This window comes from Corynebacterium glaucum (assembly GCF_002287505.1).
GTDB lineage: Bacteria > Actinomycetota > Actinomycetes > Mycobacteriales > Mycobacteriaceae > Corynebacterium > Corynebacterium glaucum.
On record NZ_CP019688.1, the window covers coordinates 1,128,483 to 1,186,153 of the forward strand.

The 57,671-nt window shown below is 63.3% G+C and carries 51 protein-coding genes and 3 tRNA genes (2 of these 54 cut by a window edge); 38 read left to right on the plus strand and 16 right to left on the minus strand.

What is annotated here, in order from left to right; all coding sequences use genetic code 11:
• Positions 1-324, plus strand: partial view of a DoxX family protein gene (locus tag CGLAU_RS05550; RefSeq protein WP_095659830.1) — the final stretch only. Its footprint begins 609 nt before the window's first position; only the last 324 of its 933 coding nucleotides appear in the window; its start codon lies beyond the left edge, outside the window; its stop codon occupies positions 322-324.
• A gap of 51 nt (positions 325-375) precedes the next feature.
• Here CGLAU_RS05550 and ilvD read toward each other — a convergent pair whose 3' ends face one another.
• Genes ilvD through CGLAU_RS05565 form a run of 3 tightly spaced genes read right to left on the minus strand, consistent with a single transcriptional unit; the run spans position 376 to position 4,329 of the window.
• On the minus strand, positions 376-2,214 hold the full coding sequence (ilvD, locus tag CGLAU_RS05555) for a dihydroxy-acid dehydratase (protein WP_095659831.1): 1,839 nt from the start codon (positions 2,212-2,214) through the stop codon (positions 376-378).
• Positions 2,211-2,759 (minus strand): PH domain-containing protein, encoded by a 549-nt coding sequence (locus CGLAU_RS05560; RefSeq protein ID WP_095661064.1) that lies wholly within the window; start codon positions 2,757-2,759, stop codon positions 2,211-2,213. The genes ilvD and CGLAU_RS05560 overlap by 4 nt, the downstream gene beginning before the upstream one ends.
• 46 nt (positions 2,760-2,805) lie before the next feature.
• The gene (locus CGLAU_RS05565; protein ID WP_095659832.1) at positions 2,806-4,329 is read right to left on the minus strand and encodes a mechanosensitive ion channel family protein; all 1,524 of its coding nucleotides are present in this window, start codon (positions 4,327-4,329) and stop codon (positions 2,806-2,808) included.
• Positions 4,330-4,594: 265 nt separating this feature from the next.
• Here CGLAU_RS05565 and CGLAU_RS05570 point away from each other — a divergent pair, with 265 nt between their 5' ends.
• From CGLAU_RS05570 to ilvC, 3 genes are all read left to right on the plus strand, one after another.
• Positions 4,595-6,481: an acetolactate synthase large subunit gene (locus CGLAU_RS05570; RefSeq protein ID WP_095659833.1), complete on the plus strand. Its 1,887-nt coding sequence runs from the start codon at positions 4,595-4,597 to the stop codon at positions 6,479-6,481.
• Positions 6,482-6,483: 2 nt separating this feature from the next.
• Positions 6,484-7,011: an acetolactate synthase small subunit gene (ilvN, locus tag CGLAU_RS05575; RefSeq protein ID WP_095659834.1), complete on the plus strand. Its 528-nt coding sequence runs from the start codon at positions 6,484-6,486 to the stop codon at positions 7,009-7,011.
• Positions 7,012-7,091: 80 nt separating this feature from the next.
• Entirely contained in the window at positions 7,092-8,105 is a 1,014-nt protein-coding gene (gene ilvC, locus CGLAU_RS05580; RefSeq protein ID WP_095659835.1) for a ketol-acid reductoisomerase, read from the plus strand.
• Between the two features lie 161 nt (positions 8,106-8,266).
• On the opposite strand, the gene CGLAU_RS05585 is transcribed toward ilvC, so the two are convergent.
• On the minus strand, positions 8,267-8,752 hold the full coding sequence (locus CGLAU_RS05585) for a hypothetical protein (RefSeq protein ID WP_095659836.1): 486 nt from the start codon (positions 8,750-8,752) through the stop codon (positions 8,267-8,269).
• A 228-nt stretch (positions 8,753-8,980) separates the two neighbouring features.
• Here CGLAU_RS05585 and CGLAU_RS05590 point away from each other — a divergent pair, with 228 nt between their 5' ends.
• The 9 genes from CGLAU_RS05590 to CGLAU_RS05630 all read left to right on the plus strand — a co-directional run bounded on the left by CGLAU_RS05590 (position 8,981) and on the right by CGLAU_RS05630 (position 20,394).
• Positions 8,981-9,922: a cation diffusion facilitator family transporter gene (locus CGLAU_RS05590; protein ID WP_095659837.1), complete on the plus strand. Its 942-nt coding sequence runs from the start codon at positions 8,981-8,983 to the stop codon at positions 9,920-9,922.
• A 16-nt stretch (positions 9,923-9,938) separates the two neighbouring features.
• Positions 9,939-11,819 (plus strand): DUF262 domain-containing protein, encoded by a 1,881-nt coding sequence (locus CGLAU_RS05595; RefSeq protein WP_095659838.1) that lies wholly within the window; start codon positions 9,939-9,941, stop codon positions 11,817-11,819.
• A gap of 7 nt (positions 11,820-11,826) precedes the next feature.
• Positions 11,827-12,720 carry a hypothetical protein gene (locus CGLAU_RS05600; RefSeq protein ID WP_232507221.1) on the plus strand — a complete coding sequence of 298 codons (894 nt, stop codon included), beginning with the start codon at positions 11,827-11,829 and terminating at the stop codon, positions 12,718-12,720.
• A gap of 56 nt (positions 12,721-12,776) precedes the next feature.
• Complete coding sequence (gene serA, locus CGLAU_RS05605) at positions 12,777-14,360, plus strand: phosphoglycerate dehydrogenase (protein WP_095659839.1); 1,584 nt, start codon at positions 12,777-12,779, stop codon at positions 14,358-14,360.
• A 118-nt stretch (positions 14,361-14,478) separates the two neighbouring features.
• Complete coding sequence (locus CGLAU_RS05610; protein ID WP_095659840.1) at positions 14,479-15,495, plus strand: 3-isopropylmalate dehydrogenase; 1,017 nt, start codon at positions 14,479-14,481, stop codon at positions 15,493-15,495.
• Between the two features lie 44 nt (positions 15,496-15,539).
• A complete protein-coding gene (locus CGLAU_RS05615) occupies positions 15,540-17,060 on the plus strand; it encodes a cell wall-binding repeat 2 family protein (RefSeq protein ID WP_095659841.1) in 1,521 nt (506 codons plus the stop codon).
• Positions 17,061-17,114: 54 nt separating this feature from the next.
• Positions 17,115-18,974 (plus strand): DUF294 nucleotidyltransferase-like domain-containing protein, encoded by a 1,860-nt coding sequence (locus tag CGLAU_RS05620; protein WP_095659842.1) that lies wholly within the window; start codon positions 17,115-17,117, stop codon positions 18,972-18,974.
• A gap of 1 nt (position 18,975) precedes the next feature.
• The gene (locus CGLAU_RS05625; protein ID WP_095659843.1) at positions 18,976-19,557 is read left to right on the plus strand and encodes a 3'-5' exonuclease; all 582 of its coding nucleotides are present in this window, start codon (positions 18,976-18,978) and stop codon (positions 19,555-19,557) included.
• 45 nt (positions 19,558-19,602) lie between these two features.
• Entirely contained in the window at positions 19,603-20,394 is a 792-nt protein-coding gene (locus CGLAU_RS05630) for a fumarylacetoacetate hydrolase family protein (protein WP_095661066.1), read from the plus strand.
• An 11-nt stretch (positions 20,395-20,405) separates the two neighbouring features.
• Here CGLAU_RS05630 and CGLAU_RS05635 read toward each other — a convergent pair whose 3' ends face one another.
• Positions 20,406-21,545, minus strand: a complete 1,140-nt coding sequence (locus tag CGLAU_RS05635; protein ID WP_095659844.1) for an isochorismate synthase — start codon at positions 21,543-21,545, stop codon at positions 20,406-20,408.
• A 144-nt stretch (positions 21,546-21,689) separates the two neighbouring features.
• On the opposite strand from CGLAU_RS05635, the gene CGLAU_RS05640 reads away from it, so the two are divergent.
• The 12 genes from CGLAU_RS05640 (at position 21,690) to CGLAU_RS05695 (ending at position 35,017) form a co-directional block, all read left to right on the plus strand.
• Positions 21,690-22,673 carry a CE1 family esterase gene (locus CGLAU_RS05640; protein WP_157731280.1) on the plus strand — a complete coding sequence of 328 codons (984 nt, stop codon included), beginning with the start codon at positions 21,690-21,692 and terminating at the stop codon, positions 22,671-22,673.
• Positions 22,674-22,731: 58 nt separating this feature from the next.
• On the plus strand, positions 22,732-24,234 hold the full coding sequence (gene gltX / locus CGLAU_RS05645) for a glutamate--tRNA ligase (RefSeq protein ID WP_095661067.1): 1,503 nt from the start codon (positions 22,732-22,734) through the stop codon (positions 24,232-24,234).
• 133 nt (positions 24,235-24,367) lie between these two features.
• Positions 24,368-24,439 (plus strand) — tRNA-Gln (locus CGLAU_RS05650).
• A gap of 32 nt (positions 24,440-24,471) precedes the next feature.
• Positions 24,472-24,544: transfer RNA gene (locus tag CGLAU_RS05655), tRNA-Glu, on the plus strand.
• Between the two features lie 86 nt (positions 24,545-24,630).
• A complete protein-coding gene (locus tag CGLAU_RS05660) occupies positions 24,631-25,989 on the plus strand; it encodes an alpha/beta hydrolase (protein WP_095659846.1) in 1,359 nt (452 codons plus the stop codon).
• Between the two features lie 68 nt (positions 25,990-26,057).
• Positions 26,058-27,200 (plus strand): alpha/beta hydrolase, encoded by a 1,143-nt coding sequence (locus CGLAU_RS05665; protein WP_232507222.1) that lies wholly within the window; start codon positions 26,058-26,060, stop codon positions 27,198-27,200.
• 124 nt (positions 27,201-27,324) lie between these two features.
• Positions 27,325-28,410, plus strand: a complete 1,086-nt coding sequence (locus tag CGLAU_RS05670) for an ABC transporter substrate-binding protein (RefSeq protein ID WP_095659847.1) — start codon at positions 27,325-27,327, stop codon at positions 28,408-28,410.
• Positions 28,411-28,421: 11 nt separating this feature from the next.
• Positions 28,422-30,041, plus strand: a complete 1,620-nt coding sequence (locus CGLAU_RS05675; RefSeq protein WP_198305041.1) for an ABC transporter permease — start codon at positions 28,422-28,424, stop codon at positions 30,039-30,041.
• Positions 30,042-31,085: an ABC transporter ATP-binding protein gene (locus tag CGLAU_RS05680; protein WP_095659849.1), complete on the plus strand. Its 1,044-nt coding sequence runs from the start codon at positions 30,042-30,044 to the stop codon at positions 31,083-31,085.
• 76 nt (positions 31,086-31,161) lie between these two features.
• A tRNA-Glu gene (locus CGLAU_RS05685) sits at positions 31,162-31,234 on the plus strand.
• A 49-nt stretch (positions 31,235-31,283) separates the two neighbouring features.
• On the plus strand, positions 31,284-32,267 hold the full coding sequence (locus tag CGLAU_RS05690) for a pyridoxal-phosphate dependent enzyme (protein WP_095659850.1): 984 nt from the start codon (positions 31,284-31,286) through the stop codon (positions 32,265-32,267).
• Positions 32,258-35,017: an FAD/NAD(P)-binding protein gene (locus CGLAU_RS05695; RefSeq protein WP_095659851.1), complete on the plus strand. Its 2,760-nt coding sequence runs from the start codon at positions 32,258-32,260 to the stop codon at positions 35,015-35,017. The genes CGLAU_RS05690 and CGLAU_RS05695 overlap by 10 nt, the downstream gene beginning before the upstream one ends.
• Before the next feature lie 99 nt (positions 35,018-35,116).
• Here the strand turns inward: CGLAU_RS05695 and CGLAU_RS05700 are convergent, their stop codons facing one another.
• Positions 35,117-36,580, minus strand: a complete 1,464-nt coding sequence (locus CGLAU_RS05700; RefSeq protein WP_095659852.1) for an integrase core domain-containing protein — start codon at positions 36,578-36,580, stop codon at positions 35,117-35,119.
• A 115-nt stretch (positions 36,581-36,695) separates the two neighbouring features.
• A complete protein-coding gene (locus CGLAU_RS05705; RefSeq protein WP_095659853.1) occupies positions 36,696-37,412 on the minus strand; it encodes an IclR family transcriptional regulator in 717 nt (238 codons plus the stop codon).
• A gap of 23 nt (positions 37,413-37,435) precedes the next feature.
• Here CGLAU_RS05705 and leuC point away from each other — a divergent pair, with 23 nt between their 5' ends.
• Genes leuC through CGLAU_RS05720 form a run of 3 tightly spaced genes read left to right on the plus strand, consistent with a single transcriptional unit; the run spans position 37,436 to position 40,507 of the window.
• Complete coding sequence (gene leuC / locus CGLAU_RS05710) at positions 37,436-38,857, plus strand: 3-isopropylmalate dehydratase large subunit (RefSeq protein ID WP_095659854.1); 1,422 nt, start codon at positions 37,436-37,438, stop codon at positions 38,855-38,857.
• A 10-nt stretch (positions 38,858-38,867) separates the two neighbouring features.
• The gene (gene leuD / locus CGLAU_RS05715) at positions 38,868-39,458 is read left to right on the plus strand and encodes a 3-isopropylmalate dehydratase small subunit (RefSeq protein WP_095659855.1); all 591 of its coding nucleotides are present in this window, start codon (positions 38,868-38,870) and stop codon (positions 39,456-39,458) included.
• Between the two features lie 17 nt (positions 39,459-39,475).
• Positions 39,476-40,507 carry a hypothetical protein gene (locus CGLAU_RS05720; RefSeq protein ID WP_095659856.1) on the plus strand — a complete coding sequence of 344 codons (1,032 nt, stop codon included), beginning with the start codon at positions 39,476-39,478 and terminating at the stop codon, positions 40,505-40,507.
• On the opposite strand, the gene CGLAU_RS05725 is transcribed toward CGLAU_RS05720, so the two are convergent.
• The 3 genes from CGLAU_RS05725 to CGLAU_RS05735 are packed head-to-tail and all read right to left on the minus strand — an operon-like array spanning position 40,504 to position 42,451.
• Positions 40,504-40,962: a hypothetical protein gene (locus CGLAU_RS05725; RefSeq protein WP_095659857.1), complete on the minus strand. Its 459-nt coding sequence runs from the start codon at positions 40,960-40,962 to the stop codon at positions 40,504-40,506. The genes CGLAU_RS05720 and CGLAU_RS05725 overlap by 4 nt on opposite strands.
• 3 nt (positions 40,963-40,965) lie before the next feature.
• Positions 40,966-41,403 carry a hypothetical protein gene (locus CGLAU_RS05730; RefSeq protein WP_095659858.1) on the minus strand — a complete coding sequence of 146 codons (438 nt, stop codon included), beginning with the start codon at positions 41,401-41,403 and terminating at the stop codon, positions 40,966-40,968.
• Positions 41,404-41,446: 43 nt separating this feature from the next.
• Positions 41,447-42,451 carry an NUDIX hydrolase gene (locus tag CGLAU_RS05735; RefSeq protein ID WP_095659859.1) on the minus strand — a complete coding sequence of 335 codons (1,005 nt, stop codon included), beginning with the start codon at positions 42,449-42,451 and terminating at the stop codon, positions 41,447-41,449.
• A gap of 77 nt (positions 42,452-42,528) precedes the next feature.
• Here CGLAU_RS05735 and CGLAU_RS05740 point away from each other — a divergent pair, with 77 nt between their 5' ends.
• Together CGLAU_RS05740 and CGLAU_RS05745 are read left to right on the plus strand one after the other, a co-directional pair.
• Positions 42,529-43,527: an NAD(P)H-dependent glycerol-3-phosphate dehydrogenase gene (locus CGLAU_RS05740; protein WP_095659860.1), complete on the plus strand. Its 999-nt coding sequence runs from the start codon at positions 42,529-42,531 to the stop codon at positions 43,525-43,527.
• A 19-nt stretch (positions 43,528-43,546) separates the two neighbouring features.
• Entirely contained in the window at positions 43,547-44,611 is a 1,065-nt protein-coding gene (locus CGLAU_RS05745; protein ID WP_095659861.1) for a D-alanine--D-alanine ligase family protein, read from the plus strand.
• On the opposite strand, the gene CGLAU_RS05750 is transcribed toward CGLAU_RS05745, so the two are convergent.
• Complete coding sequence (locus CGLAU_RS05750) at positions 44,583-45,491, minus strand: DUF3515 domain-containing protein (RefSeq protein WP_095659862.1); 909 nt, start codon at positions 45,489-45,491, stop codon at positions 44,583-44,585. The genes CGLAU_RS05745 and CGLAU_RS05750 overlap by 29 nt on opposite strands.
• 35 nt (positions 45,492-45,526) lie before the next feature.
• On the opposite strand from CGLAU_RS05750, the gene CGLAU_RS05755 reads away from it, so the two are divergent.
• The 7 genes from CGLAU_RS05755 to CGLAU_RS05785 are packed head-to-tail and all read left to right on the plus strand — an operon-like array spanning position 45,527 to position 52,633.
• Entirely contained in the window at positions 45,527-46,492 is a 966-nt protein-coding gene (locus tag CGLAU_RS05755; RefSeq protein ID WP_095659863.1) for a thiamine-phosphate kinase, read from the plus strand.
• Positions 46,489-47,133, plus strand: coding sequence for a uracil-DNA glycosylase (locus CGLAU_RS05760; RefSeq protein ID WP_095659864.1), 645 nt, complete (start codon positions 46,489-46,491; stop codon positions 47,131-47,133). The genes CGLAU_RS05755 and CGLAU_RS05760 overlap by 4 nt, the downstream gene beginning before the upstream one ends.
• 11 nt (positions 47,134-47,144) lie before the next feature.
• Entirely contained in the window at positions 47,145-48,698 is a 1,554-nt protein-coding gene (locus tag CGLAU_RS05765) for a DAK2 domain-containing protein (protein ID WP_095659865.1), read from the plus strand.
• 4 nt (positions 48,699-48,702) lie between these two features.
• Positions 48,703-50,805 (plus strand): ATP-dependent DNA helicase RecG, encoded by a 2,103-nt coding sequence (locus CGLAU_RS05770; protein ID WP_095659866.1) that lies wholly within the window; start codon positions 48,703-48,705, stop codon positions 50,803-50,805.
• A 23-nt stretch (positions 50,806-50,828) separates the two neighbouring features.
• Complete coding sequence (gene rsmD / locus CGLAU_RS05775; protein ID WP_095661069.1) at positions 50,829-51,410, plus strand: 16S rRNA (guanine(966)-N(2))-methyltransferase RsmD; 582 nt, start codon at positions 50,829-50,831, stop codon at positions 51,408-51,410.
• On the plus strand, positions 51,411-51,887 hold the full coding sequence (coaD, locus tag CGLAU_RS05780) for a pantetheine-phosphate adenylyltransferase (RefSeq protein ID WP_095659867.1): 477 nt from the start codon (positions 51,411-51,413) through the stop codon (positions 51,885-51,887). It begins immediately after the preceding gene.
• A complete protein-coding gene (locus CGLAU_RS05785) occupies positions 51,884-52,633 on the plus strand; it encodes a sulfite exporter TauE/SafE family protein (protein ID WP_095659868.1) in 750 nt (249 codons plus the stop codon). Before coaD ends, CGLAU_RS05785 begins: the two co-directional genes overlap by 4 nt.
• Here the strand turns inward: CGLAU_RS05785 and CGLAU_RS05790 are convergent, their stop codons facing one another.
• The 3 genes from CGLAU_RS05790 to CGLAU_RS05800 are packed head-to-tail and all read right to left on the minus strand — an operon-like array spanning position 52,634 to position 55,222.
• Complete coding sequence (locus CGLAU_RS05790; RefSeq protein WP_269768555.1) at positions 52,634-53,407, minus strand: amino acid ABC transporter ATP-binding protein; 774 nt, start codon at positions 53,405-53,407, stop codon at positions 52,634-52,636.
• A gap of 4 nt (positions 53,408-53,411) precedes the next feature.
• Complete coding sequence (locus CGLAU_RS05795; RefSeq protein WP_095659869.1) at positions 53,412-54,341, minus strand: amino acid ABC transporter permease; 930 nt, start codon at positions 54,339-54,341, stop codon at positions 53,412-53,414.
• Complete coding sequence (locus tag CGLAU_RS05800; protein WP_095659870.1) at positions 54,338-55,222, minus strand: ABC transporter substrate-binding protein; 885 nt, start codon at positions 55,220-55,222, stop codon at positions 54,338-54,340. Before CGLAU_RS05800 ends, CGLAU_RS05795 begins: the two co-directional genes overlap by 4 nt.
• Before the next feature lie 275 nt (positions 55,223-55,497).
• Between CGLAU_RS05800 and CGLAU_RS05805 the strand changes: the two genes are divergently transcribed.
• Complete coding sequence (locus CGLAU_RS05805; protein WP_095659871.1) at positions 55,498-56,934, plus strand: HNH endonuclease signature motif containing protein; 1,437 nt, start codon at positions 55,498-55,500, stop codon at positions 56,932-56,934.
• An 83-nt stretch (positions 56,935-57,017) separates the two neighbouring features.
• On the opposite strand, the gene CGLAU_RS05810 is transcribed toward CGLAU_RS05805, so the two are convergent.
• Positions 57,018-57,497, minus strand: a complete 480-nt coding sequence (locus CGLAU_RS05810) for a hypothetical protein (protein ID WP_095659872.1) — start codon at positions 57,495-57,497, stop codon at positions 57,018-57,020.
• A gap of 103 nt (positions 57,498-57,600) precedes the next feature.
• Positions 57,601-57,671: the final stretch of a metallophosphoesterase family protein gene (locus CGLAU_RS05815; protein ID WP_095659873.1), read on the minus strand. The gene runs 2,119 nt beyond the window's last position; 71 of the gene's 2,190 nt are visible here — the last part of the coding sequence; its start codon lies beyond the right edge, outside the window — the gene reads right to left on this strand; the stop codon is at positions 57,601-57,603.

Below are 57,671 nucleotides of genomic sequence, written 5' to 3' on the forward strand. Positions count from 1 at the left end.
CCGGTGGCTGCAGCGGTTGCGGTGGCGGTCACCGGGTTCACGGCTCTGCACACGATCACGGCTTCGGGGCTGGGGTGGAACCCGCTGTACTGGGATGCATCTATCTGGCTCCCAATCGTGCTCTTCGCAGTCGCGTTGACGGTGCAGTTCACCGGGCCAGGGTTCTACGGGGTCGATGCTGGCCGCACGTGGGCGCGTCGCCCGCTCGCCTCATCCTGGATCTGGCTCCTTGTCGGCCTTGCCGCAGCCGTGGCGATGTGGTGGTTCGGCACCGAGCTGAACCCGTTCACCTCAGAGTCCCTACCGACCCCAACCACCTCGTAAATCCCCATTCCAACCCGCGACCCCCAGCCGGCCGGACCGAGCCTGCCAGATCTAATCCACCTGGCGGACGGCGCCCTTGTCGGCGCTGGTCGCCATTTTGGCGTAGGCCTTCAGCGCTTTCGACACCTCGCGAGCGCGGTTCGGCGTCCAGGGGCGGTCCGACGCCTCCATCTCCGCGCGGCGCTTCGCCAGCACCTCATCATCGACATCGAGCGTCAGTTCGCGATTCGCAACAGAGATGGTGATGGTGTCTCCGTCTTCGACCAGCCCGATCAGACCGCCGTGCGCTGCTTCGGGGGAGATGTGGCCGATCGAGAGGCCGGAGGTGCCGCCCGAGAAGCGGCCGTCGGTAATCAGCGCGCATTTCTTGCCCAGGCCAGCGCCTTTGAGGAACGAGGTGGGGTGCAGCATTTCCTGCATGCCCGGTCCGCCGGCAGGGCCCTCGTAGCGGATCACAATGACCTCACCTTCGAGCACCTCGCGGGCAAGAATCATCGATACCGCCTGTTCCTGCGAGTCGACGACCCGTGCGGGGCCGGAGAACTCCCAGAGGCCTTCCTCCACACCGGCGGTCTTCAAAATCGCCCCGTCCGGTGCCAGGTTGCCGCGCAACACGACGAGGCCGCCGTCAGATGTGATCGGGTGCTCGACATCGTGGATAACGCCGTTGGCCGCATCCGTGTCCAACGACTCCCAGCGGGCAGACTGGGAGAACGCCTCGGTGGTGCGCTGACCGCCAGGCGCGGCGTGGTAGAGCTCCACGGCTTCGTCGATCGTGGACCCGCCGCGGATATCCCAGTCAGACAGCCACGAGTCCAGTGAGTCGTATGCGACCGTGTGCACATCGTCGTGAAGCAATCCGCCCCGGTGCAGCTCGCCGAGGATGGCTGGGATGCCGCCAGCACGGTGCACGTCCTCAACGTGTGCTTCGCCATTCGGTGCCACCTTGGACAGGCAGGGGATTTGGTGGGAAAGATCGTCGATGTCGCTGAGATCGAAGTCCACCTCGCCCTCTTGGGCAGCGGCGAGGATGTGCAAGATGGTGTTTGTGGAACCACCCATAGCCATATCCAGGGCCATCGCGTTGCGGAACGCGTGCTCGGTGGCAATCGCGCGCGGAAGCACCGACTCATCGCCATCGCCGTAGTAGCGCTTGCACAGCTCCACGATCCGGGAGCCGGCCGACTCGAAGAGCGCGCGGCGCGCCGTGTGCGTGGCCAAGGTCGTGCCGTTGCCCGGCAGCGACAGCCCGAGTGCCTCGGTGAGGCAGTTCATGGAGTTGGCGGTGAACATGCCGGAGCAGGACCCACAGGTGGGGCAGGCGCTGTTGGCAATCTGGTCGAGTTCCGTGTCGGATACCGCGTCGTTCGCAGAAAGCGCGATTGCGTCGATCAGGTCGGACTTCGGCTTGGTTACGCCACCCGCAGAGATCGCCTTGCCAGCCTCCATCGGACCGCCGGAAACAAACACGGCCGGAATGTTTAAGCGCATCGCCGCGTTGAGCATGCCCGGGGTGATCTTGTCGCAGTTGGAGATGCACACCATGGCGTCAACGGTGTGCGCGTTGCACATGTACTCCACCGAGTCGGCGATGATCTCGCGGCTGGGCAGCGAGTACAGCATGCCGGCATGCCCCATGGCGATGCCGTCGTCCACCGCAATAGTGTTGAACTCCTTCGGCACGCCACCTGCTGCACGCACTGCCTCGGCCACGACGTCGCCGACGTTCTTCAGGTGCACGTGCCCGGGAACGAACTGGGTGTAGGAGTTGACGATCGCCACGATCGGCTTGCCAAACTCCGACTCTTCGGTGCCGGTAGCGCGCCACAGTGCGCGGGCTCCGGCCGCCTGGCGGCCGACAGTGGTGACGCGTGAACGAAGCGGGATCACAGGGGTTTCTCCTCAGTATTAGTTGGTTGAGCTGGCCGTGGCCCCGGAATGTCCGGGTGCTCTTTGAGGTACTCATCGTATTCCTCGCGGGTGAGCAGCACGCCGTAGCCGTCCTGATCAATAATCTCGTATTTGCCGTCGGCGGCTTCCTCGGCCTCGGTAATCACGTCGGTAATCCGCCCGCGTGACGCCTCGGCCAGGTCCGGCAGCGAATTGAAGGTCACACCGGGCATCGGATACTCCTGCCCAGCATTTGTTGTCGCGAGCGCCCGTGACCGCTTGAAGCCGACACCGGCCAGCTCATCCCAGCTCACGCGCTGGTTCTTGCGAAACAGGTAGTTCAGCGCGATCCCATCGTCGCCGACAGTGGTGGACACCCGAAAGATCCATACCAGCGCAAGAATCGGGAAAATCAGCACCCACGCGAGGTACTTCGGGGCCCAGCCGATACCGATCAGCGCGATGCCCATCATCATCACAATCGCGATCACGTGCTCTCGCGAAGGGCGGAACACCTTCGGCTCGTTCGGCTCGGCACCAGTCATGCGTGCCATGCTAGTCACCGGAGCTTTTCGCTTATCGACGGCCCCTTTAACCCGCCACGGCCCCTTCCTCCACATCCGTGGGTGCCGCGGTCGGGGACGCGGGTGCCGATTCCTCAGCTGTGGCAGACAACTCTGTGGGCGAAGCGTCCGCCGACTGCTCGGTAGGCGCGGGGGCCGGGGCAGGTTCTGCGGACTGCTGCGTCGGGGCCGCGGTGGTGCCCGCGGAGTCAGAAACACCAGGCGAGCCGGTGGAGTCAGAAACTTCAGGCGAGCCGGTGGTGGCGGTGGGAACAGTTTCCTGCGTGTTTTCATCCGCCGCTGGGGGTTGGGGTGATGACGCGGTCGTGCGCGGCGGAGGTGCGAGTACGCCACCGACATCTCCGTCGGGATTGAGCGTCAACCCGCGAATGATCAGCGCGGCGATGAATGCCACAATCAGCCACAGTGTGCTGGCCCGCATCAGGTTGTTTAGCACGGTCTTCGGGGCGTCGTCTTCTGCCGCAATATCTGCGGCAAGATCCCCAGTGCCCGCGGGTGCGGCATCTTCAGCGGCTGGGTCGACCGCCGCGCTTTCTGGGGCGGGGTCGAACGGACTCACTGGTGCCATGTGCTCGGTCGGGGGATAGGCCTCCGGATCAAGCTTGTCTCGCTCGTCGAACTCAGCGGGGGAGCGTTGCTGGTCCTGGTGGGGCGCGTGCAACGAGGCGTCGTGAAGCGAAAAAAGCTCCGGAGTCTTGCCGTACTCGTCCCAGAACTCGTCGAGCACCTCGATACGGATAGCGCGTTCAATCATCCACTGGGTCAACGGCTCGGCGCGAACCATGAACCGCATATCCACGGTCCACGGTTGGCCCGCTGCGGTGGGTGCGCCGACATCGACAGCGGGGTGGATCATCAGCTCGCCTCGGAGCTTGTCATGGATATCCGGTCGCGCAAGAGCGCGACGAGCCGCCCGTTCGGAACGCGAAATCGCGTGCTCGGCCGAATTCGATCCCTCTAGCGGCACCGGTATGACAACCACCGCGTTGACCCAGTAGTTCGACTGGTTGATGTAAATCCGCGCCGCGGAGTTCGGAATGGTCACCGTAGCCTGATTCAGGGTGCGGATCGTGGTGGCGCGCATGGTGATTTGAATGACGTCACCGGCGACATTCACGCCGTTGCCTTCGAAGGAAACGTTGTCACCCACGCCGTACTGCTTTTCAGTGAGGATGAAGAACCCGGCGAGAAAGTCCGCGATGATGTTTTGGGCGCCGAAACCAATCGCGGCCGAGACAACGGTGGCGGGGATCGCCGCGCCAGCGAGTGAGAAGCCGAGTTGTTGAAGGAGGAAGACGAGAATGAGGAAAAAAGCGATGACCTGGACGGTGTAGACGACCACGCCGGCAACTGCGAGTTGGCTCTTCTCCTCGTCCTGGGTGCGCGATTCCTGCACCTTGCGGGCGAAGGTGCGTTTGGCAAAGCGGCCAGCGCGGGGGACAAGCAGGGCCAGAATGAGCAAGAGGACGATGTTGATGCCGGTGGAGGCGAACCAGCGCCACAGTTCCTGGAAAATGAACGCAAAGGGCATAGTGCATAAAGCTAGTGCATAAAACTCAATCCCCGTTTCCCCGCGGTGGCCGGGGACTGTGTATGATCCAACACATGATCACGACGCGACTAGCTGTAGTAGTAATTCCGGTGCGGCGCTTGCCGTAGCGGACAGCACTTCTGTCTAGCCGCTCAAACAAGCGCCCTCGAGAGCTCACAGCTCGCTCGGGGGCTTTTGTTTTTGTGGTCGTCACCTTCTCAATACCTTTCCTCGTCTGACCTCTTGAAATAAGGAGCATTGCATCGTGGCTACCCCACAACAGACCGCGAATAACGATGCCGATTCAGCCAGCGCCGCCGATGCCCCGCGCGCTGGCGGCCCTGAAATCCTCACCGGCGCCGCAGCCGTCGTACGCAGCTTGGAAGAGCTTGGCGTAGATATCGTCTTCGGGCTTCCCGGCGGTGCGGTGCTACCGCTGTACGACGCGCTCGCGCACGCTGCGAAACTGCGCCACGTGCTGGTTCGCCACGAACAGGGCGCGGGCCACGCGGCCGAGGGCTACGCCTTAGCTTCCGGCGAGGTTGGTGTGTGCTTGGCCACCTCTGGCCCGGGCGCAACCAATCTAGTGACCGCATTGGCAGATGCGTACCTCGACTCGGTACCGATTGTCGCGATCACCGGTCAGGTCGGCTCCCCGTTAATTGGTACCGATGCTTTCCAAGAGGCAGACATCCGAGGCATCACCATGCCGATTACCAAGCACAACATCATGGTCACCGATGCCGAGGACATTCCGCGCGCGCTTTACGCGGCGTACCACATTGCATCAACGGGCCGTCCCGGGCCCGTGCTGGTGGACATTCCGAAGGACGTCCAAAACGCCGAATTCGAGTTCGCCTGGCCGCCGCACGTTGATCTGCCGGGCTACAAGCCGAACACGAAGCCGCACAACCGCCAGATTTCCCAGGCCGCGAAGATGATCTCGGAGTCCAAGCGTCCGGTTCTGTACATCGGTGGTGGCGTGGTGAAGGCGGATGCACACGAGCAGCTCCTCGAGTTCGCCGAACTCACCGGTATCCCGGTGGTGAACACGCTGATGGCACTTGGTGTGTTCCCGCAGAATCACCCGTTGTACATGGGTATGCCGGGCATGCACGGTTCGGTGCCCGCGGTTGGTGCTCTGCAGGAGGCTGACCTGTTGATCGCGATCGGAACTCGTTTCGACGATCGCGTGACCGGCGACACCGCATCGTTCGCTCCGCACGCGAAGACCATCCACGCCGATATCGACCCGGCCGAGGTGGGCAAGATCCGCGAGGTGGACGTGCCGATTGTGGGCGACGCGAAGCGGGTGCTTGCGCAGCTGACCGATGCATTCCGTGACGCCAAGCGCAATGCTGTCCCTGAGATCGATGCGTGGATCGGGCGCCTCGGCGGCCTCAAGGAGCGCTTCCCGCGCGGGTACGACGAGCAATCAGACGGGTCGCTCTCGCCGCAGTTTGTCATCGAGACGCTTTCCCAAACCGTTGGAACGGATGCCATCTACGTCGCTGGCGTGGGGCAGCACCAGATGTGGTCTGCGCAGTTCCTCGACTTCGACAAACCGCGCCACTGGCTCAACTCGGGTGGCCTGGGCACGATGGGCTACGCCATCCCGGCGGCGCTCGGTGCAAAAGCCGCGTGCCCTGACAAAGAAGTGTGGGCGGTTGACGGCGACGGCTGCTTCCAGATGACCAACCAGGAAATCACCACCGCGGCGATGGAGGGTTTTCCCTTCAAAGTGGCTCTGATCAACAACGGAAATCTGGGCATGGTGCGCCAGTGGCAGACGCTGTTCTATGACGGGACCTACTCTCACACCAAACTCGGCGGCGAGACCGCATACGTTCCGGACTTCGTGAAGTTGTCCGAGGCGCTGGGCGCGGAGGCGATCCGCGTAACCACCAAGGAAGAGGTCATCCCGGCGATCGAGCGTGCCCGCGCAATCAACGACCGCCCCGTGGTGGTGGAGTTCATTGTGGGCGAGGATGCGCAGGTGTGGCCGATGATTGCCGCTGGCGCTTCAAACTCCGACATGCAGTACGCGCTGGGCATGCGCCCCTTCTTCGACATGGAGGAGTCCGCGGGTGAAACCCCGGAGGCGATCAACGAAACAATGGACGCAGTCAACGACGCCCAAGAGGAGAACTAGCGATGGCATCCGCAGACGAGCAAACCCGCAATATCATCTCCGTTCTGGTGCAGGACGTCGACGGCATCATCACGCGCGTAACCGCACTGTTCACCCGCCGCGGGTACAACCTGGTGTCGCTGGTCTCGGCGAAGACGGAGACCGAAGGTATCAACCGACTCACCGTGGTGGTTGACGCATCCGAGTACGCCATCGAGCAGATCACCAAGCAGCTCAACAAGCTCATCCAGGTGATCAAAGTGCTTCGGCTTGAAGACGACACGACCATCGCACGGTCGCTCATGCTGGTAAAGGTCAACGCCACCAACCAAAACCGCCCACAGGTGGTGGAGACAGCGAACATCTTCCGCGCCCGCGTGGTCGACGTTGCGCCGGAGTCCGTGGTCATCGAGGTCACAGGTACGCCCGAAAAGCTCCAGGCGTTCCTCGATGTCATCGAAACCTTCGGTGTCCGTGAGCTGATCCGCTCCGGCCAGGTGGCTTTGACCCGGGGGTCGAAGACCATGGCACCGTCGAAAAAGAACGGCTAGCTCCGCCCAGACGCGCCCGCACGGTGTGTCATAATATGAAACGATCATCCCAAAATATAGGAAAGGTAAGTGTTCCACTCATGGCAATTGAAGTTCTGTACGACAACGACGCAGACCTGACCATCATCCAAGGCAAGAAGGTCGCCATCATCGGCTACGGCTCCCAGGGTCACGCCCACGCACAGAACCTGCGCGAGTCCGGCGTCGAGGTTGTCATCGGCCTGCGCGAGGGCTCCAAGTCTGCAGCCAAGGCCAAGGAGGCCGGCTTCGAGGTCAAGTCCAACGCCGATGCAGCCGCTTGGGCCGACGTCATCATGCTGCTCGCCCCGGACACCTCACAGGCAGAGATCTTCAAGAACGACATTGAGCCGAACCTGAACGAAGGCGACGCGCTGTTCTTCGGCCACGGACTGAACATCCACTTCAAGCTCATCGAGCCGGCTGAGAACATCACCGTGGCCATGGTTGCCCCAAAGGGCCCGGGCCACCTGGTGCGCCGCACGTACACCGACGGCAAGGGCGTGCCGACCCTGATCGCCGTGGAGCAGGACCCGCAGGGAAACGGCCGTGACCTCGCTCTGTCCTACGCTGCGGCGATCGGCGGCGCCCGCGCGGGTGTAATTCCGACCACCTTCGAGGCTGAGACCGTCACCGACCTCTTTGGTGAGCAGGCCGTGCTCTGCGGTGGCCTCGAGGACTTGATCATGAAGGGCTTCGAGGTGCTGACCGAGGCCGGCTACGAGCCGGAGATGGCGTACTTCGAGTGCCTGCACGAGATGAAGCTCATCGTTGACTTGGTGTACGAAGGTGGCCTGGCCAACATGAACTACTCCATCTCGGACACTGCGGAGTTTGGCGGCTACCTCTCCGGCCCGCGCGTGATCGACGAGGGCGCAAAGGACCGCATGCGCGACATCCTGAAGGACATCCAGGACGGCTCCTTCACTAAGCGCCTCGTTGCCAACGTCGAAGGTGGCAACAAGGAGCTTGAGGGTCTGCGCCAGAAGATCAACGAGCACCCGATCGAAAAGACCGGTGCTCAGCTGCGCGACATGATGAGCTGGGTGAAGAACCCGCTCAACGAGACTGCGTAACCACGGTCCGTCGATAGGCCAAAGCATCCGCCTCAGCAGAACGAACTCTGCTGAGGCGGATGCATTTTTTGTTTGGGGGATGAGGAAACGCCCCGCTCCCAGTAGGAAACGAGGCGTTGCTTTCGCAATGCGTTACGTGACGCGACGTAACGCGCGCGATGCTAGTTCGTTGCCGGAGCAGCGGTGTCCTCAGCCGGTGCGTCGGTTGCGTCGACGACGTCGGTCTCGGTCACGGTTGCGTCAGCCGAAGCGTCTGCGTCAGCGGACTCAGTCGCGGTGCCTTCCTCGACGGTGGTGGTCTCTTCAACGACCTCGGTTGCGTTGGTGGTCGTAGTGTTCGGGGTGTCGGCCTCGTCATCGTTGCCGGAGAACAGGGACCACAGCAGCCAGGCCAGCAGAAGAGCAACCAGGATACCCAGCAGCCACTTCCACCAGCCGCCGCCACCGTTGTTGTCCTCGGTGGTCACAGCGGTGGAGCCGGAGGTGGCCGGGGTACGCTCGGTGGAGACGCGCTCCCCGGTCACGTGGTCGCCAGCCGGAGTGGACTCAACGCGGCGTGCGGTGGTCTCGTCGGTAAGCTTCTCCGGATCCAGGTCGCGGTTCTTCGGATCGATGTTCTTCGGGTCGTTCGGGTTCGGAGTAGTCATGAGAATGTCCTTTCGTCAAAAGCCAACAGTTCACCACCGTATCAAAACTCTTGGCAAGTCCAAGTATTGCTATGCCCGACGCGTTTTCCACTTGGGTTGTATGGTGCAGGTCAGGAGCTTGATACCTGTGCTACATCCATTTTCAATAAGTTGTCATTAAGCCCAATTGTCGCTAAAGTGCACCGCATGGACGGTCGTTTTTCGCAGTCATCGCATTCTCGGGTGCACATGCATCATGGCCACAACGACACCCACAACCACACGCACCACCACAAACACAGCCACGCCCCGACGAGCGCCCCGCTCCGCGCTCTTCTCACCGCACTTGCGATTACCTCGGTCGTCTTCCTCGCCGAAATTGTCGGTGGTTGGCTCACCGGCTCGGTGGCCCTCCTCGCGGACGCTATGCACATGCTCTCCGACGCCGCGGGGCTAATCATCGCCGCACTCGCGGTCATTGCTGGCCAGCGCGCAGCGTCTGACCGCGCTACTTTCGGACACCGCAGAGTCGAGGTCCTTGCCGCGGCACTGAACGCGGCTACGGTGCTCGCCATTTCCATTTTTATCTGCATCGAGGCGATCAGGCGGCTCAAGAGCCCGACTGAAATTGCGAGCAGCACGATGATGCTCATCGCCCTCATCGGGCTGGTTGCCAATGCCGTCTCGGCGTGGGTGCTATCCCGCCACTCCGAGGACTCAATCAACGTTCGCGGCGCTTATCTTCATGTTCTCGTCGACATGCTGGGCTCGCTTGCAGTTATCGCCGCGGGCGCCGTGATCCACTTCACGGGCCTGGTCGTGGCGGATGTCGTCGCTTCGTTGCTAATCGCCGCCTTGGTGTTTCCGCGAGCGTGGCAGCTGCTGCGCAACTCAACCCGCGTCTTGCTAGAGCAGGTGCCGGAGGATTTCGAAGTTGAGCGCGTCCTTCCGGCGTTGCGAGCGATCGACGGGGTAGCAGAGGTGCACGATTTGCACCTCTGGTCTCTCGACGGCGTGTCGGTCCTTGCTACTGCGCATCTGCCCCTGCACGGCCAACACACGACCGCGCAGGACTTTTCCCGTGTGCTCGATGAGGCCCAGGCCGAGCTACGTGCGCTGGGCGTCGACCACGCGACGATACAGGTGGAATTGCCCGAGCACATTCATCACGAGAGCATTTGTGAAAACTGATCTACAGTTTGAAGGCATGGGGTTCACCACGCCGAGTTACTCACTTATCGATCTCTTCACACGGGCAGAGCGCGGCGAGTTGCAGCTGCCGGATTTTCAGCGCGAATACATCTGGAACACCGACCGCGTTCGCACACTCATCACGTCTGTACTGCGCGGATACCCGATCGGGTCATTCTTGGCACTCGACACCCGCAACTCCCCAGTACGGTTTCGCCCACGGCCGCTTGCAGGGCTGCAGGTTGAGGGGGTTGAGCCGGGGCTATTGCTTCTCGACGGCCAACAGCGACTGACCTCCCTGTACCACGCATTCAAGGGCGAGGGAGTCATCCCAACCGTGGACTACCTTGGGGAGCCGATCGCACGCCGTTTCTTCGTCGATGTCCGTGGCGCGGTCGCCTCCGATCCGATGCCAGTTGAATCGGTGTTCTCCGTTGACCTCGACGGCAACGTGCGCTCCCACTTCGGTCCGGAGATCGAGGGCGGGATCAACAGCCGTGAGGACATGCTGCGCCACGGCGTGATTCCCGTGTCCCTGTTGATGTGGAAAGAGGGAAATGACCTCCTGATTGACATGGCCGCCTGTACCGAGGATGAGGGCATGCGTGCGGCTGTGAAGCGCTTCCAAAATGAGGTGCTGCGCTGGCTTCCGGCTTACGACGTACCCGTGATCCGCGTAGATCGCAACACTTCCCAGGTTGGCGTTGGCCAGATTTTCGCGCACGCGAATTCCGCCGGGCTCCAGATGGACGTCTTCGAGCTGTTGACGGCGATGTTCGCGAACCAGGATCCCGGCTTCAAGTTGGCGGAGCACTGGGCGGGCGTCGAAAAGCAACTTCGGCAGTACCCCGCACTTGATCGAGTTGGGCGCATTGAATACCTGCGATCGCTCGCGCTGTTGATCACTGCCCGCAAGGGACAGGCGACCGGACACCGCGGCGACATTCTGACAATCTCTTTGGACGACTACCGCGCACATTCCGACGAGGTGACGCGCGCGTATTTGCAGGCTGCCGAGTTCCTGGCGGATCGGCGGATCCTCTCCGTTGACCAAGTTCCGTACTCGTCCCAGCTCGTGCCGCTGGCGACGATCCTCGCTCGCTTAGCCGAGCACCCTGGGGCATTGGACGAGGACCGTGCGCGGGATCGCTTGAACCGCTGGTTCTGGTCTGGTGTGTTCGGCGAGCTCTACGGCGCCCATGCGCCGACGATTCGCGCAGGTCTTGACGTGCAGGAGGTCACTCCGTGGGTGCTCGGGCACACCGATGAAGAGCCTCGAACTGTCGCCGACGCCGAGTTCAAGGAGTCCCGTCTCCTGAACGCGACTGAGGAAAGCGGCGTATTCCGCGGACTATTCAGCCTGCTTATGGCTCGCGGGGCGCGCGACTGGCGCACCGGAAAAGAGTTCAGTCGGGAGACTTTCGAGGAACTGCAACCCAGCTTCCACACAGTCTTCTCGCCGGCGTTCTGCGCGGGGATCGGTGCCGAGGGCGCGCTTGCACATTCGGCGCTCAACCGCACGCCGATGGGACGACGCACCGAAGTCGTGATCGAAGAAAACGAGCCGAAACGGTACCTGCCAAGGCTGCAGTCGAAGTCGCTTCTCGACGACCACGAGTTCGACGCGGTCATCGAAGGCCACGAGATTAGCCCGCAGCATCTCCTTAGCTCGAACTGGGACGCGTTCCTTGAGGACCGCCGTGAAAGGTTCGTCGCGCTCATCGAATACTCTATGGGCAAACCGGTGATTCGAGACGTCGTCGGCGCTCTTGGGCAGCCAACTGGGAGCCAGCGCGGACATGCCACCATGGCGGATCCAGTCGACGTTTCCGAGCACACAGAGCACACCGAGCACACCGAACACGCTGACCAGGACACGGACCATTCAGAAGACTAACGCCCGATTGAGAATCCGCCGCGCTGCGCTCGCGGCGGTGGTTGTGGCTTGGCTGGGCTTGCAGGTTGCGGGGTGTGCTGACTCCGACGACCGCTCCCCGCTGGATCAAGCGATCGCGGTCAATCAATCACGTCACGTCGCGGAGACGTTCGAAGAACACCCGGTGGTGATTGACGACACCAAGGGCCTTTCAAGTCTGCGTTTGTTCTTTCCTCGGTCCGAGATCCTTGTGGTGAGCGATTCCACTGTCGAGGCCCAGTTGCGCGCCGCGTCGATTGCCGTCTACGCCCATGCGCCGATGATTGTGTATGACTCCGCGTGGCACCAGGAAATCTCCCAGGAGATTGAGCGGTTGAAGACGCACACGGTGTTGACCGTGGGGGAGGTGAACGTGGCACGCACTACGGGTCGGGTCAACGTTCACCGCGACCCCGGTGGCCTGGACGGGGTTGGTCAGATGCTTTCTGTGCAGTTCCGCGAGAAAGTGATCGCAGATCCTGCGGATGCCGCAGAGGTCGTCGCCGTTCTCGACGCAAAGGAGCCGGTGCTGTTGCGCGCCGCGTGGGACACTCCGAAGGTCATGCCTGGAGCGGAAGCGGAACCGTTCCCCATCTCGTCGCGACGAGACGCCGATATGGCTCCCGTGGTGGTAGCAACAAAAGATTCGTCCATTGTGTCAATTGCAAACGCCCGCAGTTTTGGGGCGGCGGTCACCCTGGTGGACAACCCTGATCCGCGGGAGTCGCGATACACACTTTTCACCATGGCAGGTCTGGCTGAGCGACCCCTGCTCGCACTCGGCGCTCAGTTTGGCGACGACGAAACGCTCGCGGAAAAAATTATGCAAGCGGAAGAATTTTATAGGTCTGCTGAGAGCGACACTGAACAGGCGGGGAACTAAAGTACTCCGGGTAACTGTTCACCCCTTTACCCGTTCTGCAGGAGAAGTGAAGTCCCGTGGCTAAACCGGTCGTCCTCATCGCTGACAAGCTTGCTCAATCCACAGTTGAAGCACTCGGAGACTCGGTGGAGGTGCGCTGGGTAGACGGCCCGAACCGAGAGGAGCTGCTGGCCGCCGTTCCGGAGGCGGATGCACTGCTGGTCCGCTCGGCGACAACGGTGGACCGCGAGGTCATTGAAGCTGCACCGAACCTGAAGATCATCGGCCGCGCCGGTGTCGGCCTCGACAACGTCGACATCCCGGCAGCCACCGAACGCGGCGTGATGGTGGCGAACGCCCCGACCTCGAATATCCACTCCGCATGCGAGCATGCGATCGCACTGCTGCTGTCTACCGCCCGCCAGATTCCGTCCGCCGACCAGACGTTGCGCAACGCTGAGTGGAAGCGTTCCGCGTTCAAAGGCGTCGAAATCTTCGGTAAGACCGTCGGCATTGTCGGTTTCGGACACATCGGCCAACTGTTCGCGCAGCGACTGAGCGCGTTCGAAACCACCATCATCGCGTACGACCCGTACGCCAACCCGGCCCGCGCCGCGCAGCTCGGTGTCGAGTTGGTCGAGCTTGAAGAGCTCATGGCCCGCGCTGACTTCGTGACCATCCACCTTCCGAAGACCAAAGAGACCGCCGGCATGTTCAATGCCGAGCTGTTGGCCAAAGCGAAGGAGGGCCAGATCATCATCAACGCGGCCCGCGGTGGCCTGGTCGACGAGCAGGCACTCGCCGACGCGATCAAGAAAGGCCGCATCCGCGGCGCCGGTTTCGACGTCTACGCGACCGAACCGTGCACCGATTCGCCGCTGTTCGGCCTCGAGGAGGTCGTGGTCACCCCACACCTCGGCGCGTCGACGGTCGAGGCGCAGGACCGCGCCGGCACCGATGTCGCCGACTCCGTGCTGAAGGCGCTCGCCGGCGAGTTCGTCGCGGACGCCGTGAACATCACCGGTGGCAAAGTGGACGAGGAGGTCGCTCGTTGGCTCGACCTTGCTCGCAAGCTTGGGCTTCTTGCGGGCAAGTTGCTTGACGACGCCCCGGTTGCTCTCAACGTCACCGCTCGCGGAGAGCTATCGACCGAAAACGTCGAGTCGCTGGGGTTGTCGGCAGTTCGCGGCCTGTTCTCTGGGATCGTGTCCGAGCCGGTGACCTTCGTCAACGCGCCGTCGATCGCCGAGTCACGCGGGCTGGATTACTCGGTCGCCACCGAGACGGAGGCGCGTGCGCACCGCAGCGCGCTTGAGGTCAAGGCGGTTGCCGCTAACGGCACAACAGCGACGGTGGTTGGTGCGCTCACGGGACTCGAAGCCGTGGAGAAAATCGTTCGTATCAACGGTCGCGGCATGGACATGCGCGCGGCTGGTCGCAACCTCTTCCTGCGATACACGGATGCTCCGGGTGCGCTGGGCAAGGTCGGCGGCCAACTGGGTGACGCTGGCATCAACATCGAGGCTGCCGCGCTGACCCAAGCAGCTAAGGGCGACGGGGCGGTGCTGGTTCTGCGCGTCGAGTCGGAGGTTCCGGAAGCGCTGGAAGCTTCGATCGAAGAGTCGATTGGCGCGCAGTCGTTCCAGGTTGATCTGGACTAAAGCTCAGCCCTAACCGGCTACATCAACGAGCGGGAGTAGACAGCGAAAATGGGTAGGCGAGGCTGATAGTCTCTCCTCAACAGCGAGAGTTTGGCCGGACAGGAAAGGCGACCTAACCATGAAGATTGCAGTGATTGCGGGTGACGGCATCGGCACCGAGGTGATGGCAGAGGGGCTCAAAGTGCTCCACGCCGTGCGTGATGACGTTGAAACCACGGATTACGATCTCGGTGCTCGCCGCTACCTTCGCAACGGTGAGCTGCTCACAGACGACGATCTGGCCAGCCTCAAACAGCACAACGCAATCCTGCTTGGGGCGGTCGGCGACCCTGAGCGTGTCCCGGCCGGCGTGCTCGAGCGTGGTCTGCTGCTGCCGCTCCGCTTCAAACTGGATCACTACGTGAACCTCCGCCCATCGCGGCTGTACCCGACGTCGATAAGCCCGCTCGCGAACCCGGGTGACATCGACTTCGTGGTCGTGCGGGAAGGCACCGAGGGACTATACGCGGGCAACGGCGGTGTGCTGCGCCAGGGCACTGACCAAGAAATCGCTTCCGAGGTCTCTCAGAACACCTACTACGGCGTGGAGCGCGTCGTGCGGTACGCGTTCGAACTGGCCATGACCCGCCGTAACAAGCTCACCCTCGTGCACAAAACAAACGTGCTGGTCAATGCAGGCGGCTTGTGGCAGCGCGTCGTGGATGAGATAGCTCCGGAATTTCCTGAGGTCGAGGTCGACTACAACCACATCGATGCGGCGACGATCTACATGGTCACTGATCCGCAGCGCTACGACGTGATTGTCACCGATAATCTTTTCGGCGACATCTTGACGGACCTTGCAGGCGCCGTCGCCGGTGGTGTCGGCCAGGCGTGCTCCGGAAACATCAACGCGGCGCGCGAGATGCCGTCGATGTTTGAACCGGTCCACGGTTCGGCGCCGGATATCGCGGGCCAGGGTATCGCCGATCCGACCGCGATGATTCTGTCCGTTGCCATGATGCTGCGGTTCTTGGGCGACGAAGACAATGCTTTGCGCATCGAATCCGCTGTGGAGGCGGATGTCGCGTCTCGGGACGCCACCGCCGTGAAGACGGCGGAGGTTGGTGACCGCATCGCGGCTGCGCTGCAATAGCTCGAGTAGGGTGGTGCAGCAACCCTTAGGAAGGATCCCGTTTTATGACCTACCGCCGTTTCCCCGTTAGTGCCGCTGCGATCATTACGGTCGCGACGTTTACGCTAGCCGCCTGTGGCGAGAGCGGTGACGTGGGCCAGGCGGGCAGCGGTGGCAACGTCGGCGGTGCGGATTCTCAGGATTCGGCGAAGTTGGACATGGATGGGGCGGAGGTTCTTCAGGACGGCAGCGGCAGTGGCGCCGACGTCTCGAAGCGGCTGTTCGAGTCAGCCGAGACCGTGGTCGTGGCGGAACCGAACCAAGCTGATCAAATGCAGGCTGCAGCGGTGGCAATTTCCTTCGGCGCGCCAATGCTTGTGCGGCACCCAGAGGCTGTCGACGAGGTAGATGAAGAGATTGCGCGTCTCGGTGCGGACCGTGTGATCGAAGTGCCCGGCGACGCCGACGAGGAAGACATCCAGGCGATCGCCGACACCGAGCCGATTGCTCCCGCCGAAGGCGAAAGCGACATCGAAGCCATCGCCGGTCAAGCAGCTGCGCAACCCCTCCCGATACAACTTCCGCCAGTGCTTGCCACCGATGAGACCTCTCGCGCCGCGGTTGCGTCGGCGATCTCGGCGGGTGCCGACGTCCAGGTGCTGGGGATCGCGGATCCACGGGAGACGTCGGAAAGCATGCGTTTGGTGACCGAACAGGACACGCTGGCGCTCGGCCAGCAGTGGGGCTCGAACGACGACTACCGTGCCCGTGTCTCACTGGCGAGTAACGGTGAGCTGCCCGGTGGCGGTGGACTCGTGTTCCCCGGTCGGCGCATGATTGCGCTGTACGGCCACCCGTACGGCCCCGAACTCGGCGTGATGGGGGAGCAGCCGCCTGCTGAAGCTGCGACGCTGGCTCAGGAGTACGCGTCCTGGTACGAGGGCCTCGATGAGCAGCCGATTATCCCGGCCTTCGAGGTCATTGTGACCGTTGCCTCCGAGTACCCCGGTGACGACGGCAACTACTCCAACGAGACTCCGGCCGAAGATATCGTGCCGTACGTCGACGCGATCCTAGACGCCGGCGGATATGCAGTGCTTGATCTCCAGCCCGGTCAAGGCAGCTTCCTTGAGCAAGTCAAGATTTACGAGGAGCTGCTGAAGCGACCGAATGTTGGTCTTGCGCTTGATGCAGAGTGGAAGCTGAACCCGGGAGAGGCGCCGCTTTCGCGCATCGGGAGTGCGTCTGCCGCAGAAATCAACGAGGTTGCTGATTGGCTCGCCGCGCTCGTGCGGGACAACAACTTGCCGCAGAAGGCGCTGATTCTGCACCAGTTCCAAGCGATGATGTACCCGGACCGCGAGAACATCGTGACTGGTCAGCCGGAGCTTGCATGGGTGCTGCACGCGGACGGTCACGGTGTGCCGGAGCAGAAATTCGACACATGGAACGTGCTGCGCGAAGACCTCGACCCAGAGTTCTTCATGGCGTGGAAGAACTTCATCGACGAGGACACGCCGATGTTCACTCCCGAGCAGACCTACGCGGATGTCAACCCGCGTCCATGGTTTGTCAGCTACCAGTAAACAGGATGCGCTAAACCGCCTCGGCACCGCCGACCTGCACGCTAATGTGTGTCTATGTCGGTTGAATTGGATGAGGTCTACAACTTCATCGCGTCGCACGAGCCGTTCTCACATCTGCCCGAGGAGACACTTGCGGCGCTCCCGGCGCAGATGGGCATCACCTATGTCCGTCGCGGCGAAGTCATCGTCCAGCCTGGACAGCGCAACAACACTCTCCACATCATCCGCTCTGGGGCAATTGACATCGTTGGGCAGGACAATCTGCTGCTGGACCGGCGCGAAGCCGGCCTGAACTTTGGCTACTCAACCCTTGTCGGGGAACCCGAATCGCGCTACTACATGGTGGCGGTAGAAGACAGCGTGTTGTACCTGTTGCCGCGGTCCGCGTTCGAGGCGCTGCTGGCCGAATACCCAGATCTCGACCGGTTCTTTCAAACCGCGTCCAAGCGCGTGCGGCTGGCCGCAGAGGAAGTACAGGACACCGCTGCTGCCGATGCGCTGCGTACACCGTTGGCGCAGCTGGTGGCTGGCCGGGAGTTGGTCACCTGCGAGCCGGACGCGTCCATCGCGCAAGCCGCCCAAACGATGGATGAGCACAAGATCACTTGCCTCGTGATCTCCGCAACAGAGCCTGGCATCCTCACCGACCGTGACCTGCGCTCGCGGGTGGTTGCCAAACGTGTCGACCCAGATTTGCCGGTCTCGCAGGTGATGACGTCACCGGTGCGCACAATCGATCAAGGCGCGATGGTGTTTGAGGCAATGCTGTTGATGAGTGAATACGGCTTCCACCACCTGCCCATCGCAGGGCCGAACGGGATCGCCGGTGTGGTCACCTCCTCCGACATCATGCGCCTATTGCAGGCGGATCCGATCTACCTTTCCGCAGAGGTGGACACCGCCACCCTCGAGGAGCTAGACGGCGCCTACAAGCGCGCCGCACAGGTCGGGGTGCGGTTCTTTGAGCGCGGCGCCTCGGCTGCCGAAACGCAACGCCTGCTCACGATGATTGCGGACTCGGTGGCCAGGAGGCTGTTTGTCCTGGCCGTCGATAAGCTGGGGCCTCCTCCTGTGCCTTTTGCTTTTGTGGCTGTGGGCTCGCAGGCGCGCGGTGAGATGGGGCCGGCCTCCGACCAGGACAACGCGCTCGTGCTGTCAAACGACTACGACGCGGCCGCGCACGGAGAGTACTTTGCTGAGCTCGCGGAGTTCGTCTGCCAGGGCCTTGCTTGCGCAGGCCAGGCGTTGTGCCCAGGGGACATGATGGCCTCGAACGCTGCGTGGCGGATGACGGAATCGCAGTGGGATTCCACTTTCCACGGTTGGGTCACAGCGCCCGACGGCGAAGCGCTCCTGCACGCGCAGGTCTTCTTCGACTTCCGTCCGATCTTCGGCGGGGGAGAGGGCTGGGAGGAAATGGCCGCCCGTGTGCACGACTCGGCGATGGTTTCCGCGCACGGTTCGCGCCGCCTGCACACTCACCTGGCCGCGCTGGCGACGTTCCGCGAACCCCCGATCGGTTTTTTCCGCGGCCTTGTCGTCGAGCGCTCCGGTGAATATGCCGACACCTTAGACATCAAGCGTGGCGGCACCGCGGCGGTGGTGCAAATGGCGCGCCTGTACTCGATTACCGCAGGTACGGGCGAGGTTGACACGATCTCACGCCTCAAGAAGTCGGCCGGCTCGACGGTGTCCGAGAAGGGCGCTGGCGATCTCCTCGGCGCCTACGAGTACCTGTCCAATTTGGCCATGCGCCACCAAGCCGCGCAGGTTAGAGCAGGGGAGCGCCCCAACTACCACATCGACCCGAAGTCTCTGCCCGGGCGCGACCGTGCTGCGCTGCGCGACGCGTTCGGCGTGATCAAGTCGCTCCAAAACGCGCTGAGCAGCAAGTACCCAACCCGGGCGGTATGAAATGCTCACACGGATCTTACGGCCCAAGGGCAGGACGCTTGACGACGGCGCCTTGTTAGCCGTGGATGTCGAAACCACCGGTTTGAAGCCAGGCGTGGATCAGATGGTGTCCATCGGGTGGGTGCCGGTCGACGGCAACGTCATCGACCTGTCCGCGGCAGAGTATTTCGTGCTTGCTGGCGTGGAGATCGGGGATTCGGCGACCATCCACGGTGTCACAGATGACGATGTCGCCCGCTTCGGGAAGGATCCGGCCGAGGTCCTCGCGGCGTTCGAGCGCGCATTTGAGCGTCGGAAATTGCTCGCGCACTTCGCGCAGATGGAAACAGGATTCATCGGGCAACTGTTTTCCGACGTGCGCCGCGAGCGCTGGCGTCTGCGCGAGGACGAAGTCGTGGACACCATGACCATGGAGCGACGCCACATGGAGCGCATGGGAACCTACCCGCGGGGTGAGGATCTTCGGCTTGCCCGTGTGCGTCACCGCTACAATCTGCCGCACTACAGTAACCACAACGCGCTCACCGACGCGATCGCTTGCGCCGAGCTCTACCTGGCAATCGACGCGAGCCGGCGGCGCTGAGCTGAATGCCTCAAGCCTAAAGTGTGCGCATGTATGCTCAAGCCCATGCGTTTTGGACGAATTGCAACACCCGAGGGCATGACTTTCGCCGTTATCAACGACGAAGGCACTACCGCGAAAGCTATCGCAGGCACCCCGTTCACGGAGCCGGAGTACACCGGCAAGGAGTACGCGCTTGAGGACGTACGCTTGCTGGCCCCGACGCTGCCCAGCAAGATCGTCGCCGTGGGCCGCAACTACGCCGACCACGTCGCCGAGGTGTTCAAGCAATCTTCCGAGCACCTGCCACCGACAATTTTTATCAAGCCGTCTACGGCTGTGATCGGTCCGGGTGCGCCGATCAAGATTCCGGACTTTGCCACAAACGTGGAATTCGAGGGTGAACTGGCGATCGTCTACGGCGTGCCGTGCAAGAACGTTAAAGCAAGCGAGTGGAAGTCCGTCGTGCGCGGCGTGACCATTATCAACGACGTCTCCTCCCGCGACCTGCAATTTGCCGACGGCCAGTGGGCGCGCGCGAAAGGCATCGACAGCTTCGGACCGCTCGGCCCGTGGATTGAGACCGACCTGGACAAGTTCGACTTCACCAACCTGCCGATCAAGGCGCACCTCACGCGCGACGGCAAGACGGAGACGAAGCAGGACTCCAACTCCAACCAGATGATCATGAGCATCGGGGAGATGGTCGAGTGGGTCACCGCCTCCTTCACCATGCTGCCCGGCGACGTGCAGGCCACCGGCTCACCCGCCGGTACCGCCGCGATGGTTCCGGGCGACTACATCGAGGTGGAAATTCCGGGCATCGGCCGCTTGGGTAACCCGGTCGAGCGTGCGTAGTTCGCTCTCAACTACAGGCTGAGCGCGCGCGAGATCGTGCGCAACTTGGCGGTGGTCTCATCCAGCTCCGATTGGGGGTCGGAGCTCGCGACCAGCCCACCGCCGGCCCACGCGCGGGCCTGGTTTCCTGCGCCATTGACCTCAGCGCAGCGGATCGCCACCATGTACTCACCGTCGCCGCTTGCGTCGGTGTATCCAACCGCGCCCGCGTAGAAACCGCGATCCGATTCCGTCTGCAGGATCATTTTCGCTGCGGCATCCTGCGGCGTTCCGCACACTGCGGGAGTGGGGTAGAGCATCTCTGCGAGCTCAAGCGCGCTCGGCGCTGGCGTGGTCGGAGATTCTCGCAGGATTCCCGCGATCGGGGTGGCGAGGTGCCACATCTCGTTCGTCTTCTCCAAGATGGGACGCGCCGGCACGGTGAGCTCGGTGCAGAAGGGGGCGAGAATGTCGCGGATGTGCTCAACCACGAACCGGTGCTCTTCGAGGTCTTTCGCTGAGGAAGCGAGCCGCTCGCCGGCTGCCGCGTCCGCAACGGGATCGTCGATTTTCCGCGCCGCGGAACCCGCCAGCGGGTAGGAACTCACGCGCACACCCTGGCGCTTGACCAGCACCTCAGGGGAAGACCCCACGAGGAAGTGCCCGTCTCGCCCAGCGGGTGAGAGGTCTGCAATGAACCCGTCGCCTGAAGCAGCCAGGTCGATCAGTCTGGCGGCAACCAACCGGGGATCGACGGGGGGATCAAACGCGATATCAACCGCGCGAGCCAGTACTACCTTTTCAAGGGCCGTGCGGCGGATCTCGTCCACAGCAAGAGCCACGCGGCGCAGATGCTCATCTGGGGACGGATCGAATCCAGCCACCCGGGCGTGGAGGACTGCACCGGGGCCCTCGCGGTAATAAGGGTGCGGGTTCAGGATCCCTGGTTCCCGGATGATCGAGGCTGGGACTGTGAGCGCCGCTGGCTCTGCTTTGTTGAACGGAAGCGCGCCGACCACCATCTCGACCTCGCCCCGGGTGAGCGCGGCGGACGCTTCGCGCACATCGGTGAACGTGCGCTCTACGCCCTGCGTCCGGACGGATCCAGAAGTACGCGACAGCAGGAAGTCTGGTGCGGAGGACGGGCGCGACGGCAGCCGGGAAGATGGCATGGGGACACAGTGTATCGCTCCGCGAATTTGGCGCGATCATGGGAGTGAAGCCCTGGTTGTCCCGACGTTGGCCCCGTATTAATGTTCTAGTTTCTGTGGTTGTCGCAGTGACGCATGCGGCGCATTCTGTGGAAGGTAAATGCAGTGTTCAAACATGTGAAGCGCCGTGTGTTGGCCACCGGAGCGGCGATCGCGGTGGCGGTAGGGATCGCCGTAGGCCCACAAGCAGGCGCCCAGGACCTCTCGTCGCAGATCCAGCGCGATATTGCCTCCGCCGTCGATCAAGCCGCGACCGAGTGGGACAATTTCGTGCGGATGGCAACCGAGTCTCTGGGGAACGGGTCCTCGCTGCCAGTCTTACCCAACGGCCCAGTTGCCAACGGCCAAAACAGGGAACTCTCTATAAACGGACGTTCTTACCTGGTCTGGGTTCCGGCGAACTACAACCCTTCGCGCCCGATGCCTGTTGTGGTGGGATACTCAGCCTTGGGCAACTCGACAGAAGACTTCCGCGACTACTCCCGGCTGCGCGAATCCACCGCGGGCCGCGAGGCCATCATCGTCTACCCGCGCGCTATCGGAGCCTCTTGGGAGGGTCAGGCGACCGCGGCAACCGGACCCGGCGAAGACATCGCGTTCGTGCGCGCCATGATCGATGATCTCGGCCGCCACTACAACATCGACCGAAACCGCATCTACGCCACCGGAATGTCCGCCGGTGGCGGTATGGCAGCAGTGTCTGCTTGCCACATGGCCGATCTCTTTGCTGGTGTCGCCAGCGTGTCCGGGGCCTTTTACACTCCGGTGAACATGAACTGCCAAAACCGGCCGATCGCTTTCTATGCGATCCACGGCATGAACGATCAGGTCATTCCGTACTACGGCGGTGAGCGCAGGGGTGCCCGCGTGCTCAACTTCCAGGAGGTCTTCTCCTCTTACGAACGCCGCAACCTCTGCGCCGGCGGCATCGACGTTTCGCCCGCCGCGGTCAATGCTTCCCGTGTCTCTGCCCGCGGCTGCGCCAAGCCAGTGCAGGTTGTCAAGGTCGAAGGCGGGGGCCACGAGTGGTTCGCGTATCCAAACGCTGCCGAGGAAGTATGGGCTTTCTTGTCTAAGCAGTCCAAATAGGCCGTCGATAAGCATCGTGCTTCTCGGCCTGTAGGGGGCGACCTGTAGCATGAACCGCATGACTGAAGCCTCGAAAATGCGCGTTCGTTTCTGCCCGTCTCCGACCGGTACTCCGCACGTCGGCATGGTGCGTACCGCCCTGTTCAACTGGGCGCAAGCGCGGCACGATGGCGGCACGTTCGTCTTTCGCATCGAGGACACGGACGCCGCGCGCGACTCGGAGGATTCGTACCAGGCGATCATTGATTCGCTGAACTGGCTGGGTATGTCGTGGGACGAGGGAGTGGTCACCGGTGGGCCGCACGAGCCGTACCGCCAGTCGCAGCGCATGGACATCTATAAGGATGTGCTGGACAAGCTCATCGCTGCCGGTGAGGTCTACCCGGCGTACTCCACCAACGAAGAGGTCGTTGAGCGCCATAAGGCGGCCGGCCGCGACCCGCAGCTGGGCTACGACAACTTCGACCGCGACCTCACCCCGGAGCAGATAGAGGCGTACGAGGCGGAAGGTCGCAAACCCGTCTGGCGTCTGCGCATGCCGGAGCAGGACTGGACCTGGAACGACCTGGTGCGCGGCGAGGTGACCTTCAAGGCGGAAACACAGCCGGACTTCGTGGTGGCGCGTTCCAACGGCGCGCCGCTGTACACGCTGGTTAACCCGGTCGACGACGCGTTGATGGGCATTACCCACGTGCTGCGCGGCGAGGATCTACTGTCCTCCACCCCGCGTCAGATGGCGCTGTACGAGGCGCTCAAGCGCATCGGCATCACCGACTTCACCCCGCAGTTCGGCCACCTGCCGTTTGTGATGGGCCAGGGCAACAAGAAGCTGTCCAAGCGCGACCCGGAATCGAACCTGTTCAACCACCGCGACAACGGCATCATCCCAGAGGGCATGATCAACTACCTTGCACTGCTGGGCTGGTCGCTGTCGTCGGACCAGGACATCTTCACCGTCGATGAGTTCATCAATGCCTTCGACGTCTCCGACGTGCTGGGCAACCCGGCCCGCTTCGACCAGAAGAAGCTGGAAGCGATCAACGCGGACCACATCCGCATGCTCGAGCTGGCAGACTTCACGCAGCGCCTGCGCGACTACCTCACCGAGTACACCGACTTCCCGGCCGACTACCCGGAGGAGAAGTTCGCTGTTGCGGCCGAGCTGGTGCAGACGCGCATCAAGGTGCTTTCCGACGCGTACGGGCTGCTGAAGTTCCTGGTCACCGCCGACGAGGAACTCGTGTTGGAGGAGAAGGCTGCGAAGAAGAACCTCAAAGAGACCGCAGTCGAGCCGCTTGACGCAGGCATCGCTGCGCTTGAAGCGCTCGGTGAAGGGGAGTGGACCACGCCCAACATTGAAGTCGCTCTGAACAAGGCGCTTATCGACGACCTCGGGTTGAAGCCGCGCGTCGCCTTCGGCGCGCTTCGTGTCGGCGTCTCCGGTGAGGCGATTTCCCCACCCCTGTTCGAGTCCATGGAGCTGCTGGGCCGCGATTCCACGCTGGCGCGTCTACGAGCTGCCCGCGCGGTCACACCGTACGAGGCTGCGCCAGCTCAGTAGCTTCGCTTCGAAGAATCGCACCAGTGTGATTCTCTCGCCGAATTTGGCGCTTAAGCTGGCGATTTGGTGCGAATCGAGGCCGGTGGTTATAGTAATCAACGTTGTTCAGCGCCCCACGGGCCTGGAAAACGAATGGCCTATGGTGTAATTGGCAACACTACGGTTTCTGGTACCGTCATTCTAGGTTCGAGTCCTGGTAGGCCAGCTGCAGAGCTTTACTGAAGTTCTGTGTCCTATGCCCCGTTCGTCTAGCGGCCTAGGACGTCGCCCTCTCACGGCGGTAACACGGGTTCAAATCCCGTACGGGGTACAACGAAGCTCCCAGTCTGGTCCGACCAGCTGGGAGTTTTTCCCATCCCGCACCTGGGTGTGGTGCCTGCGGGGTAAGTTGTTTGCATGTCGAAATTTCCCCGCGTCTTGGCAACGGCGATCTGCGCCGCCGCAGTGTCGTCCACCTTCGTCGCCCCGGTGACTGCCGGTGCCAGCAGCGGGAGTTCTGTCGCCGACACACTCTCCGCAGTGAACCCGCTGTCATCGCTGCTCACAGGCAACCCCACCGACACCGGCTCAAGCGTGTACGACGCCTCCAGCATCCCATTTGCAGGACTCAGCCTGTCGTCGAACTTTCCACTGTTTGCAGTCCCAGCCCTAATCCTCGCCACACTCGGCGGAGGTTTGCTGGGTTCGCAGATGTATCAGCGACTCGGCAGCTCCAACGCGTCGCTCAGCTCTGGCTGGACAGATGCGGCAGACACGTTCCCGGACGAAGACGCACAGCCAGCCGAGTTCCGCAGGATCTCGCACGTTGAGAACGACATCTACGAGGTCGTCGTGTGGTCGCACGCCATGGGCCGTGAGGTGAAAAACGAAGTCATCCTGCCCGGTGGGCCCGACAACACCGAACCCCGCCCCACCTTCTACCTCATGATGGGCGCAGATGGCGCTGCTGGCGGATGGTCCTGGCGCAACTCCTCCAACTACCAAGAATTCTTCGCCGACAAGCTCGTCAACGTGGTCACCCCCATCGGCTCCGTCTCGTCCATGCAGGCGGATTGGTACATCGACGACCCGGCAACCGGCACGAACAAATGGTTGACGTACTTGACCAAGGAGCTCCCTCCGCTTATCGACGAAATGTTCTCGGGCACCGGACGCGATGGCATCGCCGGAATCTCTATGTCCGGAGGACCTGCGATCTCTATCGCCTCCTATGACCCCGATCGTTTTGTCGCAGCAGCGTCCTACTCGGGGTGCCCTTCGACAACGGGTGTGGTTGGCGGGCTCTACACCTCCTCGGCGGTGAAGATGAACGGCGGTGACCCGGTGAGGATGTGGGGCTACCCCGGCGACGAGGCGTGGGCTGCCCACTCGCCAGTCCTACACCTCGACGCGCTGCGTGATACCGAATTGTTCATCGCCGCTGCCCAGGGAGTCCCGGGTGAAATCGACGGAATCAAGCATTCTTCGGAACGCCTTGGCCCGCCGGCGATGATCGAGGCCGCTTCGTACGCGTGCTCGAAATACTTCGTGGATTCCGCGCGTGCTGCCGGCCTGGACGTGAGCTGGTACCCGCTTGTCGAAGGCACGCACAGCTGGGGGCTGTTTGAGGACTCCATGCGCGAAAGCTGGCGCCGCCTCGGCCCAGCGATGGGCGTGCAGCCCTATCACCGCGCAACTCCGATCACGTCCGAGCCGCCAACATCTGAGGCCCCGCAGCCGCTGGATCGCGAAAACAGCAGCGCAAGCAGCCGCTAATCCGCATGCCACCCGGTAGCATTTGCGCATGAACACACGTTACGGGGGGAAATTTTAGGAGGAAGTGCATGCTTAACCGCCGCATCGCTGGAGCAGTATTCGCTGCATCGCTGACGCTCGGTGCTGCCACTGCACCATCGGCCACTGCAGTGCCCGATGCTCCGGGCCCGCTTAACGACGGGCGGAGTAGCTTGAGCAGCTCGCCGATCGCAGCCGGGCCAGCGATGGTGATGGGCAGCCTGATGGGCGGTGTGTTGGGCGGTGTGTTGGGCAAGGCGCTGTTCGGGGGATCGTCGATAAGCAACAATGCCCAACCGGTGACTCCCAATACTGACGGGCCGATCGGTGAGCTGCGCGGCGTTGAGCAGATCTCGACAACGGTGTGGCGGGTGACCGTGTACTCGCCGTCGATGGACAAGGAGATTGTCAATGAGGTGATTGCGCCGGTCGGCGGCCCGGACAACCTCACACCGCGGCCGACCTACTACCTGCTTGGCGGCGCGGGCGGTACGCCGTGGACTGATTACGACGGGACGGTGGAGTTCTTCGCAGACAAGAACGTCAACGTCGTCTCGCCGCGGGGCACTCGCGGCACCATGGTCACCGACTGGAATGAGCCGCACGGCGAATTTGGGACGCTGAAGTGGGCGACGTATCTGTCTCACGAGCTGCCGCCGGTGATCGACGAGGTGTTCCACGGAACCGGGCGCGACGCGATCGCCGGCGCCTCAGCACATGGCGGGCCGGCGCTGATGATCGCGACGATGTCGGACCGGTTCGTTGCAGCAGGAACATTCTCGTCGTGCCCGTCGACATCCGGGTTGGTGGGGAAGTCCTTCGCGCGACTCGGTGTGCGCTTCTACAACGGTGATCCCTCAAAGATGTGGGGCGGCCCTTTCAGCTCCGGGTGGGAAGCGAACTCTGCGGTGAACAACCTTGACGCGCTGCGTGGAAAGCAGCTGTTCCTCACTGCGTCTCGCGGCATTCACTCGGAACACGACGACCGCATGACCGACTCTCCCGACTTCCTCCTCGTACCTGACGAGCAGGTGGCGTACGTATGCTCGCGACACTTCATGGCGCGCGCGGATGCCAAGGATGTCGACTACGACTGGTATGAGCTCACCGAAGGCACGCACAACATGGGCACGTTTAAGCGGCAGTTGCCGCTCACGTGGGAAACTGTCGGGCCGGCCCTCGGCGTGGAGTGACACCGCTAGCGCTGCGGGGAAGCCCCGGATAAAGGGTCTTTACTTCGCGTGTTTTTGTTGTCCGGCGCGGGTGAACTCCCAGTGCTATGGTTGGCGCGATCTTAAGCGAAGCTAAGGAGACGCATTGTTTACCGCACGAAAGACCTCGCCCGTCATTGCCTTTCTGGGTGCCACCGCTATCGCTCTTGCCGGTTGCTCGGAGCCGCCAGAAGAAACTCCCGAAACTACTGCGGCGGACAACGGCACCGCCACCTCCGCGGCTCGCGAAGGCGATGGAGCCGGTGCTGGCGAAGCTGCATCTTTGACCCTTTACACCTCCGAGCCGGAGGAAAAGGTTGATGAGATCATCAAGGCATTCAACGAGGAGCACCCCGACATTGATGTGCAGGTCCACCGCGCGGGCACCGGCGAGCTGAAGGCTCGAATTGAGGCTGAGCGCAGCTCCGGCGCGGTCGAGGCGGACTTGATCTGGGCCGCCGACGCTCCGACGTTTGAGGAGTTCAAGTCGAACGACCTTCTGGCCAAGTTTGAGAATGTGGACTCCGACGATGTCCTTGAAGATGCGGTTGACCCGGATTCCTTTTACGTGGGAACCCGCCTCATCCCGACAGTAATCGCATATAACACCCAGGTCATCGACGAGGCAGATGCTCCGCAGTCGTGGACGGACCTCACGGACGAACGCTTCCTGGACAAGATCGTGCTGCCGGACCCGGCCGTGTCTGGTGCGGCCGCATACAACGCGACCGTGTGGATGAACGACTCTCAGCTCGGCGAGGAGTGGATCACCGCGCTCGGCGAGAACAACCCGATGATCGCCGCCTCAAACGGCCCGACCTCGCAGGAGATTGCGGGCGGCGGTCACCCGGTCGGCATCGTCGTGGATTACCTCGTGCGTGACTTGGCCGACAAGGGCTCTCCGATCAAGGAGGTCTACGCCTCCGAGGGCTCGCCGTACATCACTGAGCCGATCGCGGTGTTCAAGGATTCCCAGAACCAGAAGGCTGCGGAGCTCTTCATCAACTTCATCCTGTCCCAGAAGGGCCAGGAGTTAGCGGTCGAGCAGAACTACCTCCCGGTGATCGACGGAGTCGGCACCCCGGGTGACGCGCCTGAGCTCAAGGACATCAAGCTGATGGAAGCTGACCTGGAGACGCTGACCGATGACCGGACTCGCTCGGTCGAGTTCTTCCAGAACGCGCTGCAGTAGGTAACGGGGCAGTGGCACGGGGCAAAGAAGGACTCACCTTCGGGCTCCGCTTGGCGCACCTTGGGGTGTGGCTTGTCGCAATCGGGGTGTTCGCTGCTCCCTTGGCATTGGTTATCTCGCTCGCGCTGGGAGGCAACCAGCTTCCTGTCCTCATTGAGCAAGGGCTAGGCCGAGCGACCTGGAATTCGCTCTACACCACGGTCTTGTCCTCCGTTGGCGCTGTGGTAGTCGGCGGGACGGTCGCAATCCTGCTGGAGCGAACCGACGTGGGCGGAACCTCTGGCCTGCGCCTTTTCCTCCTCTCTCCGTTGCTTGTTCCGCCGTTCGTCGGCGCCATCTCCTGGTTGCAACTTTTCGGACGGAACCAGGGGCTCAACGCGGTGTTCGACCGCCCGATCTGGGACCTCTACGGTGCCGACGGCATCGTCTTCCTGATGACGCTGCACTCTTACCCGGTCGTGTACGTCATCGTCTCTGCGGCGCTTCGTTCAATCCCATCCGATTTGGAGCTCGCCGCAAGGGTAGGAGGCGCATCCAGCGGCACCGCCCTTCGCACCGTCACCATCCCTCTTCTCGGGCCAGCGTTTCTCAGTGCGTTCACCTTGACCGCCGTGTCCAACTTGGCGGACTTCGGCATCCCTTCGATTCTCGGTTCGCCGGTGCGGTTCGAAACCTTGGCCACCATGGTGTACCGGATGATGGAATCCGGGACCGTCTCAAACCCGCTGCAGGTTGTCTCCACCGTCGGTGCTGTGCTCATGCTGCTCGGCGTCGCGGCGGTCGTTGCCGATTACGTTATCTCGCGGCACGAGACATCCACCGTGACCGGCGGTGGCACGATGAAGCTCGCCCTCGGTACTGCCAAACTCCCAGTCACCATCGTGACTTGGGTACTCGCACTCGCCATCACCGTCGGGCCGCTGCTCGGCTTGACCTACCGCGCACTCCTTCCCGCTCCTGGTGTGCCGTTTAATGCCGAAAACATCTCCTTCGACAACTTCTCGAAAACGTTGGGTAACCCCCGGGTAGTCGACGGGTTCACCAACTCCGTCATCCTCGCCGGCGGGGCCGCCCTGCTGTGCGGACTACTCGGATGGGCAATCGGCATCTTGGTCACCCGCACCCGCTCGCGGATGAACACGCCGCTTTCCCTGCTCACGCTGCTCCCTGCAGCGCTGCCAGGCCTGATCATCGGCGTCGGCTGGGTCATCTTCGGCCGCTACACCGGCATTTACAACACGCGCTGGGTGATTTTGCTCGCCTATGTCTGCGCATTCACCGCCATGGTGCTGCAGGCCGTGCGCGCGCCGCTGGCGAAGACCCCGGACGCGGTCGAGGAAGCAGCGCAGATCTCAGGCGCTGGCCGGCTGCGCGCGATCTGGGACACCAGTGGACGCATGGCTCTGCCTGCTGTGTTCTCCGGCGCCGTGCTAGTGGCTGTGACCGCAGTGCGCGAGCTCACTGTCTCCATTTTGCTCGTCGCACCTGGCACCACAACTATCGGCGTGCAACTGTTCAACCTGCAGCAATCCGGCAATTACAACCAGGCCTCCGCCCTCGCTTTGATGTTCGCGATCATCGGCATTGTCGCGCTGGCGCTGACGGTTCGGGGTCCCTCCAAGGAGTCTTAGATGAGCGATATCGCAATCGACAACCTCTCCGTCGTGTTCCCCGATGGCACCGTCGGCCTCGACGAAGTGAGCCTCACCGTCAACAGCGGAGAGTTCGTTGCCCTCGTCGGTCCGTCGGGGTCCGGCAAGACGACGCTCTTGCGATCGGTAGCTGGTTTCATCGAGCCGTCGTCAGGCTCAATTGCTCTCGACGGCACCGACGTCTCCTCGACCCCTCCGGAAAAGCGCGACATGGGCATGGTGTTCCAGCAGCACGCAGTCTGGCCGCACATGAGCGTCGCGCAAAACGTGGCCTACCCGCTACAGCGCCGCGGGGTGGGGAAGCAGGAGCAGCGACAGCGAGTTGAGGCCACGCTCGAGCAGGTTGGCCTTGCGGGCTACGGCAAGCGCCGGCCGTCGACGCTCTCCGGCGGCCAGCGCCAGCGGGTCGCCCTCGCGCGTGCGATCGTCTCCACCCCGAAAGTCTTGCTTCTCGACGAAGCGCTGTCCGCCCTCGACGAGCCGTTGCGCGACTCGCTGCGCCGGGAGCTGGTGACCCTCACGCGCGAATCCGACCTCACCACCGTGCACGTCACGCACGACCGCAAGGAAGCCATCGCCATCGCCGACCGCATCGCACTCCTCCGCGACGGCCAACTTGAACAGTTCGACACCCCGCACACGATTGTCACCCGCCCAGCCACACCTTGGGTCGCATCGTTCATCGCGGATGCCACGCTTCTCGACGGTCGCGTGGACCGCGGCCAGGTGATCACGGAGGACCCGGCCTTCGCCTGGGATCTGAGCGAAGTCGAAGTCATCGGCGAACCGACGCCGCAAGTCAGAGTCGCGGTGTTGCCGGAGGCAGTAACGGTCGATTCAGAACCGGGCCCGCAGTCCCGGCGCGGCGAAATTACCTCTGTGCTCTTCGAGGTCACCGGCTACTCGGTCAGTGTGCAGGTTGGCAGCGTGGTGTTCCGCGCCCGCACCTCGACCGCGATGCGACCTGAAGTGGGCCAAGCAGTGGCGGTTTCTATCGCCCGCCCGCTCGTCTACCCGATGTAGCGAAGTCGTCGCCAGCTGGGGATTTGTCGTTGGGCTGATCAATCTTTTATGATTACCAAGTCGCAAACGCGTACGCGCCCCGTTCGTCTAGCGGCCTAGGACGTCGCCCTCTCACGGCGGTAACACGGGTTCAAATCCCGTACGGGGTACAACTTTGAAATAATAGGTGCAGCCCAGCTTTGACATAAGCTGGGCTGCATGCCTTTAACTGAAAAGTTTCCCGCGTCACCCGATTACCTTCCAGGTGGGTTGCTCAGCGCCATCGGGAACACCCCGCTCGTGGATTTGTCCGCGGGCTTTAGCCATTCCGCCACCGACGTCGTTGAGGTGTGGGGCAAGCTCGAATCCTTCAACCCCGGAGGCAGCGCCAAGGATCGCACTGCGCGCGCACTGGTCGCCGACGCGACCGAGAAGGGCATTCTCTACCCAGGCGCCATCGCCGTCGAGTCGAGCAGCGGCAACCTCGGTGTGGCTCTGGCCCGCGAGGCTGTCACGGGTGGGTGGGAGTTCCACTGCGTGGTGGACCAGCGCACCAACGCCGCCACCGTCGCAATGATCAAAGCACTCGGTGCGACCTTGCACCCGGTCACGGGACCGGACCCGGACACCGGTGACTGGCTCGCTGCACGCCGCAAGAAGGTCGCGGAGCTCAAAGCAGAACTTGGCGCTGTGAACCTGGACCAATACTCCAACCGAGCAGCGTTCGACGCCCACGATTTCGGCACGATGGCGGAGATCGTTGACCAGCTCGGCCACGCGCCGGAGGTCCTCGTGGTTTCGGTCAGCACCACCGGCACCGTCGGCGGGTGCCTGCGCCACATCCGCGAGCACAACTACGCCACTGAGGTCGTCGCAGTCGACGCGGAGGGCTCCGTGCTTTTCGACGGCACCCGCGGCGAACGCATCCTCCCGGGCTACGGCGCCGGGGTGGTGCCCGAGCTCTCGAACGAAGTTGAACCGGACCGCGTGATCCGTGTCGCCGCCAAGGACGCGATCGCAGCCGCGCGCAGTTTGGCACGCTCCACTGGCTTTGCGCCGGGGGCTTCGGGCGGGGCGGTTGCCCATGCCGTCGATAAGCTTGCGCGCGAAGGCGCGCGCGAGATCGCCGCGATTTTCCACGACGACGGCCGCGCGTACCTCGATACCGTCTACAACGATGAGTGGGTGCAGCAATGCGTGTAGCGATTATCGGTGCTGGTCCGCGCGGGCTCTGGGCCGCTGAAGCACTCATGGAACGCGCGCGCCAACGCGGCGCCGCCATCGAGCTCGCGGTGTTCAACGACGGTCCCATCGACACGGCGTCCGGCAACGGCGCGTTCCAGGAATCCCTGCCTGACGAGTGGTTGCTCAACGTGCCCGCCCACGTCATCGAGACCCAGCTCGGCAGCTTCAACGATTGGCGCGGCGCCACCGACCCCTTCCCGCCGCGCAACACCGTCGGCAGGTTCCTCCAGGCCTCGTGGCGCGCGCTCGAACAGCACCTTCCGCCGCGCTGCTCGCTTGAATTCAGGTCAGAGCAGGTCAGGGAGCTTTCGCTTGACGACGCCCACGTGCTCCTCGAAGGCGAGCCTTTCGAGGAAGTCCTGCTCACCACCGGCCACGCGCAACACTGGCCCGGGTCGTTGGCAGGTGCAGAGATTGCCGGACTGCCCGTGATTGCGCCGGCGTACCCCGCGTCGCAGCTCGACTCGGTGGGGGAGGATGACATCGCTTTGGTGCGCGGCGCCGCGCTCACGTTCATCGACGTGACCCGCTACGTCAAAGCTAAGGTGTTCTACCCGGTCACGCGCACGGGACGGTTCATGGAGGTCAAGGCATACCCGGATGATGCGACGTCGCACGAACTCGCACCGGTGATTGCATCTTCGTCCGAGGAGATTCTGGAGTGCGACAACTTCGATGAGTTCGTTGCCATCCTCGCCGACTGCGCCACCCAGGTGCTCAGCATCGTGGGCGGCGAGGGCAGCGAGTCGGACATCAACGCTGTGCTGACCGGAGAGGACTTCTCCGGTGATCCGGTGGCAGAACTCCGCACCTCTCTTGCCGCGGCAGAAGGCGAGCGGCCGTGGACCCCGGCGCTTGCGGTGGCGCTCGCGTTCCGCGATACGTACCCGGCCATCGTTGAGCGCGCCTCCTTCGGCGGGCGTGAAACCCTTGGCGGGCAGCGTTTCGACGCGCTGACCCGCACCCTTGAGCGCGTCGCGTTCGGACCGCCGCCGGCATCCGCCCGCGATCTGCTCGCGATGCTCGATGCCGGCCGGATCCGCACCGACATTTTCAGCCGCGGCGACGAGGACTTGGCCGCCCTGGCTAAGGAGGTCGGCGCGACCGTGGTCATCGACTCGGTGAACGCGCCCGCAGGCGTCGTCGAAGACACGCTGGTCGGCGATCTTGTCGAGCGCGGCATCGGCACCCGCTACGCCGACACAGATGCGCTGCACATCGAGCGCGATGGCACCCTGGTCGGCCAGACCCGCATCGCAGCGGCCGGCCGCATGAACGAGGGTCTCATCCTCGGCCACGACACACTGCGCCGCGACAAGCACGACGTGATCGAGCGCTGGGCGGATCGCGTCAGCGCGGCCGCGATGGACAACCCCGACCGCGTTCACGGCCTGCCCCCGCTCGTACCGCGCAGCTACGACTGGTCGGAAGCGCTGCTCGCCGACCCGGAAGAAGCGCAGCGCCTCATCGATGCCTTCGGCAGCCCGGTGAACGTGCTCAACCCGGGCCCAATGGAGGCGAACATCGCCGAGCTCGTCGCAGCCGGCGAGAACATGGGCGTGGAGACGAAGATCTTCTACGCCCGCAAGGCGAATAAGGCCCTTGTCTTCGCAGACACCGTGCGCGATACGGACCACGGCGTTGACGTCGCCAGCGAGAACGAGCTGCGCCAGGTCCTCGAGCACGGCATGCCGGGCGACCGCATCATCTGCTCCGCCGCGATCAAGCCGGACCCGATGCTGCAGCTCGCGATCGACAACGGCGTCGTCATCTCCGTGGACACCCGCGCAGAGTACGACCGCATCCGCGCCCTCGCCGAGGCCGCCGGCACGCAGGCCAAGGTCGCCCCGCGCCTCGCGCCCGACCCGGACACCATGCCACCGACGCGCTTTGGTGAGCGCCTGCGGGATTGGGATCGGCATTTGCAAGAGCCGTCGACAAGCGTGCGTGTAGTCGGGGTACATGCCCACCTGCACGGGTACGCTGCGGCCGACCGCTCGAGCGCACTGCGCGAGTGCATGGAGCTGATCGACCGGCTGCGCGACGCCGGGCACGCGCCAGAATTCATCGACATCGGCGGCGGCGTGCCCATGCGCTACCTGGAGCACGAGTCGCAGTGGCGTGACTATCAGGCGGCGATCGCCGCGCAGCGCGAGGGTTACGCCGCGCCGTTCACCTGGAAATCCGACCCGCTGCGCAACACCTACCCCTACTGGCAAGAACCGACGCGCGGCGCGTGGCTCGAGCAGGTGCTCGGCGATAGCGTCGCGGAGGCCATGCAGGCACGCGGCTTGCGGTTGCATCTCGAGCCGGGCCGTTCGCTTCTCGACGGCTGCGGCGTCATCCTCGCCCAGGTGGCCTTTGTCAAGACACGCTCGGACGGGCTTCCCCTCGTTGGGCTGGCGATGAACCGCACCCAGTGCCGCACCACGTCGGACGACTACCTCACCGACCCGATCCTGCTCAAACGCGGCGCAGATTCGGAACCGATGGAGGCGTTCTTGGTCGGCGCGTACTGCATCGAGGACGAGGTGATTCTGCGGCGCAGAATCCGCTTCCCCCGCGGCGTGGCGGCGGGCGACATCATCGCGATCCCGAACGCGGCCGGCTACTTCATGCACATTCTGGAAAGCGCGTCGCACCAGATCCCGCTGGCGAAAAACGTCGTCTACCCGCCGGGCGAACTCGACGCGATCGACCAGCGCTAGTCCAGCGCTAATTCTGTTATGTCCATAGAGTTTTTGGACGCGGAGTCCGGGGACTTTTTGGACGCGGAGTCCGGGGACTTTTTGGACGTGCCTAGCTGATCATCGTTGTGGTCTACGTTTTGGGCGGGGCTTGGACAGGTTCGGTTTGAGCTGTGGCGGTTGGCGGTGCTTCATCCCTTCGACGAGGTTGATGTTGATCTGCCCGCCGGGTGGCCTGTGACTCAGCGTGATCGGCAGCGGCACGCTGAAGAGGAATTCACCGTCGTGGGCTGTGAAAAACTCAGCGACGTTGTCCGCTGTGACCGTGGTGTAGAGCAGACGGTTTTTGAATCTCAGGCCGATGTAGAGGCCGTGGGCGAGCACGCGGACGACCCCGTCTTTGCTTACTCGGAGTTCGTCTGGGATGCCCCAACTGTTTGTTGATCGTGTCGTTGGCATCGTTAGGGTGGGGGTATCGGTGGGAGGTATGCCTTGCTGAGCTGCCATGTCATCGGTGCTGGCCTCGGGTGAAGTTGCCGCTTGCCCGGGGCCGTTTGTCGCTATGAGTGCTGCTTGCGGGTTGTGCGCTTGGTTGAAAGTGACCACGCGGGCCCAAACATTTTCAGGATCAAGCGGATGCGTGGGTGGTGCTGCCTTGGGGAAGGTGTCGAAAGCTTGGCGTGGGGTGATATGCATTTTGCCCACCAGCAGCGATTGGTGGCGTCGTCGCTCGTTGTACACCTGGCGGTATTCAACGAGGTACGAGTTGACCTCAGCAAGGCTGACCGGGTGGCGCGCGTCTAGGAACTGAATCAGGGTGCGGTGGGAGCGCTCGTCTTTTCCCTGGGTTGTGGGAGCAAACCCAGCAATAGCCAGTACTCCTTCGCTGGCAAGCCACACTTCAGTAGCGGAGAGATGTCCACGGTGGTAGGTGGCGAACGCCTCGCCGTTATCGGAGAGGATCTCTTGGGGTTTGCCGTAGACAGCAAATGCCTCGGCTAATGCAGCGCGCGCATCAGTACCGTTTTCCGGCAAAGCGAATGCTTTAGTACCTACATCGAATCTGCTGGCGTCGTCGATGACCTGGTAGATCGTCACGTGAGTGTGGGCGTGGTCGAACAGCCGGTAGACCAGACCGTCGATCTGCCATAGCTCACCAACGAAATCGCGGGCGAATCGTTTATAGGAGCTGCGTGGGCGTTTACGGGCATTGGCTTCTACAAAACCCAACTCATGAAGCCACAACGCGATGGTGGAACGCGACGGGGTGCGATCAGGACCAACGGAATCGAACAAGGAGTAATAGATCGACCACGGGCCGTAATCCAACCCCTGTTCCATCAGATGTTGCCGAGCGTTGACGACTGCGATTTTGTCGGCTTCATCGAATCTTCTGGCCGGGTTCTTCGGAGCGGTCGAATCCGGCAGAATGCCCGATCGACCCTTCTGGGCAACCCGCTTTTTGATGTTGGTGTAGGTCTGACGCGAGATGCCCAATTCTTTGCAAAACTGTGTGATCGTTTTGCCGTCGCGGACCGGGTCAAAATCAGCGACCTTTCTGCGCTTGTGCAATGGAATAGCCATCGGGCTATTCCACCGCCGCAAATGTCCAAAAAGCCTCTAGACATCACGTCCAAAAACTTCCTGGACTCCATGCCCAAGAAGTCCCAAGACATCACAGTCCAGCGCTAATTCGGCGCTAAGCCAGTGCTGCGGACAGCTCCTCGGCGGCGGCCGTGAGCGCCTTGCCCACCTTCGCAGCGGGGCTCGGTCCGAGACGCTCCGCGGGGCCGGACACCGAGAGCACAGCGACGACGCGTCCGTCTGCGTCGAAGATCGGTGAAGAGGCGGAGGCGAGGCCGACCTCGCGTTCCGCGACGGATTCTGCGAGGCGGAATTTCTTCACGTCGGCGAGTTCTTCGGGGCGGAAGGGGGAGGCGTCGATAAGCGAAAATGCCCCGAAAACCCGAGCGGCGGAGCCTGCGGCGAGGGTGAGATGGGAGCCGACGGGGACGGTGTAGGTGAGGCCGGACTCGGGCTCTTCGGAGGCGATGCAGGTGCGGGTGTCGCCGGTGAGCTCGTAAAGCTGGACCGATTCGCCGGTAGTTTCGACGAGCTGGCGCATGATTGGGCCGGCAGCGGTGATGAGCCTCGGCGGAGTGCCGGAGGCAAAGTGGGCGAGTGCCGGGCCGATGGTCCACGCACCTTCGGCGGTGCGCGCGAGGATGTGGTGGACCTCGAGGGCCGTGGCGATGCGATGGGTGGTGGCGCGCGGCAAACCGGTATCCTGGCTGAGGCTGGCCAGCGACTTGTCGCCCCTGGCAACGGAACGCACGATGGCAACGGATCGGTCGAGGACCTTGATCCCGGAGTCTTCGCTATACTGTCTCACGGCATGGATACTATCATCTCGCATTCTGGAACCAAGGAGGAGTTGCTGTGGCTGATCAACCCTTAACGCTGGCGGAGAAGGTGTGGCGCGACCACGTCATCACCAAAGGCGAGAACGGTGAGCCGGATCTGATCTACATCGACTTCCAGCTTCTCCACGAGGTGACCTCGCCGCAGGCGTTCGACGGTCTGCGCATGGCCGGCCGCGCGATGCGCCACCCCGAGCTGCACCTGGCTACCGAAGACCACAACGTGCCGACCGAAGGCATCGTGAGCGGCAATCTGCTAGAAATCGCCGAGCCGACCTCGCGCACCCAGGTGGAAACCCTGCGCAAGAACTGCGAGGAGTTCGGCGTGCGCCTGCACCCGATGGGCGATGTGAAGCAGGGCATCGTGCACACCGTGGGCCCGCAGCTGGGCATCACCCAGCCGGGCATGACTATTGTCTGCGGCGACAGCCACACCTCAACGCACGGCGCGTTCGGCTCGATCGCGTTCGGTATCGGCACCTCCGAGGTCGAGCACGTCATGGCGACCCAGACGCTCAGCCTCAAGCCGTTCAAGACCATGGCTATCGAGGTCTCCGGCGAGCTGCAGCCGGGCGTGACCGCAAAGGACTTGATCCTGGCCATCATCGCGAAGATCGGCACCGGCGGCGGCCAAGGCTACGTCATTGAGTACCGCGGCGAAGCCATTGAGAAGCTGTCGATGGAAGCGCGCATGACCATCTGCAACATGTCCATTGAGGCGGGTGCGCGCGCCGGCATGGTCGCGCCGGACCAGAAGACCTTTGACTACGTCGAGGGTCGCGAGTACGCGCCGAAGGGCTCCGATTGGGACGACGCGGTTGCCTATTGGATGACGCTGCCTACTGACGACGGAGCGCAGTTCGACGCAGTCGTGGAGATCGACGGCTCCGCGCTCACCCCGTTTGTCACCTGGGGCACCAACCCCGGCCAGGGCCTGCCGCTCAGCGAAAACGTGCCAGACCCGGAGGACTTTACCGGCGACGCCGCCAAGCAGGCCGCGGAGAAGGCCATCAAGTACATGGACCTCACCCCGGGCACCCCGCTGCGCGACATCAAGATCGACACTGTGTTCCTCGGCTCCTGCACCAACGCCCGCATCGAGGACCTTCGTGCCGCCGCCGAGGTGGTCAAGGGCAAGCACATTGCCGACGGCACCCGGATGCTGGTCGTCCCATCCTCAACCATGGTGAAACAGCAGGCGGAAGAAGAAGGCCTGGACAAGGTCTTCACCGACTTCGGCGCCGAGTGGCGCACTGCAGGCTGCTCCATGTGCCTTGGTATGAACCCGGACCAGCTGGCGCCAGGGGAGCGTTCGGCGTCCACCAGTAACCGCAACTTCGAAGGCCGCCAGGGCCCGGGTGGGCGCACCCACCTGGTTTCCCCGCTGGTCGCCGCCGCGACCGCAATCACCGGCCACCTCGCAAGCCCCGCCGACCTCTAAAGGAGCAACCATGGAGAAGTTCACCACCCACACTGGTGTCGGCGTGCCGCTGACCCGTACGAACGTGGACACCGACCAGATCATCCCCGCGCGCTACCTGAAGCGCGTCTCCCGCACCGGCTTCGAGGACGGCTTGTTCTCCAACTGGCGCGAGACCGAGCCCGGCTTCGTGCTGAACCAGGAAGCATTCAAGAACGGCTCGGTGCTGTTCGCTGGCACCGACTTCGGCACCGGATCCTCCCGCGAACACGCTGTGTGGGCACTCATGGACTACGGCTTCCGCGCTGTGTTCAGCCCCCGCTTCGCCGACATCTTTCGCGGCAACTCCGGCAAGGCCGGTCTGCTGGCCGGAATCATGGAGGAAGCCGACATCGAACTGATCTGGAAGCTGCTTGAGCAGGAACCGGGCCAGGAAGTCACCGTCTCGCTCGAGGACCGCACCGTGCGGGTGGGGGAGAACGTCTTCACTTTCGACATCGACGACTACACCCGCTGGCGGCTCATGGAGGGTTTGGACGACATCGGGCTCACGCTTCGCGACGAGGGCGCGATCACCGAGTTCGAGGCGCAGAGGCCTGCGTTTAAGCCGGCTGTCTCCTAGACGCTTAGCATTGCGGTATGGCTGAAGACCCGCGCGTCGTGAGGCTCGAGGAGCAATTACTTCTCGAGCGCGTCCGCCACCACGAGGCGATGAACCGCGCGCAGGAGGAGATACAACGGCTTGAGGGGGAGGTGCGGGATTTTCGCATCGAATCCAACAATGCGACGCGCGAGTTGACCGAGGTGCGGCGCGAATTGCTCGAGCTACGCAATCAGCCCCCGATCCGCAACGTCCAACTGGAGCGCGAGGAACTTGAGTCGAAACTCAAGAACGAGCGCATGGAAGCGACCACCGCCCGCGACGAAGCGAGACGGCTCCGGGAGGCGAATCGCCTCCTTGAGAACGAACTCCTCCTGCTTGCCACCGATCCGGACGCCGCCCGAGATTCCGGGCAAGAGACCTTCATCGCAGAGCCGGGTGCTGGCCGGGAGAACACCATCCACCGGGTCGGGATGATCGACCGGGAATCGGCGCAAGCGCTCACCGGCGCCCCGATCGCAGGCCAAGGCCCGTACCCCGTGCTCGCTCATGTGCTCAACGGGCAAGCGATTCGCCTGCTGGTGGACATGACACACGGAATCGAAGGCGTCACCGTACCCGTGGATAAGTTTGCAAAGCTCAGCAAACTTGAGGAGTCACGCAAGGTCGACGAACGGGTGCGAACGCAATCAGTTCGAGGACTCGTGGCAGCACTCCAAGAGGCCACCGAGCGGCTTCGGCGCTACGAAAACGCCGAAGTGGCACACACGATCACCGAGGGAGTGCCGGAGGCGAACCCCGATGAGAAGAACCCAGATGGGTTCTACCGAATTGGCGCGGTCGGTACCGATGTCGAGGTGATCATCAGCGATACCGCGGAGATCCCGACGCTTAACACGGTCGAACACACCGGCAAAGGCGGGTTCGTGGACACCAACTACGGCATGACCATCACCGGAATCGATGGTGGCATCCACCCGATCTACGGCGAGTTCAAGGACGGCTTCTTGTTCCGCGTGCTGATTGACCTCACCGAGGACTTCCGCCGCGACGGCCTACTCAGCGATTAACCGAGCTCCTGGTCGATCTGTTGCAGGACCTCGGGGGCGAACTCGCCGAGGAAATCGCGCGACGCGTTCACCACGCCCTCGATGCCGGAGCTGATGTGCGCCTCGAACTGCTCGTCCGAGTAATCCCAGCTGCGTGGGAGTGAGTAATTCACGCCGAGGATGGCGCGGTTGAACTCCGGATCCTCCAGCGCGGTAGCACTGGGGTACGCGTTGAAGTTGTTGTAGCTCTCCACCCATAGCAGGAGATCGTCGAAGCGGTCGAGACCCACGGAATCTATCGCCACGGTGCTCACGATCACCAGCGCGGGTTTAAACGTCCGGATCTGCATGCCGATGCCGGAAAACCCGGTGGCCAGCGTTTTGCCGCCGTCGAGGATGCTGTAGCGCCATCCGTGCTTGTCAAAGAGTTCCTGCACACGCTCGATGGAAAGTGGTTTCAGTTCTGGGGTGATCATGGGTTACGCCTCCAACTCGTCCACAATGTGCGGCAGGTGCCCACGCATTTGCTCAGCGACGTGGTGGATGCCGGAGAAGTAGAAGTTGAGCATCTGGCGCAACTGCTGATCGGTCACCCCGACAGTGGTGAAAAACGGTGCCTCGATCAGCAGCACCGCGGTGCCGTCTGCGCGAACAACCGGGTGAAGCCTAATCCGCATCATCATCTGGTTCAGGGTGTTGGACTCAAGGCGCAACGTCTGAATGTCCTCAGCGCTGCGCGCGGTGGCCAGCCAGCGGGTGGAAACCTTGAATCCGAAGTCCTCGATCTGGAAGAACACCACAAGGCCCGGAAACGCGGTGCGCGTCGTACCGTCTTCACCGCGGAAGTGCTTCAGGTCGAACTCATCTAACACCGTCTCGATGCGTTCTTGGTCGACTGGGGCAAAAGTTTGGGTCATCGTCGGTCCTTTCGTCGTCAAGCGAAAAAGCTCTCTTGCTCGGCTACTGAACGGGCAGCGCTGTGGGGATGTAGTCCGCGCCGGTGAGCTGGCCCTCGCGGAAGTGCAGCACCCACACCGAGCCCTTCTTGGCGTTGATATCGGTGTCGATCGGGAGCGTCCCCTGCGAGGACAGCCACGCGACCATGTGTGGGATGATGTCGCCCTGCGCGCAGATGACGCTGACCCCGCCGAGAGCGACCACATCCATGAACGCCTGCTGGGCCTCGACCATGTTTTCCAACCAGGCGTGATCACCGAAGCGGGCATCGACGGTCACATCCAGGTTCAGCTCGTCCGCAAGCGGGGCGACCGTGGCCTGGCAGCGGTCCGGCTCAGCCGAGAAGATGCGCGTTGGCGCGAAGGGAGCGAGCATCGGCACGAGCATCTCGGACTGGCGCAGGCCCTTTTTGTCCAGCGGGCGCAGGTTGTCGTCCCCGGTCCACTTCTCGCGGTCGTGCGCGCGGGCGTGGCGCACGTAGAGCACCCGCGCGTCCGCCGGTGTGTTGAAGCGCTTCTGCGCCTTCGCCAGCACCTCGCGGTCCAGGTCGTAGCTGAGCAGCTCCTTGGCCTCGTCGATAGGCAGCCAGCGGATTTCGTCGACCTCGTCGTTGGGTGCGAACTCGCCGCCGGTGACCTCGCCCGTCCAGTAGTAGACCACCTTCGTGGTGTTCTTGACCGGGTACACCGTCTTGCCAATCAGCTTGCCCAGCCGGATCGTGTAACCGGTTTCCTCTGCAATCTCACGCACTGCAGCCACCACGAGGGACTCGCCCGGATCGAGCTTGCCTTTCGCTAGCGACCAGTCGTCGTAATGCGGGCGGTGGATGACCGCCACCTCCAGGGACTCCGGAGCGCTCAGGTCACCGCGCCACAGCACAGCGCCTGCAGCGAGAGTCGTACGCGGGAACTCATTTTGCGGTTTGACGGGCACTTCCTGGTGCCGGCCAGTGACGAACATCTCGCCGGACGTGTCTTTGTCTTGCTCGTGGAGCTCGGAAGTAGCCATGGGTTCTATTGTGTCGTAGAGCTTCGCGCACTGCATCCTCCCACGCGCCAGCAGATGCCAGATGTTAGCGTTGTCGCATGGTTAACGTGGCAGTCATGGGTGCTGGTTCGTGGGGCACCACCTTGGCAAAGGTCTTCGCCGACGGCGGCAACGCAGTGCAACTGTGGGCCCGCCGCAAGGAGTTGGCAGACACTATGGCGACCACGCGAGAAAACCCGGATTACCTGGCAGGCATCGAGCTGCCGGAGGCGATCACCCCGACATCGGACGCCGAACAAGCGCTCGGGGCAGCAGACATCGCGATCTTCGCCGTGCCCAGTCAAACGATGCGCGAAAACCTCACCCACTGGACGCCGCTGCTGCGCTCGGACACCACGCTGCTCTCCATCTCCAAAGGCATCGAGACCGGCACCCACATGCGCATGAGCGAGATCATCGCCGAAGTCACCGGCGCCGACCCCAGCCGCATCGCCGTGCTCTCCGGGCCCAACCTCTCGCGCGAGATCGCCGAGGAGCAGCCGGCAGCTACGGTCATCGCCTGCGAGGACGAAAACCGCGCGAAGCTGGTTCAGGCCGCCTGCGCAACGAACTACCTGCGCCCCTACACCAACACCGACGTCATCGGTTGCGAGATCGGCGGCGCCACCAAGAACGTCATCGCGCTCGCCTGCGGCATGGCGGCCGGCCAGGGCCTGGGCGAGAACACCATCGCCACCCTGATCACGCGCGGCCTCGCCGAGATCACCCGCCTGGGCCTCTCGCTCGGCGCCGACGCCCGCACCTTCGCCGGCCTCGCAGGCATGGGTGACCTGGTCGCCACCTGCTCCTCGCCGCTCTCGCGCAACCGCACGTTCGGCTCGGCCCTCGGCGCGGGCGCCACCATGGACGAGGCGAAAGCCGCCACCAAGGGCCAGGTCGCCGAGGGCGTCATCTCCTCGCGCAGCATCTTCCAGCTCGCGGAATCCCAGGGCGTCGACATGCCGATCACAGCGGCCGTCCACGCCGTATGCCACGGAGATTTCAAGGTCAGCGACACCGTCGCCGCGCTCATGGGCCGTTCCAAGAAGGCTGAGTAGCCCCGGGTACGCTCGACGTGTGATTCGCATTGCCGTGATTTACGGTGGCCAGTCCACCGAACATTCGATTTCCTGCATCTCCGCCGGCGCCATCATCGCCGAGCTCCCCAAAGACACCTACCAGGTCTATCCGGTCGGCATCACCCGCGACGGCACCTGGGTCGAAGGCTCACTCGACCCAGTCGGGGGTGCAGCTTTGCCCGAGGTCGCCGCAGGCAGAGCCATTAGCTTATCGACGGCACCTTCAACCCGCGGCACCTTCACCGACGCCGCAACCGGCGAGGCGGTTGCAGAAGTGGACGTGATCTTTCCCGTGCTGCACGGCAAGTACGGCGAGGACGGCACAATCCAGGGCATGTTCGAGCTCTCCGGGATCCCGTATGTCGGCCCCGGCGTGCTCGCTTCCGCGTGCGGAATGGACAAGGAGTACACGAAGAAACTCGTCGCCGCAGAGGGCATCGCAGTGGCTCGGTGCGCCATTGTGCGCGAGCCCGGCGCCACAGTCAGCGACGCGGACAAGCAGCGCCTCGGGCTGCCGGCGTTCGTGAAGCCGGCCAACGGTGGCTCCTCCATCGGCGTTTCCAAGGTCGAGCGCTGGGAGGATTTGGATGCCGCACTCGAGCTCGCCTTCGAGCAGGACGGGAAGGTGCTTGTCGAGGGCGCGCTGATCGGCGACGAAGTCGAACTCGGCGTCCTCGAACACCCCGACGGCAGGCTCGAGGCGTCCCTACCCGCCAAGCTCAACGGCACCGAGGATTCAGACGAGGGCTTCTACGGGTTCGAAACGAAGTACCTCGACAACCACGTCACCGCCACCATCCCCGCGCCGTATGACGACGCAACGGTGTCGACCCTGCAGTCCATGGCCATCACCGCGTTTCAGGCGCTGGACTGCAAGTCGCTCGCACGCGTGGACTTCTTCATGACGGATGCCGGGCCGGTGCTCAACGAGATCAACACCATGCCCGGCTTCACCCCGATCTCGATGTACCCGCAGGTCTGGCTCGCCAGCGGGGTTTCCTACGGCGAGCTGCTCGACGTGCTCGTTACCGCCGCTATTGCGCGGGCACAGTCTCAGCGATGAAGTCGGAGAGGTTGGTGATGATCTCGTTCGACCCGGTGATCGGGAACGTCGCCGCCACGTCCGTGGCTCGTCCCAGGGCGTAGTACACCCCTGCTTCCTCGTCCTGGAACCAGGGGATCTCGTTGACCTGGGTCAGCGCGGCACCAGCTTCGTAGCCGGGAGGAGGTGCGACACCGCAGCGCAGGACGACCGGCTCGTAGCCCGGCTTAATCCACACCAGGGTGTCCTCGCGGTCAACGTGGACGTTTACGAAACCGTCAGCGATCTCCACCGGCGCGGCCTGCTCCAGGTCGCCGCACACGGCGGTGTCGCCCTCGGCAAGCGTGGACGTTGGTGCCGGCGCCGGCTGCGCGTCGCTTTGCGGCAGCGAGGCCGCGTCAATCTCCATCACCGGCGGCTCGTCGATAAGCTCAGTGTCCGCGGTGACGGCCAAAACAGGGGAGCGGTCGACCGTGAACCAGGTGGCCATCGTGGAAACCGGATCGTTGACCTGCAGCCATTTCACCCCGTCAAGCTCCATGATCATGAATTCCTCGGCGTACTCGTTGTACTGCAACGGCAGGTCGACGCCGCAACGCAGGGTGACGCGCTCGGTCGAAGACTTCTGCCACGCGGCGGCCCCGGGCGGAGCCGGTTCCGCCAGCTCTGCTCGGGGATAGGTGGCGATCTTGGACGGGAGGCCGTCGACAAGCTGAGTGCACTCCGGCGAATCAGCCATGGGTGCGGGGACTGGGGCCATGGCTACCGGCTGCAGCGCGACCTTGTTGAAGAAGTACCGAGAGCCGAACAGGACTCCGACGACCAACGCGAGGGCGAGCCCCAGGATGATGTAGATGGGTGTCCGGTTAATCTTGTTCGTGTCCTGCGCTGTGGAGCTCATAGCGGTTCAGTCTATTTGAAAGGCCCTGGCACATCGTGATTCACACCGGATTCCCGGAAACCGGGCCGTCCTTGGGGGAGGTGGGGGAAGCCGGCGTGATTCAGGCGATCGTTACCGCCGCGCCCTCCACCATCAACGGCGACGACGCTGCGGTGCTGACCCCGTCCACGCCGAACTCGCGCGTGGTAGCCAGTACGGACATGCTGGTGGATGGCCGCCACTTCAGCGCCGACTACACCACGCCGTACCTCGTCGGGCGCAAGGCAGTCGTGCAGAACTACGCCGACATCGAAGCGATGGGGGCGCGCCCGCTAGCTGCGCTGCTGGCCATCTCTGCGCCGCCGGAAACCCCGGTGGCCGTGGTAGAGGAGCTCGCGCGCGGGCTCGGCTCGATGACGCAGGAGTGGGCCTCCGAGCTAGTCGGCGGCGATGTGACCTCCGGCGAGAGACTGGTGATCTCCGTGACCGCGATCGGCTCGCTCGGCGGCAACCTCGACGCGCTGCGCCTCAACCGGGCCAGGCCGGGGCAGCGGGTGGTGGCGCACGGCCATCTGGGATACTCCGCCGCCGGGCTCGCGCTGCTGGAGTCGGGGGTGCGCATCCCGGCTTCGCTCGAACCGTTGGTGCAGGCACACCAGGTGCCGGAGATCACCCCGGGCCGCGGCGTGGTGGCGCGCTCCGCAGGTGCGACCGCGATGACGGACAACTCCGACGGCCTGATCCGCGACCTGTCCACCATGGCGCGGATGTCCGGCGTGGGCATCGACCTGTCTTCCGTGGCCATCAAACCGGACCGCCTGCTCGAAGACGCCGGGCTGCTCCTAGGCATCGACCCCTGGGAGTGGGTGCTCACCGGTGGAGAGGACCATGCGCTCATCGGCACCTGCGACGGCTCTGCGCCCGTCGGTTTCCGCTCCATCGGCACAGTGAGCCGCCAGCAGGGCGTGCGGATTGACGGCAAGGAGCCGGCCTACACCGGCGGATGGGAGAGCTTCGCATGAGCCTGCCGGTGCACGAATCCTGGATGGGCGCGCTCGGGCCCGTCGAAAAGCACATCCACGACATGGGTGACTTCCTGCGAGCGCAAGACGCGTACCTGCCGCGGGGCAACGACATCCTGCGCGCGTTTCAGCAACCCTTCGACGAGGTGCGGGTGCTCATCGTCGGCCAAGACCCGTACCCCACGCCGGGTCACCCCATGGGGCTGGCGTTTTCGACGCAGCCAGGGGTCGCGCCGCCGCGCTCGTTGGTCAACATCTACAAAGAGCTTTACGACGACTTGGGCATCCCGCCCCGGCAAGACGGCGACTTGTCCGCTTGGTCGAACCAAGGGATCCTGCTGCTGAACCGCGTGCTCACGGTGCGCCCTGGTGCAGCGGGTTCGCACCGCGGCAAGGGCTGGGAGGCCGTGACCGAGGCGGCGATCCGGGCGCTCGCGGAACGAGGCAAGCCGCTGGTAGCGATCCTGTGGGGCCGCGACGCGCAATCCGCGAAGGCGTTTTTGGGGGAGACGCCGGTGATCACCTCGCCGCACCCGTCGCCGCTGTCGGCTTCAAGGGGGTTCTTCGGCTCGCGACCATTCTCCCAGGCGAACGAGGCGCTGATCGCCCAAGGCGCGGAACCTGTCGACTGGTCGTTGTAAACTACACGCCCATGGCCACACCTTCCGCTTTCGATGGTGCGCAGCTCATGGCGTGGGCGCGCCGCGCAGCTGATGAGCTGAACCGTCGGCGGATGGAAATCAACAAGCTCAACGTGTTCCCGGTTCCGGATGCGGACACCGGATCGAACATGGCGCACACCATGGCAGCAGCGGTGGAAGAGGCGGAGCAGCTTGGCAGCGACGCTGATGTACGCCAGGTGGCAGAGGCCCTTGCTGTAGGCGCTGTCAAAGGCGCCCGCGGAAACTCCGGCGTCGTGTTGTCGCAGGTCATGCGTGGCATCGCTCAGACCGTTTCAGAGGACACCCCCGGCGGCGCGGTAATCGCGGATTCGCTCGCCGCGGCCGTGACTTTCGTCGACCGCGCAATCGCGGACCCCGTCGAGGGCACCGTCATCACAGTGCTGCGCGCTGCCTCAGTCGCAGCCGCTGAGGCCGTGGCGTCTGCCGCCGATCCGTCCAACCCAGGTATCGAGGAGGTGGCCCAAGCTGTCGCCGAAGCCGCCCGCGTTGCGCTTGCCAACACCCCCTCCCAGCTCGAGGTACTGCGCGAGGCAGGGGTGGTCGACGCGGGCGGCACCGGCCTCGTGGTCTTGCTCGAGGCATTGCTTGGCGACGCCACCGTGCAACCAACCGAACCCTTCGACCTCGAACCGGACGCAACGGTTGCCCACGGCACCACCGGCAACCTCGAAGTGATGTTCATGTTCGCCGGTAACGTCGACGTGCTTGAACGCGAACTCAGTGTGATGGGCGACAGCCTGGTCATCGCGCGTCTCGAAGACGCCGCGAAGGTCCATATCCACTCGCACGACGCCGGCGCTGTGATCGAGCGTGCCTACGCTCTCGGTGAGGTCAGCGACCTGCGGCTGGAGATCTTGCCCGCTGATCCCACCACCCACGTCCCGGAGCGCGTCATCGTCGCCGTCACACCTCCCGGCGCGCTCACAAGGCTCTACGAACTCGCCGGTGCGGTCGCAGTGCAGCCTGGCGAAGACGTGGTCGCGCAAATCCTCGCCACCATCCGCCGCTCCGAAGCCAGCGAGGTCATCCTCCTGCCAAACGGCCTGCTGAACAACCGCAACCTCGCAGCCGTCGAAAAGGCGGCGCACGCCTTCGAGCAGACGGTCACGCTGCTGCCCACCGTCCGCCTCGTCTCCGGCATCGCGGCGCTGACGGTTCACGACCCGTCCCAGCCGCTCGCCACTGCCGCGTTCACCATGTCCGAGGCCGCCGGCGAAATGCGCACCGCCGTCGCCCACCGCGCCCCCCGCGCTGGCCTTATCCAGGGCGGGCCGGTGGCAAAGGGAGATGTCGTGGTCACCTCGCACGGCGAGACCGTGCTCATCGCGGACGACCCGATCACCGCCGTCGAGCGCACCTGCAAGCGTTTCCTCGCCCACGGCGGCGAGCAAGTGGCCATACTCTTCGATCCGGAGCAGTTCGACCGCGCCGAGCTCGACGCCCTCGAAGACACCCTCGGGGTCGCGATCATGTCCTACCCGGCAGACAACCTGGGCGCGATCGCGGAAATCGGAGTGGAGTAAGCCGATGCTCGGGTTCGACGACACGCGCCCGCTCAACCTTGTGGTGCCGCTGAAACAAGCCAGGGCGATCTCGAAACACTTAGAGATCGAGACCTGCGGCGAACTCCTGCGCTACTACCCGCGCCGCTACCTGCACTACGGCACCGGCGAAGACCTCACCGGGCTCAAGGACGGCGACACCGTCACCGTCATGGGCACCGTCACCGGCTCGCGCAGCATCCCAAACCGGAAGCAACCAAAACGACCCATCTACAAGGTCGACATCTTCGACGGCCGAACCACCTTCACCGCCACCTTTTTCGGCTCCGCGTACGCCTCCCGGGTGCTCAAAGAAGGTCGCCGCGCCATGTTCACCGGCAAGGTCTCATGGTTCAACGGTGCGGCCCAGCTTCAGCACCCGGACTTTGTGCTTGTCGACGGCCCCACCGACGCGACCGGATCACTCCGCCAACTCTCACACTTCGGCGACCTGGAGGAAATCCTTTCCGGGCGCGAATGGCTGCCCATCTATCCCGCCACCAAAATGGTGAGCACCTGGACCATCATGGGCGCCGTGCACGCGGTGCTTAAGACGCTCCCTCCGATTGAGGAACCACTCGGGTTCACCCCAATTGGATTCCTGCCGCTCAACTCCGCCGTCCGACAGATCCACGAACCCGGATCGAAGGGCCCGGAAGCCGCACTCGAGCGTCTGAAATACGACGAGGCGCTCTCGGTCGCGCTGGCCATGGGAGTCCGTCGCGCGGACGCCGCGCACCACACCGCCCCGGCACTGCCACGCGTCGAAGGGCGCGACCAGGACACAATGCTTCGCCACCTCCCGTTCCCTCTGACCAAGGGCCAAAACGAGGTGCTCACGGAGATCAGCGCAGACATGAGCTCCACGCAGCCGATGAGTCGGCTGCTCCAGGGCGAGGTTGGTTCCGGCAAGACGATCGTTGCACTGCTCGCCATGCTGCAGGCGGTGGACAACGGCGCGCAGTGCGCCTTCCTCGCACCAACCGAAGTGCTGGTGATGCAGCACGCCCGTTCGCTAACCAACACACTCTTGCGCGCTGGTGTACCGGTGCGTGTGGTGGCCCTGACCGGGTCGATGGGGGCCGTCGCAAAGCAAGAGGCCCTGTTGAAGATTGTCTCGGGCGAGGCGGACATTGTGGTGGGCACCCATGCCTTGATCCAGGAAGGGGTGGAATTTTTCCGCCTCGGCATGGTTGTCGTGGACGAGCAACACCGGTTCGGCGTCGAGCAGCGCGACCAGCTGCGGGCGAAGGCGGGGGAGACCACCCCGCACCTGCTGGTGATGACGGCGACGCCGATTCCACGCACAATCGCTATCACCGTCTTCGGCGATCTCTCCGTGTCCACGCTGAAAGAGCTGCCGGGCGGGCGGAAACCCATCCAGTCCTCGGTCGTGCCCGAATTCAAGCCGAAGTGGGTGGCGCGCGCGTGGGAGAAAATCCGCGAAGAGGTCGGCGCCGGCCATCAGGTCTACATCGTCTGCCCGCGCATTGAGGGCGACGGGGGAGTCACCGAAACCGCCGCCGCTCTGGCGCAGGACGAACTCAAGGGCCTCAAGATCGCCGTCCTCCACGGGCGCATGAAGGGCGAGGAAAAGGACGAAGTGATGGGCGCTTTCGCCGCCGGCGCCACCGACGTGCTCGTCTCCACGACCGTCATCGAGGTCGGTGTCGACGTCCCGAACGCAACGGTGATGATGGTGCGCGAGTCCGAGCATTTCGGCATCTCCCAGCTGCACCAGCTGCGCGGGCGCGTCGGCCGCGGCGGCAACCAGTCGCTGTGCCTCTTCCACACCTACGCCGAGGAGGGCACGCCCGCCTTCGAGCGCGTCAGCCAGGTCGCCGCTACGCTCGACGGCTTTGCGCTGGCGGAGCTCGACCTACTCAACCGCCGCGAAGGCGACGTGTTGGGCAAGGAGCAATCCGGCATTGGCCGCACGCTGCGCCTAGTCAACCTGGTCGACGATTACGCGGTAGTGAAGCGCGCCTACGACGACGCGGCGAATATTGTTGCCAATAACCTCGAGTTCGCCCGCGCCGCGACGGCCAACTTCGCGCCGGAGGACTTCGAATACCTGGACAAGAGCTAGATAGGACTGGGACCGACATGTCACTGACCCGCATCATCGCCGGCGAGGCCCGGGGCCGAAAGATCAAGGTCCCGCCAGAGGGCACGCGCCCCACCTCCGACCGCGCCCGCGAAGGACTCTTCTCCTCGCTCCAGGTCCGCTTTGGTTTCGCTGGCCAGCGGGTCCTGGACCTCTTCGCCGGTTCGGGCGCGCTCGGTCTCGAGGCCGCCTCCCGCGGCGCGGAAGAAATCGTCCTCGTCGAAAACGACCCGAAAGCCGTCCAGATCATCGAGCACAACGCCTCTGTGGTCGGCCACCCGAACGTGCGCGTCGAGCCGGTCAAGGCTTCCGCCTACGTTGCTCGCGCCCCCCGCAAGCACTTTTCCATGGTGCTCGCCGACCCACCCTACGACCTCGCGGACGAGGCAGTCGCGGAAATGGTCGAAGCACTCAAACCATTGCTTGTCGACGGCGCCGTGGTCGTGGTCGAGCGACATCGCGAGAGCCCCGAAACCGCTTGGCCCCCGGAGTTCACCCCAACCGGCCAGAAGTTGAAGAAGCGGCTGTACGGTATCGCCAGGATGGATATGGCCGTCTACTCGGATCCGGATGAAGGAGATGACTAAGTGACTACCGCAGTGTGCCCCGGTTCGTTCGATCCGATCACGAACGGCCACCTTGACATCGTCACCCGCGCCACCCGCCACTTCGACGAGGTCATCGTGCTGGTCACCGGCAACCCCACCAAAACCTCGGGGCTTTTCACTATCGACGAGCGCGTGGACCTGATCCGCGAAGTCACCGCCGACAACCCCAAGGTTCGGGTTGACCATTGGGGTGGCCTGCTTGTCGATTACACCACAGCGCACCACATCACCGCGCTGGTCAAGGGGCTGCGGTCCTCGTTGGACTACGAGTACGAGCTTCCGATGGCGCAGATGAACCGCCGCCTCAGTGGCGTGGACACGTACTTCCTGCTTACGGACGAGAAGTACGGCTACATTTCGTCCTCGCTCACCAAAGAGGTAGCGAAGTACGGCGGGGACATCACAGGCCTGGTTCCCGACATCGTTCGCGAGGCGATTGCGAAGAAGTTCGGGTGACCTTGATCCTCGTCGGCGTCGGCGCGTCAGTCGCGCTCGGCGCCGCACTGCAACGCATCTCCGGCATGGGCATGGGGCTCATCGCCGCGCCCATCCTCGCGCTCCTACTCGGGCCTATTGACGGAGTGTTGGTGGTCAACGTCATCGCCGTCATCAACGCTGCTCTGAACACCCGCAGCATGCGTGCGGACATCGACTGGAAGAAGTTCGCACCGATCGCAGCAGCTTTGATCCTCGGCGTGATTCCGGGCGCCTGGGTGATCCCACGTGTGTCCACCGACGCACTCCAAGTGCTCATCGGTGTACTTCTGATCATCGCGCTGAGCGTCGTCACCCTTGGCAAGCGCAAGGTGCCGAACGTCGAGGGCGTGGTTCCGTCGGCTATCGCCGGCGCGGTCGGCGGATTCATGAACACCCTGTCCGGCGTGGCCGGGCCCGCGATCACCGTCTACGCCCAGGCCGCGCGGTGGGATCAACGCATGTACGCGGCGACGCTGCAACCGATCTTCTTGGTCGCCGGGTCGCTGTCTTTCGCAGGCAAGGAAATCTCTGGCGCCGCCGATATCGGTACTATCGACCCCGCCATCTGGGTCGGTACGATCGCTGGCCTTGTGGTTGGCGTAATCGTCGGCAAGCAATTGGCTCCGAGGGTGCCGAAAGAGCGAGCCCGCTGGATAGCGCTCAGCTTGGCGTTCCTCGGCGGGCTTACCGCGCTGGTGCGCGGCGTCATCGGGCTGGCTGGCTAGTTAGAACAGCGTCGAGAGGAACGCTTGCGTGCGCTCGTGCTGCGGGTTGTCCAGCACCTCGGCGGGAGCGCCTTGCTCGACGATGTGGCCGTCCGCCATGAACACCACGTGGTCCGCCACCTCGTGGGCGAACGCCATCTCGTGGGTGACCACCAACATGGTCATGCCCTGAGCTGCGAGGTCCTTCATCACCCGCAGAACTTCCCCGACAAGCTCGGGGTCGAGGGCGGACGTGGGTTCGTCGAAAAGCATGAGCTTCGGGTCCATAGCAACCGCACGAGCGATTGCCACGCGCTGCTGCTGACCGCCTGAAAGCTGGATCGGGTACGCATCCGCCTTCGACTCGAGTCCGACCATGGCCAGCAACTCCATCGCGCGCTCCTTGGCCTGCGCCACCGGCTGTCCCTTGACGTGCACGGGGGCCTCGATGATGTTCTCCAACACGGTGCGATGGCCAAACAGGTTGAAGTTCTGGAACACCATGCCGATGTCGCGGCGCTGCTTGGCGGCGTCTTTCTCACTGATCTCGTGGAGGATGCCGTCGCGTTCGCGGTAGCCGATCAGCTCACCATCGACGTAGAGGCGGCCCGCGGTGACCTTCTCGAGGTGGTTGACGCAGCGCAAGAACGTGGACTTGCCCGAGCCGGACGGGCCGATGATGCAGGTCACTGTGCCGGGCATGACCTCGAGGTCGATGCCTTTGAGCACGTCGAGGTTGCCGAAGGACTTCCAGACGTCGACCGCCTGAACCATGGGGGTGTGCTTCACAGTCATGTTCCTAGAGTCCTTTCTGCTGGGGCTCATCGACAATCTGCACGTTCTGGGGGATCGTGCCTTCCGCGTCCGCGAGGCTGGCCAGCTGGCGCCTGGTGAGCTGGCGAGTCGCGCCCTTTTCAAAGTGCTGTTCTAGGTAGTGCTGGCCCACCATCAGGAGCGAGGTGATGGCCAGGTACCAGGTCGCGGCGACCAGCAACATCGGCACCGGCTCGAAGAGTGCGGCGGCGATGTCCATGGAGCGGCCGTACAGCTCCAGGGAGTATGGCACGGCGACGACAAGCGATGAGGTCTTCAGCAGCGAGATGAACTCGTTGCCGGTGGGCGGGATGATGATGCGCATCGCCTGCGGCAACACCGTGCGGCGCATGGTCTGGGACCAGCTCATGCCCAGTGCCTTCGACGCCTCTACCTGGCCTTCCGGCACCGACGAGATGCCCGAGCGCACAATCTCTGCCATGTACGCCGCCTCGTTCAGGCCGAGGCCCACAACGGCGAGCATGAACGCCGACGACGTGAACGGCTCGAGCGAAACTTCGGCGAAACCCAGGTTGATCGAGTCGTAGATCGCGCCGAGCAGACCCCAGAACATCAGCTGCACGTACACCGGTGTGCCGCGGAAGACCCAGAGGAAGATCCAGGCGATGGACTTGAACACCGGGTTCGGGCTCATGCGCATGACAGCCAAGATCACGCCGCCGATCAGGCCGATGATCATCGCGAGAACGGTGATTGCGATCGTGTGGCCGGCGGCCGTTGCGATGCGGGTGTCAAACAGGTACTGGAAGTAGGTGTCCCACCCGTACGCCTCGTTTCGGGCGGCGCCGATGACGAACCAAACCGCCAGTGCGATCAGCACTGTGGCGAGGATCCAGCGACCGGGGTGGCGCAGCGGCTTAGCCTCGATGCGCTCGGGGCGTGTGCGGGTACTCATTGCGTTGCCTCCCTGTACGGCTGCTCATTGATCATGGCCTCGTCGAGGAGGCCGCTTTCTACGTTCCATTGGTCCAAGATTCGCTGGTACTCCCCGGTGTCGATAAGGTGTTGCATCGCCGCCGCCATCGCTTCGGCGAGGCCGGAGTCTTTCTGCACCGCGAAGCCATACGGTGCGGCATCGAACATTTCCCCAACCAGCTCTAGCTCACCGTCGGAGCGCTGCGCAGCCCACGCCGTCGCGGGAGAGTCGGCGCTCAACGCATCGGCGCGTCCCACAAGCGCGGCCAGCGCAGCGTTGTCAGACGTGTCGAAAGACAACACGGTGAGCGGCTCCTCGCCGCGCGCGATGCACTCATCGTTCTTCGGGCGGACATCGTCGGTTTCCGAGACAGTGGTGCGCTGCACTGCAACAATCAACCCGCACGGATTCTCGGGGTCAACCCCGCTTCCTGGTTGCGAGGCCCACTGGATACCGGCGTAAAGGAAGTTGACAAAGTCGAAGCTCTCGCGGCGCTCCTCGGAGTCGGTGAACCCTGACATCCCCGCGTCAATGCTGCCCGCCTGCACGGCTGGCATAATCATCGCAAAATCCATCTCAGAAGGCTGGAACTCCAAGCCCATCACGCTCGCCAGAGCGCGCCCAAGGTCCATTTCCAGTCCGATCAGAGCACCCTGCGAGTCCTTGAACTCAAACGGAGCGAACGGCGGATTCGTCCCCGCGGTCAGGGTTCCCTTCGCCGCGACTTCAGGCGGAACCATGGCAACGATCTCCGGCACGGCATCAGGAGTGACTGGTTCCCAGCCATCAGGATTTCCGCCCTCCGCGTTGGTCACACACCCAGAAAGCAGCACAGCGGCAGCGACACACACCGCAGCCATTCGCCGCCGAGGGGAGCCAAAAGATAACTGCATATTTTTCTCTCGAGTCAATAATTTCGCTTTCTCGCATCGTAAACCCCAGGAGGGAAGTCAGAAAACTCGCCATTGCTTAACGACGAATTCCGCGCCGCAGAATCACCCCTTCCCGAACCCTATAACGCTTCGCCAATGGTTCGAACAAGAGTGCGAATGTTTGTTCGGACGTTCCGGGGTCATGTTGGAGCCGCGTTCTAAACTCACGGCAAGTTCAACTTATTTGGGGGAAATCTGCCGTCATGACCACCACCGTTGCCAGCCCACCTAATTCCCAGGGCCGCCTGATCGTTGCGCAAATCAAGCACAACCACAGGAAATCGAACACGGTTCGCGCTGAACTGCTCGACCTGATCGCCGACTTCGATGAGTTGAACCTAGCGAGGTCCTTCGGCGCGAGCAGCACGGCCAGTTGGCTGGAGCGCGAGCTGAGGTATCCCACCTCCACCGCCTACGAGTACGTTTCGGTTGCTCGCAAACTACGGGTCTACCGGGCTCTATTCCACTTCTTCCGCGCTGGAGCCATTGACTACACCACGGTCCGGTTTCTCCTGCGGTACATCAACCACGAGAACCAGGACCAGCTGATCGAGCTAGCCACCACTCTCTGCTTCGCAGAACTCGAGAAGGCACTGGCCGGAGGAGATACCGATAAAGACAAGCCCGATGCTCCGTACTTCAATGCACGGAAACGAAAGGATGGGTGCCTTGAAGGCGACTTCCTGTTACCGCCCGTCATTGGTGAGGCGCTGCTCGCAGCATTGAAAATCGCGCAGCTGGCCGCAGAAGGCATCACGGAAGGTGGTGAGGCTTTCGATAATGAGGCATTTATCGCAGAACTCGTCGACGCGCTGAGCGGTTCGGAATCCAGCGGTAGAGATACAGACGCTGAGGAGCCAGATGAAGACGCCTACCTCGACTTCGACGACGGTCTCGGTGATACCGAACCCAACGGCGATGGCGGTGACGATGACAGCTGGACCGAAGAGGTCAACCTTGGCCCCGGCCCCGACATTGAGGAAGCGTGTCCCGGTGAGCAGACAAAACGCTCTAGCGAAATCTCACTGCGTACGATTCGCGGGCTGCCGTCGCGCTACGGCCCGCCTGTCAAAGCTGATATGTATGACGCGTTCGTCACCATGATCAACATGGTGCGCACTTTCCCGCATCCGGCAACCAGGGCGCCGGGTGCGCAAGTGACGGTGATGCTCACCGAGGATGGCAAGGCGTGGATGCCGTCAAACCCGCAGACCCCGTCGAAAGCGATAGAGAGTTACGTCGCCAATGCGATGGTGCGCGGCCACCTGTTGGACTCAAGGGGTCTGACAATGCACTTTGGACGAGCTCGCCGGTTTGCTAGCGACGGTCAGATCCACGCCCTGCTGTCGGTCTGGGGACATCAATGTGCAATGCCGGGGTGTACCCATTCCAGATTCCTCGAGATCCACCACATTCGCGAGTGGTCGGAGGGCGGCAAGACCGATATCGGCAACTTGATTCCACTGTGCTCGAGTTGTCACTCCAAGGTGAGCCACGGTATTGCCAGGATCGTTGAGAACGGGCCGGAACTTGAGTTCAGCTTCCTCGATGGCTCGAGGTTCATCTCCAGGAACCGGGTTTTGCCCGAAGTGGCTTCATTCGAACTCGTTGAGCATCGCGACGACCCCTCGTTCGCCTAGAGGGAATAGACGGATTCCGCGAGGCAGAAAAATTCCGCGGCGCAGAAAATTCCGCGAGGCGGAATAGGATTCCGGAGGGCAGGCTAGCGCTGAACGGTTCGGAGGCCGCGCATGAGCAGCTCGATGAGCTGGCCAACGACCATAGAGCCGATTGCGATCGTCAGGATGACTGATGTTGCCTGGCTCGAGCCGCGAGAGCTCTGGGCCCAGTCACCCTCAGCGAGACCGTTGAACATCATCGAGGAGCCTTGCAGTTCTTGCTTGCTCAGTTCAATCGGGTTGGCCGTGTTCGGGATCGACGACCCGCGCGCCCAAGCGAGAGCAGCGTCGCGCGCCGGACCCGGCTCCATGCCCCTGGCGAGGTCAAGGAACATCTCGGAGCTGTTTACCGACTGCAGTGGGTTCTCTGCTGGGTTGATGTAGAGCGGATCGTTCGCGGGATCCAACTTCAAGTCTGCCGAAGAGGACGCGTCCTTGTTCTGTGCCGAGGCCATTGGCAGGGCAGTGGCAGAGGAGGCAACGAGTGCCGCGGCGACGATGCTGGAAACGAAAGATTTGCGCATAGCCGAGATGATATCCGGCGGTATCGAAAAGCGCTCAATCCCTCAGCACCTAGCTGTGATCTTGGAGCGTGATGCTGAGGGAAGAGCGGGCGATAAGCGCGGCTTAGAAATTCAATCGCGCGGTGGCCTGCGACATTGCGTCGCGAATCGGCTGCGGGAGCGGCAGGGACGCAG

What these genes read in the sequence shown, in the direction of transcription:
- CGLAU_RS05560 (WP_095661064.1), bottom strand. Translation starts at nt 2,759, where the DNA reads ATGACTGGTGCCGAGCCGAACGAGCCGAAGGTGTTCCGCCCTTCGCGA.
- CGLAU_RS05565 (WP_095659832.1), bottom strand. Translation starts at nt 4,329, where the DNA reads ATGCCCTTTGCGTTCATTTTCCAGGAACTGTGGCGCTGGTTCGCCTCC.
- ilvN (WP_095659834.1), top strand. Translation starts at nt 6,484, where the DNA reads ATGGCATCCGCAGACGAGCAAACCCGCAATATCATCTCCGTTCTGGTG.
- ilvC (WP_095659835.1), top strand. Translation starts at nt 7,092, where the DNA reads ATGGCAATTGAAGTTCTGTACGACAACGACGCAGACCTGACCATCATC.
- CGLAU_RS05585 (WP_095659836.1), bottom strand. Translation starts at nt 8,752, where the DNA reads ATGACTACTCCGAACCCGAACGACCCGAAGAACATCGATCCGAAGAAC.
- CGLAU_RS05590 (WP_095659837.1), top strand. Translation starts at nt 8,981, where the DNA reads ATGCATCATGGCCACAACGACACCCACAACCACACGCACCACCACAAA.
- CGLAU_RS05595 (WP_095659838.1), top strand. Translation starts at nt 9,939, where the DNA reads ATGGGGTTCACCACGCCGAGTTACTCACTTATCGATCTCTTCACACGG.
- CGLAU_RS05610 (WP_095659840.1), top strand. Translation starts at nt 14,479, where the DNA reads ATGAAGATTGCAGTGATTGCGGGTGACGGCATCGGCACCGAGGTGATG.
- CGLAU_RS05615 (WP_095659841.1), top strand. Translation starts at nt 15,540, where the DNA reads ATGACCTACCGCCGTTTCCCCGTTAGTGCCGCTGCGATCATTACGGTC.
- CGLAU_RS05620 (WP_095659842.1), top strand. Translation starts at nt 17,115, where the DNA reads ATGTCGGTTGAATTGGATGAGGTCTACAACTTCATCGCGTCGCACGAG.
- CGLAU_RS05625 (WP_095659843.1), top strand. Translation starts at nt 18,976, where the DNA reads ATGCTCACACGGATCTTACGGCCCAAGGGCAGGACGCTTGACGACGGC.
- CGLAU_RS05630 (WP_095661066.1), top strand. Translation starts at nt 19,603, where the DNA reads ATGCGTTTTGGACGAATTGCAACACCCGAGGGCATGACTTTCGCCGTT.
- CGLAU_RS05635 (WP_095659844.1), bottom strand. Translation starts at nt 21,545, where the DNA reads ATGCCATCTTCCCGGCTGCCGTCGCGCCCGTCCTCCGCACCAGACTTC.
- gltX (WP_095661067.1), top strand. Translation starts at nt 22,732, where the DNA reads ATGACTGAAGCCTCGAAAATGCGCGTTCGTTTCTGCCCGTCTCCGACC.
- CGLAU_RS05660 (WP_095659846.1), top strand. Translation starts at nt 24,631, where the DNA reads ATGTCGAAATTTCCCCGCGTCTTGGCAACGGCGATCTGCGCCGCCGCA.
- CGLAU_RS05665 (WP_232507222.1), top strand. Translation starts at nt 26,058, where the DNA reads ATGCTTAACCGCCGCATCGCTGGAGCAGTATTCGCTGCATCGCTGACG.
- CGLAU_RS05680 (WP_095659849.1), top strand. Translation starts at nt 30,042, where the DNA reads ATGAGCGATATCGCAATCGACAACCTCTCCGTCGTGTTCCCCGATGGC.
- CGLAU_RS05690 (WP_095659850.1), top strand. Translation starts at nt 31,284, where the DNA reads ATGCCTTTAACTGAAAAGTTTCCCGCGTCACCCGATTACCTTCCAGGT.
- CGLAU_RS05695 (WP_095659851.1), top strand. Translation starts at nt 32,258, where the DNA reads ATGCGTGTAGCGATTATCGGTGCTGGTCCGCGCGGGCTCTGGGCCGCT.
- CGLAU_RS05700 (WP_095659852.1), bottom strand. Translation starts at nt 36,580, where the DNA reads ATGGCTATTCCATTGCACAAGCGCAGAAAGGTCGCTGATTTTGACCCG.
- CGLAU_RS05705 (WP_095659853.1), bottom strand. Translation starts at nt 37,412, where the DNA reads ATGCGAGATGATAGTATCCATGCCGTGAGACAGTATAGCGAAGACTCC.
- leuD (WP_095659855.1), top strand. Translation starts at nt 38,868, where the DNA reads ATGGAGAAGTTCACCACCCACACTGGTGTCGGCGTGCCGCTGACCCGT.
- CGLAU_RS05720 (WP_095659856.1), top strand. Translation starts at nt 39,476, where the DNA reads ATGGCTGAAGACCCGCGCGTCGTGAGGCTCGAGGAGCAATTACTTCTC.
- CGLAU_RS05725 (WP_095659857.1), bottom strand. Translation starts at nt 40,962, where the DNA reads ATGATCACCCCAGAACTGAAACCACTTTCCATCGAGCGTGTGCAGGAA.
- CGLAU_RS05730 (WP_095659858.1), bottom strand. Translation starts at nt 41,403, where the DNA reads ATGACCCAAACTTTTGCCCCAGTCGACCAAGAACGCATCGAGACGGTG.
- CGLAU_RS05735 (WP_095659859.1), bottom strand. Translation starts at nt 42,451, where the DNA reads ATGGCTACTTCCGAGCTCCACGAGCAAGACAAAGACACGTCCGGCGAG.
- CGLAU_RS05740 (WP_095659860.1), top strand. Translation starts at nt 42,529, where the DNA reads ATGGTTAACGTGGCAGTCATGGGTGCTGGTTCGTGGGGCACCACCTTG.
- CGLAU_RS05750 (WP_095659862.1), bottom strand. Translation starts at nt 45,491, where the DNA reads ATGAGCTCCACAGCGCAGGACACGAACAAGATTAACCGGACACCCATC.
- CGLAU_RS05760 (WP_095659864.1), top strand. Translation starts at nt 46,489, where the DNA reads ATGAGCCTGCCGGTGCACGAATCCTGGATGGGCGCGCTCGGGCCCGTC.
- CGLAU_RS05765 (WP_095659865.1), top strand. Translation starts at nt 47,145, where the DNA reads ATGGCCACACCTTCCGCTTTCGATGGTGCGCAGCTCATGGCGTGGGCG.
- CGLAU_RS05770 (WP_095659866.1), top strand. Translation starts at nt 48,703, where the DNA reads ATGCTCGGGTTCGACGACACGCGCCCGCTCAACCTTGTGGTGCCGCTG.
- CGLAU_RS05790 (WP_269768555.1), bottom strand. Translation starts at nt 53,407, where the DNA reads ATGACTGTGAAGCACACCCCCATGGTTCAGGCGGTCGACGTCTGGAAG.
- CGLAU_RS05795 (WP_095659869.1), bottom strand. Translation starts at nt 54,341, where the DNA reads ATGAGTACCCGCACACGCCCCGAGCGCATCGAGGCTAAGCCGCTGCGC.
- CGLAU_RS05800 (WP_095659870.1), bottom strand. Translation starts at nt 55,222, where the DNA reads ATGGCTGCGGTGTGTGTCGCTGCCGCTGTGCTGCTTTCTGGGTGTGTG.
- CGLAU_RS05805 (WP_095659871.1), top strand. Translation starts at nt 55,498, where the DNA reads ATGACCACCACCGTTGCCAGCCCACCTAATTCCCAGGGCCGCCTGATC.
- CGLAU_RS05810 (WP_095659872.1), bottom strand. Translation starts at nt 57,497, where the DNA reads ATGCGCAAATCTTTCGTTTCCAGCATCGTCGCCGCGGCACTCGTTGCC.